The following is a 57,671-nucleotide window of genomic DNA, read 5'->3' as shown; positions in this document are numbered from 1 at the left end:
AATACTTGCAAAACTTTGCGTCGATATTGGGTATTTTGATCAAAATCGCTAAGCATCGATAGTCTCATACAACCAAAATGAACTTATGGATTTATTCTTATTCGCAGAATAACCCCATTCATCATTTATTACTAAAAGAGATAAAAATTAATTTAATAGTACTGACAGTCTAATGTTATTAGCTGCAAATGGGTATGATAAGACGAAATAATATCAATAATAATTGCCGTTAATTTCCACAAGACTGCAATTTATTGCCGCCTATGTCGAAATTAAGCTACTTTGTAGCAGTTTTTTCCATTTTGTTTGGCTGCATACAAGGCTTTATCTGCACGATTAAATAAACTTAGTTCAGTGTCACCATATTGATACATAGTACTGCCGATACTACAGGACATTTTATGCTTGGCCAAAATCGGATTTTTATTCATAAAATCCTGAATTCGTTCAGCTATTTTACCATTCACAAGGTTGTCACTACCTGGCAACAAACAACAAAATTCATCACCACCAAAACGAAAAGCATAGTCACTTTCTCTTAGTGACTGACGTAATACGTCTGCCGTGGCGGTTAATACTTTATCGCCCTCATGATGACCGAAGGTGTCATTAACGGCTTTAAACTTATCCATATCAATCACCAGTAGTCCAAAACCTTCGCCAGCCCGTTTGGCCTGACTAAGTAAACGCACCAAGGATTCTTGATAATGTACTCGATTACCCAATGACGTCAGATAGTCTTTAAGGGCAAGCTGTTTAACACTATGAAACTCTAGTGCATTTTTTAACGGAAATTTGAATAATCGATGTAAATCATTGAGTATTGCCGCTTCCCGCAAACTTAACACTTTGGAAAAAGAATATACTAGGGTAGCAAAAATCGTGTGTTTACTTACTTGATCTAATGTTTTGATATTATTAGATTTTTCTGGCTCTCCAAGGGTAACTAAACCACTTGAAAATTTAATAGTTAAACCATCTAAGTTTAACTTCGCTCGCAATTGGCGATAAAATACTTGAGCAATCTTTTGCAGGTCGATACTCGAAGCCAATTGCAACATAACTTGATGAGATTCGGTATGGCTTAAGCCGCCCTTGTAGGGATCTGAGCTAAACAAATTGTTATCTTTCAACGCAGTGTCAAAAAGCTGTGTCATGTGCTCCAAGGCGAATGCTCCTGCCAATTTATTGGCGAATTTACGTCTAAATACGTAATTTATTAATTAAAAATGTTTTATGATTGGTTAATTAGCAATCTCTGTGCCATCGATTACTGCTAATATTAAAGTAATGCTAACGGCAAATATGCCCGTTCAGCTTACTCCTCAGTCAACAAGTTCACGCGGTAAAAAATTAGCCAAATAAAGAGATAAAATTTATGCATGTGGGTTTCACAAATATTTTGGTATTGATGACTGTTGCGGTGTTAACCGTGTGGGGATTCAAACGTATAAACTTACCTCCCATACTCGCATATCTAGCCTGTGGAGTAGTCGCTGGTCCGCACATGCTAGCAATCATCGATCATCCAGAAGAAATTCACTTTTTCGCCGAGTTAGGCATCGTCTTTCTATTATTTTCGTTGGGCTTAGAATTTTCTCTTCCTAAAGTCATGGCTATGCGCCATCTGGTTTTTGGCATTGGTTTAGGCCAAATGATACTGACTACTCTGGTTTTTATGGGGATCGCCAGTGTATTTGGATTCGATTTAAAAGCCGCATTAATCATAGGCGGCATGATAGCCCTTTCTTCAACCGCGATTGTGATTAAACAAATGAGCGAACGAGGCACGTTAAATACGACCCGAGCACAAATGGTTGTCAGTATTTTATTATTTCAAGATCTGGCAGTGGTGCCTTTGCTGATACTAGTCCCTTTGCTCTCAGATCAATCCCATAGCAGCTTATGGTTAGCGATTGTGATGGCACTTTTAAAGGGCACAATGGTAGTCGGTATTTTAATGTCTGTAGGCAAATGGCTACTACCTAGAATCTTTAATGAAGTAGCGCGAACGCGTACCGATGAATTGTTTGTGCTAACGACTATTTTGGTTGCCTTGGTAGCGGCAGGTTTAACCTACTCGTTTGGCCTTTCCATGGCACTAGGAGCATTTCTAGCGGGAATGATGTTAAGTGAAAGCCAATACAGGCATCAACTAGAAGCGGATATTCGGCCCTTTAGAGATATTCTAATGGGGTTATTTTTTATAACTGTTGGTATGCGTTTAGAAATGCAGACTTTAGCATCACAACTACATTGGATAGCTTTGGGTTTAGTCACCATAATGATAATAAAAATCCTGATCATTCGTGCTTGTGCTTGGCTATTTAAAGCCGACAAACTAGATGGCTGGTCAACAGGATTAAAGCTCTGCCAGATAGGTGAATTTAGCTTTATTATTGCTGCACTGGCGGTAAATCACGACATTCTCAGTGCTGAACAAGGCTCTGTTTTGATGGCAATCGGTGTGCTCAGTATGGCGGTTACACCTTGGTTGATTGAAAATAGTCTCGACATGGCTAAATATATTATTGGTAAACCCGACTTACAATTAGACCCAATGGATGAAGATAATTATCATCCTAGCATGCAAGACCACGTTTTGATTCTTGGTTTTGGCCGAGTTGGTCAATCAGTAAGCCGCTTATTAAGCGTGGAGAAAATCCCCTATTTAGTCGTAGACTTTGATCCCGTGCGGGTCAATGAAAGCCGAAGTGCAGGACAACCCGTGGTGTTCGGTGACGTCAGTCAACCAGATATATTAAAAGCCGCTGGAATCGATAAAGCCAAATTAGTGCTTATCACCTTTGATGAACACCAAAGAGCCCTCAATGTAATCAAGATCATCTCGGAAATGCACCCAGAATTGCCCATAGTGGTTCGCACTAGAAAAGACTACCACCTAGAAGAACTTTATGCGGCTGGCGCTAGTCAAGTTGTGCCTGAAATTCTCGAAGGCAGCCTTATGTTGGTATCTCAGATACTCCATTTATCCGGTATCCCTATGGCGCGAATTTTAAAACGGGTTCGTTCAGAGCGAAAAGATCACTATCGACATATGCACGGTTTCTTTCCTGGAGAAACCACTGAAATTAGCCAAGGTACCAAAGATAAGCTGGAATTTATGCACGCTGTGCAACTAACTGAAGATGCGTTTGCGGTCGGTAAAACAATTGAACAGTTGGATCTTTTTAAACGCAAAATAAGTTTGCATGGGTTACGCCGAGCAAATATAGAAATTACTAAGCCTGATGTTACAAAGCCCCTACAACCTAACGATGTTATCGTGATCTCAGGCAAACCGCGACGAGTAGAACGCGCAGAACACTTTTTATTAGAAGGGCATTAAACCTAATCTTGACTATTTATTAGGTCTATTTTTGATTGCGGGGTCACATAACACCCTAGCGTTAGCGACAGTATCCAATATAACTACTGAGTATTCCGAATCAATATTATCAGTATTGGTATCAGTAATAACGGCAAGGTAAGGTGGGGATGTAGAACGCCATGACAAATCATTTGCACCGTTATTGCCAAAAGCAATATCGGCAATATGATAACGAGGGTCAGCCTGAACATGCACAGTGATGAGTGCCTGTCCTGTACCTGTTATTTCAGTGATAGTGCCATCATTGTTGGGGCCACCAGTAAAACGGTAGCTGTATGTGTGTGCATTCGTAGCAGGTGTATTGGTGTAGCCACTTCCTGCAGCACTGGGGAAATTTCTTACATCTAAAGTTACAGTAGCATCCATAATCCTTTTCCTTGTAGTTGGTAAAATGCCATATTTTGGAGGTATTGCCGTATCAAAAGATACGGTTTTATGAATTGGACATAATTGTTCTCTTACAATTCTAATCCCTTTCCCGAATAGTACAAATTTTAATCAACCAAAAATGGGGTGAATGCTATATAACCTGAATTATTTAAACGTTGTTGATGTATATTAAGTTGCTGATCATCCCCTAACAAGCTTAATACAGTAGTCAATTCGATTAGCCGAGTAAAAGGTAACTTATCCGGCTTAGGATTTACTCCATATTCCAATTCAGTCTCAGTCTCAGTCTCAGTCTCAGTTAACAATGCTAAAGCTTGTTGCCAATATTGTTGGGCGGTTTGTTGTTGTTCGATTTTAAAGGCTATCTTTCCTTTTAAAATTAAGCCGCGAGAATACACCAAACGAAAATCTTCGGTTTTTTCCATTTCTTGATTATGCCATGCAGGCTCAATATTCTGTTCAAATTGCTCGATATAATGAAGCGCCAAGTCTATTTGGCCATTTAACAAAGCAAATTCACTTTGAGCGACTTTAAGATCTCCATAGAATTGTAAAGTCCTTTCCTCTTTTTTCTTTAGGTTATAAGCCTTCTCAATCAGTTTTTCAGCTTGCTGCAAATGTTGTTTAGCTGACCGACCAGACATTAGCGCAAGCTGCCATAGGCAACGTCCGTAATCCAACATCCAGTACGCATTTTGTGGATCTTGATTAAATAATTGTTCAGCGATATCTTTTGCGGTTATGTACAATTTAGTGGCTTCTTCCACATCCCCTAAATGGACGCTTACGCTGGCTAAAAGACGATTGGCGTACAAAAAGTCTTCTTTCCAGATAATATTATCTGGATCCTCTTTAATATTTTTTTTAATCGCGGCATTTTGTTCTTCGAAATAATTCTTTGCTTCATTAAATCGTCCTTGTTGTAAGGCAAGACTTCCCAACCAAGATGACGCATTTGCCATATCGTATCTTAACTGTAAATTATCTGGTGCTTGTTCAGCCCACTGAACGTAGAGATTACGCACTTCCAACATTGCCCTTTTAGCTTGCTCAAAATTGCCACGGCTTTTATCCAATATCGCCAGGTTCTGATAACCGTATGCAGCCTCTATTTGCCAGTCAGGATTATTGCTGTCCATTGCGGCTAACCTAATTGCACTATCTCGATAACGAATTAGCCATTTTTCGGCATCGTCCAAGCGCCCTTGTTGCCAGGCTACGTTGCCAAGCCAATACTCAGCTTGAGATAAATCGAACAATCGGGTGCCATTTGAAGCGTCTCTTTCGTATAAGGCTTTAGAACGTTCATAAGCTTCAGTAAAAGCTGCCATGGCCAATTGATAGTCGCCTTCATTCAGGCGCACTTCGCCTATGCCGGTTAATGAACGGGCTTGTTCCGCCAATGCGCGGTCAGATAAATCTCGTTTGTTTAACTTTGAAAAATAGCTTGTCGCTTTATCATCCACTGAACGCATTAAATCCAAACGTCCAACGGTTTGTAAGCGCTCACGTAAGTCACCTAACATAAAACCGACAATGTCTTCGGCTTGGTCTTGGCGCCGTTGTGCATCATTACGGGCGATGACAGCAGTTATCGCCAATGCGGAGGCAAACGCCATTCCGGCAAAAGAACCTACGCTAATTAACGCCAAACGTTTATATCTGCGCTGTGCATCTCGCTGCGCTAGGCTATCAAAGCCCACGCCTAACAAACCTGCTACCAATTTCAGAAATGCCCTGTCTTTACCATCTCCTTCCATTCTGGCATCAGCAGCCAACGGCTCTCTATTAGGCTGGCCAGCTTGTGCGGGTTTGAGCAAAGCTGGGGGAAAACAAGCTATCTCAGGATCACAGCTCATAGGATCGCCATCGGCAATAAAACACAAAATACGCTCTTCACGACCCATTTTACGGAATTCAGTGATTTCGGTATTCACCCATTTTGACTTCGCAGAGAAAGGCGAGCAGATGACAATCAGCGAGGATGAGTTCTGCAACGCTTGATTGACCCTTTGGCCCAAATTTCCTGCCGTTGGGAGTTCATCGCGGTCACGAAAGATTTTTCCAATTCTACGGGGAACAACACCAAACTCAGCGGATTGACCAATTAGTTTAGCGGGCACTCGATAGGCTTCTAACTTACGCATAAGCCAGCGAGCCAACTTTTCATCTTTGTGGCTGTAACTTATAAATGCGCTGTATTGCATTTTATTCCTCAGGATCAGATTGAAAGAGTGAACATGACATATACAACAGCAACATGTGGTTAAATAGTATACAAGTCTCCTATAAAAGAAAAGGAAGCATCGGTTTTACCAAGCCGAGTGCCACCAGCGAATGATATAAAATCAGGTTTAACAAATGCTTTATTGATGATAATTTATACAAATATCGGAGTTTAATGTTAAGGAATAGTGACTGATGTCATCAGCTCTCACAATTAATATAGGGGTTACCGGTCATCGCGATATTCCACAACAAGATATCCCCATTTTAGAAAAAGCCTTGCTTGAAGAGCTGACCTCGCTGCAACAACAATGTCCTAGAAGTACGATTCAAATTTTATCAGGTCTAGCAGAAGGTGCTGACCAGTTAATGGTCAAAGTCGCCTTGAAACTCAAACTTAAAGTAACTGCGATTTTACCCTTTGACGTGCAAGAATATGAAAAAGACTTTAGGTCTCCCCAATCCTTAGAAACCTTCCGTAGACTCTTTGAACAATGTTCCGAAGTGAAGATTTGCCATCGTAAAGCCAATACACCAAGAGTGGAAGGGTATACTGCACTAGGCAAAACACTGGTAGGTTGTTCTGATTATCTAATCGCTATTTGGGATGGTGTAATAGACCATAAAAAAGAATCAAGTTCCTATGCGCTAAAAACCGGTGGCACAGCAGACGTAGTAAGAATGTGTATCGAAGGACTCGTTGACGAAAGCAGCCTGCTATTTTCTAAGCCTAACAAAACATACTGTAAATGGTTAGTCAGTACACGAGAACGTCATGCCACCCTACCTTTAAGTGTGGGAAGCGAAGAAGATATTGGAAGTTGGAAGGCAATAGAAGCATATGGCGTGCAAAATGTCAGTTTGTTTAATGAAATTTTGGCGAAAACAGAACGTTTTAATACTGGTGCGCTACGTATTAAAAAGAAAGACAAAGCCAAGAGTTTAACTCACCTGCTAGGAGAGCACCCACCGACGGAATCATTAGCCCCCATCAAACACTTAGTTGATGCCTACTGTATTGCCGATTGTCTTGCACAAATTCGTCAACATCAAAGATTAAAATCATTAAAATGGATTACCACCCTATCCTTTTTTGCGATCTTCGCACAACAAGTTTATGTTGGGCTATTTGCCACACTGACTTGGTTTTTAATCCACTTGTTTCTAGTTGGAGTGGTAGTACTTATATATTGGCTCTTTTTCGTCGGCACCGAATCAAAAGAAGAACAGTATGTGGAATGGCGCGTATTTGCTGAAGATCTTAGGGTGCAAATTTTCTGGCACTTGTCTGGTATTCCTGATCACAGTGCAAATAACTATCGCACGACAAAACTATATGAGATGGATTGGATTGTAGATAATTTGAATAAACTGATGTTGCAAGTCCCTTCTCCCAGCAAACAACACATTCATTATGTGCGCAAGGTTTGGATATTAGACCAAAGAAATTACTTTTATGGGCAAAGAGGAGAAAGGGGAAGAGCATTTGCATTGCTTAACAAATCAAAACAATATCAACGAAATTCAATTTTTCTATTTTGCTTAGCAATAGCACTGATGTTCTTTAGTGTAGCAAAAATCCAATTCAATCTTATTCCCGCTTTTTCGATATCAATCTTGTTCATTATTATTGCTATGTCGTTTATCAGCTCAGCATTATTGAAAACCTTTGCTGCGCAGATGGGCTTTGAGGAGCTTAGTCAGCGCTACTTGCGAACAGGCTACTTCTTCCAACAGGCGATGAATAGAATGTCTTTGTTAGATCAAACTTACGCTTCTGAAACTGAAAATATAGGGAGCTATCAACAGGTCATTAAAACCATAGGTATTGAGGCATTAAATGAAAATGCAGCTTGGTTACAGCTGCATAAAATGAATGCTTATCAAGTTCAGGTTAGTTAACTTAAACTTGATAAGAAATGACAAATTTTAATTCGTAGGGATGCTGATTTATGCAATCTAGTTGTTTAAACCCCGTGAATTGCAAGCAAGATAAGCGCAAAATTACTGCGCTAATAGCAGATTGCGCTCCCTCGCTTGGGTTAATTAAATTTTAGTTAACCAGTTATGGGTGTCTGGCGCTTCGCCCCACTGAATTTGGTTTAATGCTTGGCGCAATCTAATTGCTTTAGGACCCGCTTCTCCGTTACCCACTTTGATATCTTTACCATTGTGAATTAAGGTTCCTACCGGAGTCAAAACCGCTGCGGTACCAGACAGAGCGGCTTCAGTACCAGGTTTAGCCACCCGTTCTAATAGTTCAGTCACAGAAAGGTTACGTTCGCTAACCTTCATTCCTAAATCAGCCGCAAGGGTTAGTAGTGTAGCTCGTGTAATACCGTGTAAAAATGAGCTATCTAAGGCTTTAGTGATAATTTCATCGCCGTCAATCAAGATAAAGTTAGCAGCACCGGTCTCTTGTACATCACCATTAGGGCAAAATAAAATTTGATCAGCATTGTACTGCGCTTTACCTGCTAAAATTGGCCCTAAAGCACTGGCGTAATTACCGCCACTTTTAATCATGCCCATATGTGGCGCACAGCGCATCCCATCTTCCGCTAATAACAATCTTAATGGACGAGCTCCACCAGCAAAGTAATCACCCACCGGTGATAACAATACATACAGCATTGAAGTAGCTGATGGTGCCGCAGCTTTACCTATTGAAGGCTCAGTACCAATATGGGTAGGTCTGATATACATTGAACCTGGAGGCTGGGGAACTTCATCAGCGTATTTTTTTACCATATCAATAATCATCTGTGATAACTGATTTGCATCAAACTCAGGTAAAAACAATAATTTAGAGCTCTGTGCCATACGTTTTATATTTTCTTCCATACGGAAAATATTGACGCTGCCATCAGCATGACGAAATGCTTTGAGACCTTCGAAACAAGTACTCGAATAATGTAAGACATGAGCCCCGGGGTGCAATTGAATACTTTCAGCGCTGACAAACTCAGCCTTACTCCAGTGATTATTTTCAAAGGTAGCAAGTGCCATCTCAGGCATAAAAACAGTTCCAAATGCAGCCATAATAGTCTCAAATCTCCAAAATAATAATAAGGTCAATTTACCGATAGAATTAAAAGTAATCCTATCTTGTAATATATATACGATTTTACGCTAGAAGCAGGGGCAAACACTAGCATTGTAAGGATAAAAATGTGTTTTAGTGTCCATCAATGCGAATCAGCTAAGATAATTGACTAAAAATTCAGAGACAAAATCAAAGTTGAGGTGGATTTACCCTAAAATGAACACTTGAAGTGAGTTCCGCAGGTGCATCATTTGCAAAAATAATATGTTGCTCACATAACACCGCAATCACCTGATCTTGCCAACATAAAAGCAAACTTCGCTGTCTTTCCCAAACTGGCACATCCCACTGTTTAAACCATTGTTTCAATAATTTGGAATGGGGTTGATCAAGGGGTTTAAATTTAAGACTATTCACCTTAGATTTTATGGTTAATTGACCAATGTATTTTTCTGCAATATGTAAATGCCCCAATTCATTGGGTAACAAGGTGTTAGCTGAATCTAAAGTAAGATGAATATCTTCTTCAAATGTTTGCTTTTTAATGCAATACATATGCTCTCGAAAGCGTCGCAACTGGTGCTGGCCTAGGTCAATGATGGGGTTGCCATCCTGCTTGGCACTAAGAAGTTTAGGTAATTCCGCCAGCACGGTTTTAGAAGGCATATCGATTTTTTGTTCTGCTAACCAATATCGCACTATTTGATTTTGCCATGGGCTAGATAGTGCACGTAACTTGCAAATATGAATCGCAAATCGTTGATTCACCATGGTCTGCAAATGTTTCCCGTTTACTTCATCTAACAACTCTTGTTGTTCAGCGCACAACTGGGCTGAGCGGTTTGCTGCCGTTGCCAAATTTGGCCAGCGTTGCAGTAAAGTTGGAATCACTTCTGTGCGTAAAAAGTTTCGATCAAATCTTGTATCGTGATTCGACTCATCTTCGATCCAGTGTAATTGCTTGTGTTTGGCTAATTGCAGAATTTCATGCTTCTCTAATTCCAGAAAAGGTCGCGCTAGGGTAATACTGTTTTCATTTACCGCAGATTGCGCCATTGCTGAGAGCCCTTTGGGACCAGCCCCGCGCTTCAACTGCAATAGCACCGTTTCCAATTGATCTTGAATATGTTGTCCTAACAAGATCAAACCATGATGTTCGGTCATGGCTTCAAGGGCTTGATATCGCACTTTTCTAGCGGCCGCTTCAACTCCCCCATTACCACTGGCATTGACCTTCACCTGCTGAATTTTTAGTGGAATATTGAGCTCAGAGCAAACTTGCTGACAATGCTGTTGCCACTTTTCCGCATTGGGACTTAAGCCGTGATTAACATGCACAGCAAGGTAATCGTGGTCAGGAAATTGGTTCGCTAATTCGGCAACAGTGATCAGCAGCAGGTGAGAGTCAACACCACCGCTGTATGCGATAACAATTTGCCTAGCGGGTCCTTGAAGGAACCTTTCAACAAGTGCTGTGGTACGATTTTGAATATTCATAAGGCAAAAACCGCCTTGTAAATACAAGACGGTTTGAGGTGAATCAAGGTGACTATATTAACAATAACCAAAAGACATGATGCGCTCGTAACGCTGTTCGAGCAACTCGTCTTTAGATAAGCTCAGCAATTGTGACAACTGTTGCTTAAGGGTCGCTTTGAGGTTGGCAGCCATAGCGTCGTGATTGCGATGAGCACCACCTAGAGGTTCCTCTACGATATTATTAATTAATCCTAATTCTTTAATTTGACCTGCGCTTACACCCATAGCTTCAGCAGCCAAAGGTGCTTTTTCTGCGCTTTTCCATAATATGGAAGCGCAACCTTCTGGAGAAATAACCGAGTAAGTACTGTATTGCAGCATATTCACTCTGTCACCCACACCGATGGCAAGTGCACCACCTGAACCACCTTCACCAATAACGGTACAGATAATGGGCACGCTTAAATCGGCCATTTCCTTGAGATTACGAGCAATGGCTTCACTTTGGCCGCGTTCCTCAGCACCTACTCCAGGGTATGCACCCGGAGTGTCGATAAAGGTAATGATAGGTAAATTGAAGCGTTCAGCCATATGCATCAAACGAAGCGCTTTGCGATAGCCTTCTGGTTTAGGCATACCGAAATTGCGTCGAATTTTTTCATGGGTGTCACGACCTTTTTGATGTCCAATAACCATTACTGGTTGACCATCAAAGTCGGCTAATCCACCTACAATAGCTTTATCATCAGCAAAAGCGCGATCACCGGCTAATTCGTCAAATTCTTCAAAAAGGCGGGGAATATAATCCAATGTATAAGGTCGCATTGGGTGTCTAGCAATTTGTGAAACTTGCCATGCGCCCAAATCGGAAAATATTTTAGCAGTCAATTCTGCACTCTTTTCCCGCAACTTAGTGATCGATTCTTCAATGCCGACATCAAACTCACCGCCTTGATTGACTAACCGTAGTTCTTCAATTTTTGCTTCTAAATCAGCGATAGGTTTCTCGAAATCAAGATAATTCAAACTCATTCCAAACCTTATATTTGTTTACAAACACACTATTGGTGTCAACTAAATTGCAGCTCTACCGCTTGTTTGGGTAACATTTGCTGCAATTCATAAATTAATTGGTCTTCTGGTGTCACGTACCACTGTGCACCAAATGCTAAAACCATTTCCGCATCAGGGTGAACAACCCGCATATTAACAGGACAGCTTCCGCCTTGATAATTCTGCAGAATTGCTTGCAGTTTAGCTACTCTTGCTTCGTTACACCAGTCAGATTCTACTTCTAACCCTAAGCATTTTACATTTTTCTCCCGAGCCTGCACTATATCCATAGCATCACGGCCTGATATTGTATTGCCCCCCGAGAAATCATCAAAGCTGACCTGTCCGGAAATCAATAGAATTCGGTCAGGTTGAAGAAGCTCCTCGTACTTTTCAAACATATCAGGGAAAAAGCGCGCATCCATACGAGCACTTTTGTCATCTAAGGTAACAATCGCCCAACGACGTCCCTTCTTGTTAGTCATCACTCTAACACCGATGACTAAGCCAACCGCAACAGACGTAGTGTCTTTATTGGTAGGTTTTAAATCTACCAAACGAGCAGAACTATAATGTTTTAGCTCTTTTTCGTACTGATTTATTGGGTGACCTGTTAAGTATAGGCCAAGAGTTTCTTTTTCTCCGTCCAACCATATTTTTTCTGGCCATTCCGGTACATTAGAAAAGGCCTGAACCACTTGATCAGGTTCAGTAGTTAACAAACCAAACATATCTGATTGCCCATGAGATTCAGCTTTAGCATGCTGATCCGCCGCGGCTATCGCTTCGGGTAGGGTCGCCATGATACAGGCTCGATGGGGACCTAAATTATCCATGGCGCCAGCCATAACCAACTTTTCTAGAACCCGTTTGTTAATCTTCTTCAGATCAACTTTAGCACAAAAATCAAACAAGTCTGAAAATTTAGTGTGTTCTTTACGGGCAGCGATAATTGCTTCGATAGGACCTTCCCCTACCCCTTTTATTGCGCCGATACCATAAACAATACGACCTTGTTCATCTACCGTAAACTTATATTGGCCCGCGTTTAGGTCTGGTGGCAGTATGGTTAATCCCATACGATTACATTCATCCACCAAAGTGACGATTTTATCGGTATTATCCATATCCGCAGACATTACCGCCGCCATAAACTCGGCAGGATAATGGGCTTTTAGCCACAAAGTTTGATACGAAACTAACGCATAAGCCGCAGAGTGAGATTTGTTAAAACCATAACCCGCGAATTTTTCCACCAGATCGAATATTTTCATCGCTAGATCAGGATCGATATTATTGCCTTTAGAACCTTCGGCAAACACACTACGCTGCTTGGCCATCTCTTCAGGCTTTTTCTTACCCATCGCACGACGTAACATATCTGCGCCACCTAGGCTGTATCCCGCCATGGCTTGTGCAATCTGCATTACTTGTTCTTGATAAAGAATAATGCCGTAGGTTGGCTCAAGAATTTCCTGCAAACATTCATGTTGATATTCTGCATCCGGATAAGAGATCTCTTCTCGGCCGTGTTTTCTATCGATGAAGTTATCAACCATCCCAGATTGCAGCGGGCCCGGTCTAAATAGAGCCACCAATGCGATAATATCTTCGAAGCAATCTGGTTTAAGACGTTTAATCAAGTCTTTCATACCGCGAGATTCCAATTGGAATACCGCAGTTGTTTCTGCATTTAATAGAGTCCGAAAACTTTTAGGATCTTCCAATGGAATGGCGGTGATATCAATTTGTTTGCCACGACCCTCAGCAATCATATCGATCGCCCATTGGATAATGGTTAAGGTACGCAAGCCCAAAAAGTCAAATTTAACCAAACCTGCAGTTTCGACATCATTTTTATCAAACTGAGTTACTGGGTTTTTGCCTTCGTCATCACAATATAACGGCGCGAAGTCGGTGATTTCAGTGGGAGAGATAACAACACCCCCAGCATGTTTACCAGCATTACGGGTAACCCCTTCCAGAATCCGCGCCATATCTATTAGATCTTTAACGTCTTCATCTTGTTGATAAAGCTCAGGTAACCTAGGTTCAACGGCAAAGGCTTTTTCTAAGGTCATTCCTGGATCAGAAGGTATTAATTTAGAAATGCGATCCACAAAGCCATAGGGATGCCCTAATACTCGGCCAACGTCTCGAACTACCGCTTTGGCAGCCATGGTGCCGAATGTAATTATTTGAGAAACCGCCTGACGACCATACATGTCGGCCACGTGGTCAATCACCTCGTCACGTCTATCCATGCAAAAATCGACGTCGAAATCGGGCATGGAAACCCGTTCTGGATTCAGGAATCGCTCAAACAGTAAGTCAAACTCTAGGGGATCCAGATCGGTAATATCAAGTGCATATGCAACGAGCGAACCTGCGCCCGACCCACGGCCAGGTCCCACCGGAATACCGTGATCTTTACTCCACTGAATAAACTCCATTACAATCAAGAAGTAGCCGGGAAAACCCATTTGGTTGATAACGGTTAATTCAATTTCTAAACGTTCGTCGTATTCAGGACGTTTTTCAGCTCGCTCTTGTTCATCAGGAAACAGGAACTTTAAGCGTCGTTCTAAACCTTCCCATGACACTTTTACCAGATAATCCGCATCTGACATTCCACCGGTTGGAAACTTTGGCAGAAAGTATTCGCCCAACGTCACGGTAACATTACAACGCTTGGCTATCTCTACGGTATTTTGCAGTGCTTCTGGAATATCGGAAAACAGTTCACACATTTCCTCAGGACTGCGCAGGTATTGCTGATCACTATAAAGTTTGGGACGACGCTTATCATCGAGGGTATAACCATCATGGATACACACCCTTATTTCATGGGCATCAAATCCCTCTTTAGCGATAAAACATACTTCATTTGTGGCCACGACGGGAAGATCATGGTCCAAAGCCCAATCTGTCGCTCGTTGAATATATTCCTGTTCACCTGGTCTGCCAGTGCGATTTAACTCGATATAGTAACAATCGCTAAAATGGGTTTCATAAAATTGCGATATTTGCTCTGCTAAAGGCATATTTCCTTTGGTTAATACCTGTCCAAGATCACCGGACAAGCCACCAGATAAAATAATCACGCCTTCTTTGTGTTCTAGCAGCCATTGTTTATCGATTACCGCTCTATTTTGTACATGCCCACGCTGATAAGCTTTGGAAATGAGCAAGGTAATATTTTTATATCCTTTGTTGTTGCTTGCCAACAAGGTCAGTCTGAATATTTCATCGCCTAACTCTTCACTTTGTACCCAAAAATCAGCGCCAATTATTGGTTTGATCCCATTGGCATGTGCAGCATCATAATATTTTACCAATCCACACATATTCATCTGGTCAGTAATGGCCACTGCGGGCATCCCCATTTCTTTGACCTTTCCAAGAATGGGTTTGATCTTATTCAAACCATCCATCATGGAATAATCACTATGGACGCGCAAATGGATAAATTTCACGGGTGCTTCTGTGGCTTCAGACTGCATGGATGACTCCATTGTGTTGTATCAATATTTGTTGCACAGGTTTAAAACTCATACGGTATTCTTCCGTTGGCCCTAGCTCAGCTAAACGTAACAAATGAGCTTTGGTAGGGTAGCCTTTATGTTGATCAAAACCATACTCAGGATAGCGTAAATGCAATTCTGCCATCTCCCGATCTCTGGTGACTTTAGCAATAATAGACGCGGCTGAAATTTCTGCGACACTGCCATCGCCTTTAACGATTGCTTCACTGGCATAATGCCAATCTGGGCATCGATTACCATCGACTTGCACCAAATCAGGCTGAATTGATAAACCTTCAACAGCGCGTTTCATAGCCAACATAGTGGCATGTAGAATATTCAGCTGATCAATTTCTTTTGGGCTAGCTCGCCCTACTGACCAACATAATGCATTTTCAATAATTTGGTTGAACAATACGTTGCGTTTTTTCTCGCTCAGTTTTTTGGAATCGTTTAATCCTAAAATAGGCTTTTGCGGATCCAATATTACCGCTGCGGTCACAACATCTCCCACCAAAGGTCCACGGCCGACTTCATCAACCCCGGCGATAAGGCAAGCCTCACTCATATTCTGCACCAATTAACTTTAATACGGCAGCCGCAGCTTGTTTATCTGCATCCTGTTTTAACATTTCATGTAAACCAACAAACTCCTCTGGAATCTTTACGCTATCACCGGCGAACATCGGGATCAGATATTCAGAGATGGTTTCAGGATTCACTTGTTCTTGTAATAATTCAGGCACAATGGGTTTATCTGCTAGCACATTAGGCAGTGAGAAGTAATTGGGTTTATACATTACTTTCATTATTTGATGTGTAAGCCATTTTAAACGATAGGCTACCACCATTGGACGCTTACATAACATAGCTTCAAGTGACGCAGTACCAGAGGCAAGTAGAATAGCATCCGAGGCGATCATAACATTACGAGATTGTCGCATAAGCACTGAAATATGCATGTTTTGCGGATACTCTGGCAAGCTCTTAAACGCCGACACTATGGCTTCAATTTGCGATTTTCGCACTTCATTGACAGCGGGGATCACCACATGTAATTCTCTTACCGTAGTACACACTTTGCTTGCGCTTTGCAAAAAGACCTCAAGCAACATATTCACTTCGCCAGCCCGGCTGCCCGGTAGCAACGCCAGCACTTTTGCGTCTTTGCTTAACGTTACGCCATCAAGTTGTTGGCGAGCTAGAGTTTGATCGGGGTAAAGCTCAATATCATCCGCCATAGTATGGCCAACATATTGGCAAGGGAATCCATGTTTGTCGTAAACGGCTTTTTCGAATGGAAAAATACTGAGTACTAAGTTAGTCGCTTCAGCAATCCCATAAATTCTATTTTCCCGCCAAGCCCATACAGTAGGACTGACGTAATGGACGGTTTTGACCCCAAGTTTTTTTAGTTTCTTTTCTAACGGCAGATTAAAATCAGGGGCATCCACTCCGATAAAGACATCGGGGGGATTATCGGTAAAATGTTGCAGGACGGTTTTTCGAATAAACAGTAATCGGCGAATACGGGACAGTACCTCTACTATGCCCATCACAGAAAGTTCTTCCATTTCAAACAAGGTTTCGCAACCTTGCTCAAGCATATTAGGACCGGCAATTCCTGTAAACCGTGCATCGGGGTGAATTGCCAAAATCTGTTTTATCATACCCGCAGCTAACACGTCGCCAGAGGCTTCTCCGGCAACGATAGCAATTTTCAAAGGACGCTTAGACATATAAGGTTGGCTCGCAGTTTGCGATAAAGCTAATCAGTATGATTAGCGGATTATTCCTCGGGCAGAGTTTGCTACAAAATCAGCCATTAATCCCACTTCTTTTGTGGTTTCGGCCATTTTGCGTAACTCTTGAACGGCTTCTTCGGCACGATTGCCGTTCCGATAAAGTACTTTATAAGCACGTTTAATACTCATTATTACCTCTTTATCATAGCCTCTGCGACGCAACCCTTCGGAGTTAATTCCTGCCGGCGTATTGTCGATACCATTGATCATAACAAAGGGAGGGATATCACGTAATATGATGCCACCGCCACCAGTAAAACTGTTAGAGCCAATATGGCAGAACTGGTGCACAGCCGTGTTACCACCTAAGATAACGTAGTTGCCAACATGTACATGACCAGCAAGGGTCGCATTGTTAGCAAAAATGTTATCATCTCCAACAACACAATCATGCGCCACATGTGCGTAAGCCATAAATAAATTGTTTGAGCCTATTTTGGTCAGTGATTTATCTTGAACCGTACCACGATGGATAGTCACACATTCCCGAAAAACATTGTTGTCACCAATTTCTAATCGGGTTTTTTCACCAGCATACTTTTTATCCTGGCATTCTTCACCAATCGAACCAAACTGGAAAAAACGATTGTTTTTACCAATAGTACATGGTCCCTTAATGACCACATGTGACTCGACAACCGTTCCACTTCCTATCTCGACATCTTCACCGATAACGGAATATGGACCAACTTGAACGTCTGCTGCTAACTTAGCAGACGGGTGCACAATAGCTGTTTCATGGATCACTGGTTACATTTTCCTCATTGCACACATAAATTCAGCAACACAAGCTTCTTGACCATCCACACTGGCAACGCCTTTAAATTTCCATATACCGCGCTTCTCTTTCACAACACACACGTCGAAATCTAATCTATCGCCAGGAACTACAGGGCGCTTAAAGCGTGCGTTGTCGATACCAGCATAAAGGTATAACTCATCACTGTTTCCCGCAGTTTTAAACCCTAATATGCCCGCAGCTTGTGCCATTGCTTCAAGAATTAAAACACCAGGGAATATGGGTTTTCCAGGGAAATGACCTGTGAAACAAGGTTCATTAAAGGTAACATTTTTATAGGCTTTAATCGTTTCGCCTAAAACATATTCAGTTACTCTATCAATCAATAGAAATGGATATCTATGGGGTAAAAGCTCCATGATTTCTTCGATTTCGATGGTGTTCAAATTGTCGGCCAAAGGCTGATCTCCTTTAATAAGTAATGGGAACTACCCTGTTACTTTGTAGATTGTTGTTTCTCTAAAACTTTGACACGTTGAGCAAGAGACGTTATTTTTTTGAATTGAACTGCATTTTTACGCCACTCAAGATTGGGCACCGCCGGCATACCTGAGGAATATAAACCAGGTTCGGTTATGCTCTTGGTAATCATACTCATTCCAGTAAAATGAGAGTTATCACAAACTTCAATATGTCCGTTAAAACCGCACAATCCTGCAACGCTACAATTTTTACCCAATTTGGTACTGCCAGCAATAACTGAACACGCTGCCATAGCAGTGTTTTCACCTATTTCTACGTTATGGGCAATTTGCAATTGATTATCCAGTATCACCCCATCGCCGATAATTGTATCTTCAAGAGCACCGCGATCGATAGTAGTACTAGCGCCAATCTCGACACGATTACCAATAATGACTCGTCCCAACTGAGGGATCTTAATCCACTTACCTTTATCGTTAGCGTATCCAAAACCGTCACTACCAATAACAGTAGCAGATTGCACTAAGCAATCTTCGCCGATTACCGAATCGTGATAAACGGTGACATTTGCCCAAAGTTTAGTTCTGTTACCTAGTTGACAGTTTTTGCCTACAAAAGTACCTGCACCAACTTGCACGTCATCGCCTAAAACCACGCCTGATTCAATCACAGCATTGGCTCCCACACTCACGTTATTACCAAGTTTTGCGTCTTGGCCGATAACGGCTGTTGGATGGATACCTGATGCCGCAGCCGGAGTCGTATCAAGAGCCTGTGCTACCAATGCAAATCCCACGTATGGATTTGGATGAACTAGTGCAGTGCAAGGACAATGGGATAACTCGTCTGGATGTAAAATAACCGCTTGTGCTCTAGTGTCAGCCAGGTGACTACGATACTTGCTATTGGCTAAAAAGGAAATCTGACCAATGCCTGCATTCGCCAAGGTACTCAAACTATTAATTTGGGTATCCTCAGTATCATTGCCAGATAAATGGATAGATGCACCAATAAGATCTGCCAATTGTTTTAAACTGAGTGACTGCATACAGGCTCCGGTAGGTTATTTCATTTGACTAACTTTTTTCAATACTTTCTCTGAGATATCGTATTGAGGAGTAGCGAATACAACCGCTTGTCTATCTAGAACCATGTCGATATTTTCTTCATTTACAACTGCTTGGATAGCTTGTTGTAGCATAGTAACGATTTTGGTGTTTTCTTCTTGTCTACGTTTTTGTAGCTTTTCTTGCAAAGGTTTAGCTAGCGCTTCAAATTCAGTGTTAGCTGCTTGTAAACGCTCTTGTTCAGCTTTAATTTGTGCTTCACTCATAGTCGGTGCGTTTTTCTTAAGCGACTCAAGATCAGTGGCTATCTTTTGACGCATCGCATCTACTTTTGAACCTTCGTCTTTAAATTCAATTTGCAAAGCTTGCTGACTAGCAATCGCTTGTGGCATTTGCTGAATTACCGCCTCGCGACTTACAACAGCAATTTTCTGTTCTGCGTAAGCTACTGAACTTAATAAAGCACTGCTCAAAAGTGCAGTAACGACTAAGGTTTTAAATACTTGTTTCAAAGGGAACTCCTTCCTGTTTTTATAATACTAATTAGCTCATGCTAAATTATGTTTAAAATGTTTGTCCAATGTTGAAAGAGAAGAATTTCACATCATCCCCAACACGTTCTTGCAAAGCTCTAGAGAAACTAAAGACCATTGGACCCATTGGTGATAACCATTGTACAGAAACTCCGTAAGAAGCTCTATAGCGAGTCCAATCGCCGTAATCTGCGACAGGGTCTTCACTAATCTGATCTAGATCACGATATAAGCTATAGTCGAATTCAGTATCCCACACATTACCGGCATCAAGAAACAAGCTTGAACGCACTGAATTATCAAACTCTTCGCCAACAAACGGAGTAGGTACAATTAATTCTACACCACCGAGCAACATCGCGTTACCACCTAAGGAACGAGAAGATACTGCAACCCGGTCAGATTCAGGACCTAACAAGATAGTTTCACCGTCTGGTCCGGTAATACTTGTGGGTGACAATTGTACGCCACGAGGTCCAACAGTGTTATTTTCGAATCCGCGTAAGGTATCACTACCACCGGCCGTAAAGTTTTGAGTGAATGGCAATATCTGTTCTATGCCATTTGTTTCACCATAACCGTTACCGTAACCTGCGCGCAATCGAGTAAGCACTGACCATCTTTGATCACGGGTAAGCGGGAAGTAGAATTTAGTATCAAAAATCGATTTGAAATAATTTACATCAGAATTAGGAGTAGTAATGCTAAAGGATGCGCTTTGTGACGAACCAGCCGTTGGGAAAATCCCTCGGTTTAGAGTACTACGAGTCCAAGATACAGATGCTAGGAAACTAGAGTAATCAATAGGTGCATCTGGATCATCTTCATTCACAAATTGGTTGTAAAAACGGTCTGTCTGTTCATAGTTACTGCGACGAGATAACTCTACATCACTATAACTCAAGCCAAAATTAATTCGGTTGAATTCATTAATTGGATAACCAGCGTTTATTCCAACGGTGTATTGTTTACTGTTGTATTGTACAAGGTTTGCACTTCCAGCATCGAATTCACTATATGAAATATTTCCGCCCAAACTAATTCCATCAATAGTGAAATAAGGGTCTGTGTAGGAAAGTTGCACACTCTTTTGGTAAGATACAGTACTAACATTGAATGCCAATCGTTTACCTGTACCTAAGAAGTTGTCCTGTTGAATACCGGCTTGCAGGCTAAGTTTGGTTCTATCACCGTAACCCACACCAGCATTAAATGAACCAGAAGGTTGTTCTTTAACTTTATATACCACATCAACTTTGTCATCTTCACCTGGTAAACGGACGGTTTCAAAATCCACTTCTTCCATGTAGGTCAAACGTGACAAGTTATTCTTAGACGATTCCAAAGAACTGTTCGAAAGCCAAGTACCTTCCATTTGACTGACCGACTGACGTAAAACCTCATCGGCAGTCACTGTATTACCTTCGAAGGTAATGCGGTTCACGTAAATACGTTTTCCAGGATCGACAGATAGCGTCAATTTAACAGTTTTGTCTTCATCATTAATTTCAGGGATCGTGGTTACTGTCGGATACGCATATCCAAAACGACCTAAATATTTACTGAAGAACTCTTCTGTGTAGGTTACTTCTGCTTGGTTATATAACTCACCAGCGGTAAGCGGTAATACAGCGCGCATGTATTCTTCGTTACCCAATAGGTCACCAATTAGGTCTACTTCAGAAATAGTGTATTGCTCACCTTCAGAGATATTCATTGTGACATAAATACCATCTTTTTCCGGGGTCATAGATACTTGCGTTGAGTCTACCTGATAGCGCAAATAACCGCGGTCTAGGTAGTAGCTTCGTAACGTTTCCATATCACCAGAGAGAGTTTGTTTTTGATAACGGGTTTCAGATAAAAAGTCCCACCACGGTGTATCGAACTTTAACTCCATTTGTCTTAACAACTCAGCGTCAGAGAAGACTTCATTACCGACAATGTTAATTTGTTGAATTTTTGCAGAGTCGCCTTCTTCAAACAACAGCTTCAAATCAACTCGGTTACGAGGCAATGGCGTGACAATGGCGCTGACATCAGCATTGTATTTACCAATACTGTAGAAAAAGTCTTTTAAGCCATTTTCGATACCGGTTAAAACCGTTTTATCCAACGGCTCACCCACGCGGATGTTGTTGCCATCAAGACTTTCTTGCAACTGCTCATCTTTTATATCGTCATTGCCGTCAAAGATAATATTACTGATGGTTGGACGCTCTTTGACTTTCACAACCAAAGTGGTGCCATCACGAAGAATTTCGATACTTTCAAAGTGAGTAGATGAATACAGGCTACGAATTAACTGAGCCGAACGGAAACTATTCATAGTGTCACCGACTTGCACAGGCAGATAGGTCAGCGCGGCTCCCAAAGCAACCCTTTGTAAACCTTCAACTTTGATGTCGGATACGACGAACTCTTGGTCTGTAGCAGCTAAGGCTAAGCTAGCACTGGACCATATGAATCCGGCTACAACTAACTGTTTAAACTTCATTTATTAATATTCTTCCTAAGCACTCATAGCCTACTTCGGCAATGTAGTTTGTGTCATCCACACTATAAACGCGCAATGTCATTATAAAAAGCTACTGTCATTAACAGTAACAAGATGATCCCGCCAATTTTAAATCCCACTTCCTGTACGGATTCCGGAACCGGTCGCCCAGTTAAAAGCTCTATAAAATAATAGAGTAAGTGCCCGCCATCAAGCACAGGAAGAGGGAAAAGATTAATAATCCCTAAATTCACACTAATAAGCGCTAAAAAGCTCAAAAATGCGACAATTCCAGCACTGGCCGTCATACCCGCACCTTGGGCAATCGAAATTGGGCCACTTAAACTTTTAACAGATACATCACCGGTAAAAAGCTTACCAATCATGTCAAAACTCAATGTTATAAGTCGCCAGGTTTCACTTACTCCTTCAGATAAACCTTCAATTGGACCATACTGCTTGTGAAATAAATACTCTTCCGGATAAGGTTCTAAGTAGGTAACTACACCTAATAATCCCTTATCAGGATCGTCTGGTTTCACGCCAATAGTAGCTGTCACCTGCTGTTCAATGCCATTTCTATCGATTGTGATAGTAACATTTTGTTTAGGGTGCTGCTCAATCAGCTCCACTATTTGTTCCCAATTTGCCACAGTAGTTCCATTAAACTTGAGAATAATGTCATTCACCTGCAATCCGGCGTCAGCTGCTGGCGAAGATTCACTCACCAAAGCAAGCTGTTTAGTGGGGTTAGTGCGATAAGGTGCAAAGCCCAAACTCGCCATTGGTGACGTGGTTTCAGGGTCAAATTGCCAATTCCTTAAATCTAAATCCAAAACTTTGTTGTAACCGTCTTTAGTGGTGACTTGCACTTGGGTACTTGAATCACCAATCAGCCGCATCACTTCATAGTTCACCGCTTGCCAGTCGTTGGTCTCGTGCCCAGATATTTGGGTAATTTGATCCCGTTCAGCAAACCCTGCATTGGCGGCAATTGAATCCGGTTCAATATTTCCAACAATGGGTTTAACCGATTGTTGGCCAATCAGTAACATTAAATAAATCGCGAAAATCGCGAATAAGAAGTTAACCATAGGTCCGGCAGCGACTATCGCGATGCGTTTGAGCACATGTTGGCGATTAAACGCATAGGGTAAATCAGAATCGCTAACCTGCTCCACTCGTTCATCCAGCATTTTTACGTAACCACCCAGAGGAATAGCAGCGATAACATATTCGGTTCCCAGTTTGTCTGTGCGCGACCACAAGGCTTTGCCGAAACCAATAGAAAATCGTTCAACTTTGACGCCGCAGCGGCGGGCAACCCAAAAATGTCCCCATTCATGGACCGCAACGAGTATCCCTAAGGCAACGACAAATGCGGAAAGATTGCGAATAAACTCAAAAATCAAACTAAGGTTCCTATAAATTGTTTAGCAAGGGATCTAACTTGTTTATCAAGGCCTAAAATCCCATCAATATCTTGCAAATGTTGCGCTTCGATGCGCTGTAACATTTCTTCATTCACTTCGGCAATTTGCGAAAATCCGATTTGATGCGACAGAAAAGCTTCCACCGCAATTTCGTTCGCCGCATTTAAAGCAGTTGTCGCGTATTGCCCAGCATCACAGGCATTAATGGCTAATTTCAAGTTTGGATAACGTTGTAAATCTGGCACCTGAAAACTAAAATCTGCTAACGCAGCAAAATCTAAGGGAGTCACTCCAGCATTAATTCGATTCGGAAACGCCAAGCAATGGGCGATTGGCGTTTTCATATCCGGATTGCCCATCTGCGCAAGCACTGAACCATCCGCATATTGAACCATTGAATGAATAATACTTTGTGGGTGCAACACGATTTGAATATCCGCAGAATTTAAGCCAAATAACCATTTGGCTTCGATAAACTCCAAGCCTTTATTCATCATAGTGGCAGAATCAACAGAAATCTTCCGCCCCATATCCCAATTAGGATGAGCACAGGCTTGATCCGGCGTAATATCGACAAAAGTATCCAACGAGCGATTTAAAAAAGGCCCACCGGAACCGGTTAATAATATTTTGGCAATGCCTGACGCTGCAAGGTCGCCATATTTGAAATCGGCAGGAAGACATTGAAAAATTGCGTTATGTTCACTGTCGATCGGCAGTAATTGGGCACCTGTTTTATTCACTTCTTGAATAAAAATATCACCACACATAACCAAAGACTCTTTGTTCGCCAACATGACTTTTTTGCCAGATTTGACGGCAGCTAACGTTGGTAGTAACCCGGCTGCGCCTACAATTGCCGCCATAACACTGTCGACACTGGAGTCTGACGCCACCTGACATAAGCCTTCTTGTCCCACCAACAATTCACACTTTAAATTGGCATTTTGTAATGCCTGCTTAGCGTAGGTGTAGGAGGCTAAATCAGAAATAACCAGATAATTAGGTTGAAACAGAATCGCTTGGGATATTAGTTTGTCTACACTGGAATGGGCAGTTAACGCAACCACATTGTATTTTTCTGGATGTAATTGAATAACATCCAAGGTGCTTTGACCAATGGAGCCGGTCGCTCCTAAAATCGCTATATTTTGCATTAGGCCATCCACAAAACGTAGCAATAGGCAAATACAGGGAATGCCGCGGTGAGGCTATCGATACGATCTAATATACCACCGTGACCAGGCAGTATTTTACCGCTATCTTTAATTCCAGCACAGCGTTTAAACATACTTTCGTTTAGATCGCCTAAAGCTGACACTCCAACGGTTAAGCCACCGATAAGTACATGCATCCATATTCTACCGGGGTCTACTTGATAGTGCAGCGCTGCAAAGGCAATAATCGCGGTCGAAGCGGCAATACCACCTGCTAAGCCTTCTAAGGTTTTGCCAGGTGAAACATTAGGGCGTAGTTTATGTCGGCCGAATTTGACGCCAACAAAAAAAGCGCCAATATCTGCGGCCCAGACAATACCTAAAACATAAAATATAAGTGACACACCATATAGGGGGTCAATATCGTACATATGAGAGCGTAACGAGACAACAGAGACAAAGGTGGGGATTAGAGTGAACAAACCGAATAAGCACCGAATAGCTTTACTCGTTCGCCATATTGCTGAAAAGCGCGGGTAAGCAATAATCATCAATAGTGAAACAAACCACCAGATTGCTGCCACACCTAAAATATAAACATATAAACTATTTAAAGCGCCTTGATACCAAATATTTTGCGTGGGTACCCAGTAAACTAAAAATAGACAACAGAACAGAATGAAAAAAGCATAAAGAGCTTTTTGCGGTCTAGGCTTAATACTCGACATATTAGCCCACTCATAACCGCCTAAACCTACCACTAAGGCAATGAATATTTCAAAGCCTAATAGTGGTAAAAATAAAATACAAATTAACGCAAGAGGAGCTAAAATAACTGCTGTAATTATACGCTGTTTTAACATAATTAGCCTTTGAGCTTTGCGGAAAACATTATCATTTAGTTTCCACCTGCTCTCCTGTCATACCAAATCGACGTTGACGGTCAGAATAGTCATTAACCGCAAGCTGAAACGCTTGTTCATCAAAATCTGGCCAAAGAGTATCAGTAAAATATAGCTCTGCGTAAGCACATTGCCACATTAAAAAATTACTGATTCGGTGTTCTCCGCCAGTGCGAATGAGCAAATCTAGTTCAGGTTGACCAGCAAGCGACATAAACTGATTAAAATCAGTTTCGTCTACACTATCAATATCCAAGTCTTGGCTAACAGCTTGTTTTGCAAATGATTTGGCCGCATTCAATATATCCCAACGACCACCGTAATTGGCAGCAATATTGAGAACTAACGCACCATTATGCTCAGTTAACTTTTCCGCTTTATTAATTTTTTCGACTAACTTGTTGTCAAATCGTGATGTATCACCAATGACTTTTAGACGCACGTCGTTTTTGTTCAGTTTCTTGGCTTCGCTATTTAGCACAAAATTGAACAAGTCCATTAAAACGCCGACTTCTTCTGCAGGACGGTTCCAGTTTTCGCTGCTAAATGCAAATAAGGTAAGAGACTCTATGCCATTTTGACGAGCAAAACGAACGGCAGATCGCACAGACTCAACACCAGCTTTATGCCCGAAAGTGCGGATCTTACCTTTCTTTTTTGCCCAACGGCCGTTGCCATCCATAATGATAGCAACATGTTTTGGGATATTTAGATTACTCATAAGGTAAAAGGAATTAACCAAAAAGGGTTAAATTTCCATCAACTCTTTTTCTTTATCTTGTAATGCGCTATCGATGGTTTTAACGAATTCGTCAGTTAATTTTTGAATTAACTCTTCGCCTTTACGACCTTCATCTTCGCCTAATTCTTTTTCTTTAACCAATTCTTTGATATCGGCATTAGCATCGCGACGAATATTACGCACGGCGACACGACCTTGCTCAGCTTCGCTTCGTACCACTTTGATAAGGTCTTTACGACGCTCTTCAGTCAACGGTGGTAAAGGAATACGAATAGCAGCACCTGAACTCATAGGATTTAATCCTAGGTCAGATTGCATAATGGCCTTTTCGACAGCGGCGGCGGCACTTTTATCAAACACAGTAAGTGCCAATGTTCTGGCATCTTCGGCAAAAATATTAGCTAGCTGCTTTAAAGGGGTATCAGCGCCATAATATGGCACCATAATGTTATCTAAAAGCGCTGGATGAGCGCGGCCAGTTCTAATTTTACTTAATTGGCTTTTCAGTGCACTGATGCTTTTTTCCATGCGTTGTTTTGCATCATCATGAATATCATTTATCACTGCAATCTCCCTAATTCTTATTTTACTAATCGTTTTTTAAATCGTTGTTATTGATTGTTTGTGCCTTGATGGGAAATTGTAGTCCCTTCGTCTTCACCCAAAACAACACGGCGTAAAACGCCCGGTTTATTCATGTTGTAGACGCGAATAGGCAAGCTATGATCCCGTGCCAAAGTAAAAGCAGCTAAGTCCATAACCTTAAGTTCTTTTTCCAGAACTTCTTGATAACTTACGTTTTTAAGTAATACAGCGTCTGGATTTGTGACTGGATCATCATTATAAACGCCATCCACTTTAGTACCTTTAAGTACTGCGTCGGCTTCTATTTCAATGCCTCGTAAACAGGCTGCAGAGTCAGTGGTAAAAAATGGATTGCCTGTACCAGCAGAGAAAATGACTACGCGTCCTGACTTTAAAAGACTAATGGCTTCAGTCCAATTGTAAGCATCACAGACACCATTAAGCGGTATGGCTGACATTAAACGTGCATTAACAAATGCTCGGTGCAAAGCGTCACGCATGGCTAAACCGTTCATGACCGTGGCTAACATACCCATGTGGTCGCCCACGACACGATTCATTCCAGCTTTTGCTAACCCTTCACCGCGAAATAAATTTCCGCCACCAATTACTAATCCTACTTGCACACCCATTTCAACCAACTCTTTGATTTCTTGGGCCATTCTATCTAGAACTTTGGGGTCGATACCGAATCCTTCTTCACCCATTAGGGCTTCACCACTTAACTTTAGCAGAATTCTTCGATATGCAGATTTTGGTGCGATACTCATTTATTGGCTATTCCTTCGTTATTGGATATTGGGCTCAAACCCACTAAATTTATCCGCGTAAATAGTACATATAAAAAGGCACCTCATTTTGAGGTGCCGATAGTTTATATGACATTGGCTTTACGCAAAAGCGAAAGGCTCAATTATTTCTTAGCAGCTGCCATTTGTGCAGCAACTTCAGCCGCGAAATCTTCTTCTTTCTTCTCGATACCTTCACCAACTTCGAAACGAACGAAGTTAATCACGTCAGCACCTTTAGATTTCAAAAGTTGACCAACAGTGTTAGAAGGATCTTTAACGAAAGGCTGACCTGTCAAACTAACTTCGCCAGTGAATTTCTTCATACGGCCGATAACCATTTTTTCAGCGATATCAGCTGGCTTGCCAGATTGCATTGCGATTTCAAGTTGAATTTCTTTTTCTTTCGCAACAACTTCTGCAGGTACATCTTCAGGCTTCACGAATTGTGGGCTAGCCGCTGCAATATGCATTGCAATGTCTTTTGCCAAATCTTCATCACCGCCATTCAAAATAGCGATTACGCCGATACGACCACCGTGCACGTATGCACCTAGGTTGTCGCCTTCAACAGAAATAACACGACGAGGAGAAATGTTTTCGCCGATTTTTGCTACTAGTGTGTCACGAGCATCAGCAACAGTAACGCCATCGATTTCGCTGCTATTTAGCGCATCCATGTCGTTAATTTTGTTTGCAGAAGCTACATCAACTAATTTGTTAGCAAAAGCTAAGAAACCTTCGTCACGAGCAACGAAATCAGTTTCACTGTTAATTTCCATCATAGTTGCTACACCGTTAGCAACTTTAGTCATGATCACGCCTTCAGCTGCAATACGACCAGCTTTTTTAGCCGCTTTTGCTTGACCAGATTTACGCATATTTTCAATTGCTAGCTCGACATCACCGTCGGTTTCTACCAATGCTTTTTTACAATCCAACATGCCGGCGCCGGTGCGCTCACGAAGTTCTTTTACTAGGGCTGCTGTCACTGCCATTTTGGTTTCCTCAGCATTTATAAATAGTTCTTAACTTAAGAAACAGGGGCCGTAAATAATTACCGCCCCTGATGAGATGTTTGCCATTCTATTGAACTAACGTCACAAAAAAATGACAAGGCCGCGACAAGAAAGTCGCGGCTTTTTAATTACTCAGCTGCTTCAACGAAATCGTCTTGCTCAGCTTGTACTTCAAGGTTTTGCTCGCGACCTTGGCTAACAGCATCAGCTGCAGCGTTTAAGTACAATTGAACCGCACGAATAGCATCGTCGTTACCAGGAATGATGTAATCAACACCATCTGGATTAGAGTTAGTATCAACTACTGAAATAACTGGGATTCCCAAGTTACGTGCTTCAGTGATTGCAATGTGCTCGTGATCTGCATCAACAACGAATAAACAGTCTGGAAGACCGCCCATATCTTTGATACCACCTAAGCTACTTTCTAGCTTGGTCATTTCACGTTGAAGCATTAATACTTCTTTTTTGGTCAACTTTTCGAAAGTGCCATCTTGAGACTGTTGCTCTAGCTCTTTCAAACGCTTGATTGATTGACGAACTGTTTTCCAGTTAGTCAACATTCCACCTAACCAACGCTTGTTAACGTAGAATTGGTCACATTTCTGTGCTGCTTCTTTAACTGCGTCGCTAGCTGCGCGTTTAGTTCCTACGAAAAGAACTTTACCTTTTTTAGAAGATACACTACTAATGTAGTTCAATGCTTCATTAAACAAAGGTACTGTTTTTTCAAGGTTGATGATATGAACTTTGTTACGAGCACCAAAGATGAAAGGTTTCATTTTTGGGTTCCAGTAACGAGTCTGGTGACCGAAGTGCACGCCCGCCTGGAGCATGTCACGCATAGATACGTTTGCCATTATTAATTTCCTCAAATTGGGGTTAGGCCTCCATACATCCCATCTATCGATCCGTTCAGGCGGCAAACCCGAAACAGACACCCCGACAAATGTGTCGATGTATGTGTGTTATTTAGTTAATTTCGCTTTTATTCTAAGCACTAAAATAATGCTATTGAATTTGCGGTGCGCTTTATACCATGCGGGCCTACTTCACGCAAGTAAAAAGGGCTATATCTGCATGTTCGTCATTGCAAATGAAGTAAACCGGCAATTCTTTTTGTCATCTATACATTTTTAGGCTTAAAAGATACAATTCGCCTCATTATTGCTTTGAGTTATTTTTTTAGGATGCAAAATTGACAATCACGATTAAAACTCCAGATGAAATTGAGAAAATGCGAGTAGCGGGTAGATTAGCCGCTGATGTTTTACAAATGATTGGCCCCTACGTTAAGAAGGGTGTCACCACTAATGAACTCAATCAAATCTGTCATGATTATATTGTCAATGAACAGCAATGTATTCCTGCTCCTTTGAATTATGGGCATCCTCCCTTCCCAAAATCTATTTGTACTTCGGTCAATCATGTTATTTGCCATGGCATTCCTTCAGACAAAAAGTTAAAAGACGGAGATACCATCAATATTGATGTGACTGTGATTAAAGATGGTTATCACGGTGATACATCAAAAATGTTTGTGGTAGGTAAACCCAGCATTTTAGCTGAGCGCTTAATTAGAGTGACCCAAGAATGTTTGTACAAAGGCATTGAACTTGTAAAACCAGGGGCACGATTGGGCGATATTGGACATGTCATTCAGCAACACGCAGAAAAGCACAATTATTCCATTGTAAGAGAATATTGTGGTCATGGTATTGGTGCAAACTTTCATGAAGAACCACAAGTGGTTCATTATGGCCGACCTAATACCGGCGTTGAATTGTTAGAAGGCATGTGTTTAACCATTGAGCCAATGGTTAACGCCGGTAAACGTTATTCGAAGATCCTGCCCGACCAATGGACTGTGGTTACCAAAGACCGTAGTTTGAGCGCACAGTGGGAACACACTTTATTAGTCACTAAGGATGGTGTGGAAATTCTCACTCTTAGAGACGACGAAACCATTGATAGAGTGATAAGTCATTAATTCAGCATGTTTTTACTTATGAATAATGATTATGACTAACGTGAATTAGTTATTTGCTATACCACTGCGCTTAATGGACACTTTAATTTTATAATATAAATTGTATTTGTTCGTGTTTGCATTGCGTCTCGTTGTCTAAAACAGCTTTTAGAGGTACTACATTTGTCATTAGATCAGCTCATTGAAAATATCCAGAAAATTACTGACATAAATGACATTAGCAGTTTCAAAAAATGTGTAACTGATAGCGTAGATTGGTTATCTCAGGAATTCACAAAAGTGCCGGTTGACCAACTGGTTCACGAAAGAGCTGTTTTCATCGATGCTTTGCTTTTGCGTGCTTGGAACTTGGTTGGTCTAAATGATCAAAAAGGTTTAGCCTTAGTTGCCGTTGGCGGTTATGGTCGTGGCCAACTTCAACCGCACTCTGATGTGGACCTGCTGATTCTCAGTGATAAAACCATCAATGCTAAGTTGCAAGAAAAAGTCAGTATTTTCATCACCTTCTTGTGGGATATCAAGTTAGATGTTGGTCAGTCTGTACGCACAATCAAAGAAACCTTTAATTTAGCCAAGGCAGACACCACCATAGCAACCAACTTGGTTGAGTCCAGATTACTGGTAGGCAGCGAATCCAGCTTTGAAACCTTGCAAAAGAAGATAAAAGGCAAAGGATATTGGTCAAGTAAAGATTTTTTCACTGCCAAATATGAAGAACAAATAGAACGTCACAGAAAATTCAACGACACCTCCTATAACTTAGAACCAAACGTTAAAGAAAATCCAGGCTGTTTGCGGGATATCCAATCTATTGGTTGGGTAGCTAAACAACACTTTAATGTTTGGAATGGCCATGAATTAGTTGACCACGGTTATTTCACCGAGGGTGAATGGGCAGAGCTAATTGAATCTCGCTCTCATCTCTGGCAAATTCGATTTGCGTTACATTTGATATCAGGTCGCAGTGAAAACCGGCTATTATTTGATTATCAGACCGACGTAGCAGAACGTCTAGGTTATGGTGAAGGAAAACAAGCTGTTGAAAGAATGATGAAGTCATTTTTTCGAACTGTGCGAAGAGTGTCTGAACTTAATGGCATGTTACTGCAATATTTCAAACAAGATATCTTAGAGTTAAAGGTTAAAAACCATCACCTTATAGATGACAATTATGAGTTATTAGATGGCTTAATCAGTCCGCTGCATGACGACGTTTTTAAATCCCCCGAAGATATCCTGTCATTTTTGTTATTAATTGCCAATACGCCAGATTGCACAGGGTTGCACTCTAGCTGTTTACGTCAACTTCGCAATGCGCGCAGAAAGTTTAATAGCCAATATTATTGTGAGATACCTGAATGCCGTAAATTGTTTATGCAACTTATGCGACATCCTAACTTCTTTGGGTTGGGCTGGGATTTAATGCATAAACACGGAATCCTTCAGGCATATCTGCCACAGTGGGATAATATTGTAGGCATGATGCAATTTGACTTGTTTCATGCCTACACTGTGGATGAACACACCCATAGACTGGTTAAACATGTTTATAGTTATCACAGTGACGAAAACCGAGAATTCCCCCGCTGTAAAAAGATCGTGAGGGAAACAGATAAGCCAGAACTCTTATACTTAGCCGCTATTTTCCATGATATTGGTAAAGGTAGAAATGGCGATCACTCGGTATTAGGGGCAGCGGATGTGGTCACTTTTTGTGAGTCTCATGGCATCGACGGGGACGACGCTGAGCTAATTCGCTGGTTGGTAGAAAACCACCTTCTCATGTCAGTAGTTGCTCAGCGTAGAGATATCTATGATCCTGAAATTATTGGTGAATTCGCTCGAGCAGTAAAAAGTCAAAATCATTTAAAACATTTATACGCACTGACGTTAGCAGATATTCGCGCAACCAATAATAATCTTTGGAACGATTGGAAAGCATCACTGATTAGAGAATTGTATTTGTTAACACAAAAAGCCTTGGACAATGGGCTGCAGTGTGGCATTACCTTACTTGAAAGAGTGAATAAACATCAAATAGAAGCCAGAGAGATGCTGAATAAGCAAGGGGTCACTGGAGCAGAGATTGATCAATTTTGGCATCGTTTAAATAATGACTATTTTGCAAGGTTCAGCCCGATGCAGTTGGCTTGGCATGCAAATGAAGTCGCAAAAGCAGAAAGCAAAGACGAAAATAGTTTAACCATTGCGCTAAATGACACAACCGCAAAAGCTGGAACTGAGCTACTAGTTTATGGTAAAAACCGTCCTGCACTTTTTGCACAAATTGCGTCAGTTTTAGATAGCCGAAATTGTTCGATTCACGATGCCCAAATTACCATCACCAATGATGGTTATGTATTCGATAGTTTTATCCTGTTAGAACAGGATGGTTCACGAATATCGTCTCCTAGTCGATTAAAAAGTTTAGTGGAAGCGATAGAAGACCAACTTGCTAAACCGGGCAGAGAACACAACAACAGACGTAAAATGTCACGTCGTATGAAGCAATTAGACGTAGCCACCAAAGTTCGCTTTTACCAGAGTAACTCCGAAGTCACTATGGTAGAGCTTGAAGCATTGGATGCCCCTGGATTACTAGCCAAGGTCGGCCACCTATTTGTAGAGCTAAATTTAACGTTACACATGGCAAAAATTTCAACCATTGGTGAGCGTGCAGAAGATTTGTTTATTATTGCTAATGAACAAGATCAGGCCCTTACCACTGAGCAACAAGTTCAACTTAAAAAACGATTAACCCAATTATTAGATCAACCCTCAACTAGCGGTGAAGCATGTCAGAGTTAAAAAACCAAATAGAAGCAGCGTTTGAAAATAGAGCTTCGATTACAGCAGCGTCAGTAGATGACGCAACAAAACAAGCGGTCATTAGTGCCATTGAACTATTAAATTCTGGCCAAGCCAGAGTAGCAGAAAAGATAGCCGGTGAATGGGTTGTTCATCAGTGGCTTAAAAAAGCAGTTCTGTTGTATTTCCGTATTAATGACAATGACGTTATTGAAGGCGCAGAGAGTCGCTTTTTTGACAAAGTTCCATTGAAATATTCAGACTACACTAAAGCACAATTTGAAGCTGAGGGTGTACGTATTGTTCCACCAGCGGCAGTTAGAACCGGATCTTTTGTAGGCAAAAACGTAGTAGTAATGCCGTCATATATAAACATAGGCGCTTTTGTTGACGAAGGCACTATGGTTGATACTTGGGCGACTGTGGGTTCTTGTGCACAAATAGGTAAGAACGTACATTTGTCTGGCGGTGTTGGAATAGGTGGTGTTTTAGAGCCATTGCAAGCTAACCCAACCATTATTGAAGACAACTGCTTCATTGGCGCACGCTCGGAAATTGTTGAAGGTGTGGTTGTTGAAGAAGATAGTGTTATTTCAATGGGTGTCTACATTGGCCAAAGTACCCGAATTTACGACCGCGAAACAGGCGAAGTTCATTATGGTCGAGTTCCTGCAGGCTCAGTAGTTGTGTCTGGTAGCTTACCGAGTAAAGATGGCAAATACAGTCTATACGCAGCAGTCATCGTGAAGAAAGTAGATGCTCAAACTCGTTCAAAAGTTGGTATCAATGCACTATTGCGTGCCGCTGAATAGTCTTAGCCAACAAACATAATTTGTTAGAAGGCAACCAATCAACCCTGTAAACACCATGTTTTACAGGGTTTTTTTATACTTTTTCAAAATCACCTTCCCCTTTTTTGTCCCTCGATTTACTTGGACCCCCATCGATATGCGGGACGATTTACATGGACAGGCATGATTAGCGATTTACATGGACACCCATGATAAACGTGAATTTACGTGGACAGGCAGATTAGCCATTTACATGGACAGGCATGATTTACATGACAGGCATATATATTGAGTTTACGGATTCATGATTTACATGACAGGCATATATATTGAGTTTACGGATTTACATGGACAGCCATGTTTAGAACAGATTTACGTGGACAACCATGATAAATATGATTTAGCGATTTACATGGACGGCCATGTTTAAAGTACTAAACATAAGCACAAAACAAGCAGATTTAAGACGATACTCTTGGGTTAACTTTCGATCGATTTACATGGACAGCCATGATAAATATGATTAGCTATTTACATGGACTAGCGATTTACATGGACAGCCATGTTTAACAGAAATGATTTACGTGGACTAGCGATTTACATGGACAGCCATGTTTAAAGGGCACATTTACATGGACAGGCATGATTTACATGACAGGCATATATATTGAGTTTACGGATTTACATGGACAGCCATGTTTAGAACAGATTTACATGGACAGCCATGTTTAGAACAGATTTACGTGGACAACCATGATAAATATGATTTAGCGATTTACATGGACACCCATGATAAACGTGAATTTACGTGGACAGGCAGATTAGCCATTTACATGGACAGGCATGTTTAAAGTACTAAACATAAGCACAACATTTACATGGACAGGCATGATTTACATGACAGGCATATATATTGAGTTTACGGATTTACATGGACGGATTTACATGGACAGCCATGTTTAGAACAGATTTACATGGACGGCCATGTTTAAAGCACAAAACAAGCAGATTTAAGACGATACTCTTGGGTTAATTTTCGCTGGGTGTTTCTAGTAATTTGTCGAGTTCTTCCCACAATTCATCACACAGACCTTGGCGATATGCGGATGCACGAAAAACGGGGTGCTCACCACGATAAACAATTAACATTCTTGAATTCTGATCTTTTAAGCTGGTTTTTACATTTGATAGGCGGTCACATACTTTTACAATCAGCGCGAGTTCAGTTTCGCCAGAAACCTTAGCCATCTTCTGATAGGTTTTCTTTTTACGTTCTTGCCGATTCCGGCCTTTTTCATCGGTGACAATTGCAACACAGCTAGCAATTAGTTTACCAAACTTTTCTTCGATCTCTTCGATGGTTGTCGAGGTATCTTCTACCACATCATGCAAATAAGCGATCACTTCAGCATCTTCGCCAAAGGCCTTCGCTTTTTCAGCAACTTCGTCTAAATGATACGAATAAGGATGTTTGCCATATTTTTGGTCACCATGTGACTTAACTGCAAACTCTCGCGCTTTAACTTTTTCTTTCAGCATAAATACTAAATGTCCCCCCAGCAAAGTTAGCGATACAACTCGCTCTTTGTAACAAAATTAAACCAATAGAGCTGAAATTTAGTATACGGCTATTTTTGCTTAAAAAGAAAGCGCTCTGATTAAATCAATATTTACAGGGAAGCCTTGGCTTTAGATATACAAAGATAATCTGGAATTTTTTAAATTTGCTTAAAAATTCCAGTTACCTTTAATTGTGCGTATTTCTCTAGGATTGGGATTATTACAGTATTACTGGGAAGCTATAAGTTTCGGCAAAATACTTTCTATCCATGGTAAAACCTCTGCTTCAGGCTCTAAAGTTTCCATAACATCTACAATGAAAAGATCGGCGACCGGTTGCCCTTGAAGCTCAACAAGCACCTCAAATATTTGCTTACCCGCGCCACAAAAGCTATCACTGTAACTACTATCACCTAAGCCAACAACGGCAAAGGGTTTTTGATCCATCAATGGCATAGTGTCTTTCATATCCATGATCAAAAACTCTAAGTTCGGTGGTAAGTCCCCTTGCCCGGTTGTTGAGCTGATAAAAATCACTGATTTGGTTTGTTTAAAATTATCTAAGGTTCCATCAATAAAGAGTTCTACATTGTGTCCCTTTTCGGCTAACATTTCCTCTACTTGCTCTGCAACATGCTGAGCATTACCGTATACAGAGCCCACAAAAATTCCCACGTCTACCATTGTATAATGTTCCTCAGATTGACTAACTTCCATTCAGGTTAGTTAGTTGTTGTAGTTGATTGAGGTCTAGGCCCCATTGTTCAATTATAGCTTTCATTCTTATATCAAATTGACAGCTAATTTTCAGCGTATTTTGTGTTATTGGATGAGTAATAATCATTTCACTGCAGGTTAATCCTAAACCTGCCAAGCCAAATTGGTCCCTTATAAACGCGTTTTGCTTGCCATCGCCATGTGTAGTATCGCCAACTATCGGGTGACGAATATGCGCCATATGCCTACGTAACTGATGTTTTCGGCCAGTCAAAGGATGCAGTTTAACGAGTGAATAACGAGCTGTTTGATAACGACCAACTGCAAAGGGTAACTCAAATTTGTGCAAACATTGATAGTCGGTAATAGCATCTTGCGCAGGTTTGTCCTGTCGCGATTTTTTATCAGCAATTTTGTCCAATTTTTCTTTTAGTGGATAATCAATTCTGCCGCTATCAGGACAGTATCCACGCACAATTGCAAAGTATGTTTTAGCGATGTGTTTGTGGGTGAATTGTTCGGTTAAGATTCTCGCAATGTCTGATGATAAAGCAAATAACAGCACCCCCGAAGTGGGCTTATCAAGACGATGAACTGGAAAAACATGCTGGCCTAGCTGATCACGAAGTAATTGCATAGCAAACTGTGTTTCATGACGATCAATCATACTGCGATGGACTAATAACCCGGCAGGCTTATCAATTGCTACTATGTATTCATCTTGATATAAAATGCTCAAACTCATGACTACGACTTACCTTCATCAAACAATAAATCTATTTTTTTAACAGCGTCAATGATCAAAGGAAAGGTTTCTTTGCTCAGTGTGATATGAATCACTGGAGAAATGGCAATAGATGCAGGTAACGGCTGACCCGTTTCAATTAGTATTTTCATTTTGGGAATGAATACAAACTGCAACCACTGCTCTATTTTGAGTGTATCAACCGCAAATGGTAGTTCACTATTTAACGCTTCTTGTGTGGGCGCACTATCCGACCAAAGTTGCTCTTGTTGCATTAGGATTTCTAAATTCACTAGATGCTTGAATAATTCATTATGCAGGATTGTCATGACGATTGATTTGGCACTACCTTAGACGGGTTAATCATTTTGAGTCGCTTATTTATTTGTGATTTCTTTTTAATAGCCACACAAAAAGATATACTCTGCAACTTCACATTTAGCACACTCAACATATTACCCTAAACTGATTATGAGCAAGCACGAAATTTCTTCTATTAGTGAATTTTTACTCCACGCAGGTACTGATTATCGCGTATTCGATATGGGAAGAACCATTCGAGAGATTCCTAGTCAACAATTTTTAGAACAAGAAAATGGTCAAATTAAGCCCGCTTACGCCAGAGCACAGCACGCTTGGTTTGGAATTGTTTTTTGGGATAAAACCCGCTCCGAGCAACAGTATATATGGTTTGTGAAGTTACCCACAGATGAAAACGGACTGATTGTTAGCGCCTGCCGCAATCACTTTTTACAGATAATTGTCGATGCTTTAGGCGCTGAATTAGAAAACGCCGACAAAAAAAATGGTCAACTACCTGATAACCCTTACTCGTTTATTCCTAATCAAAATCAAATTGCGGATTTCAACAGCAAAAGTAGAGGCGTTTTATCGTTAGGGAAATCACAGTATTTTGAAGCAGCCAAAGCATATATTAGCTCACCAATGGTGATTGATTGGCAGAGTATCGCGCTGCAAGGATTAGCAGATTTAGTGGCCGATATAGACTCACCAGAAATACACAGCAATATATGCCGACATTTTTCCCACTTCCCTGAGCAAGTGCAGTATCAATTACTGATCAGTATGGAGAATTACCCCCTACCTGATACTTGCGTGCTAACCATTTTGTCGTGGATGAAGCAACATTCAGAAGATGAAATAAAGTGGCAGCATGGCTTACGCGCCTTGTCGCAGACAACCAACTTAAATCAAGTGGCGGCAACCATTGATAAAGTATTAGAGAGTGAGATGGCCAATAGTCACAATATCTTGGTGATTATTTCAGGTCGCCTTTGGCATTATTTGAATAACCAGAACCAGTTACTTAGTTTTTTTGAAAAAGTGGCTGAGGCAGATCCCAATTTCGATTTATTTATGGGAATTTTTCAAGACTTAGTACAATTGCCCGAATTGCGCGAGCAAGTGTTACAAATGTTACGAAATCCAAATAAATCTGAAACCTTATCTATAGCTGTCGGGCATCTATTTTCAGCCCATAAAAATTAGGATTAATGAATGAATTTTAATCTCACAGATATTTTAGTTCTATTCATTATCGCAGCGATAGCGTTTCAGTTTTGGCGGATACGTGGCATTTCAGAACAAGCGAAAGTCTATTTAGAAAAAATATTGCGAAATAAACGGCCTGCAATTAATTAGTATTGCGCGAAGCAAAACCAAAGTGATTTTTCACAAGGCTAAACTAGATTGGTATACCGAATTTTCTTTTGAATTTTCCAGCACTGGCGAAGAACGTTACTTAGGTTTACTGAAAATGCGCGGAGTTAGCGTAGATGATGTGAATGTACCTGCTTATAGAATAAGTTAACAATCGAGCCCCTACTGGGTATCCATTTTTAGTTCAAAACTTTTCAGCGCAACACTCACCCCGTTAATTATCACTTCGATTTTGTGAATTCCTGGGTAATACCTTCGGGTGGTTATCGCCTTAAAAGGATGAGATTTAGCCAGTAACAATGGCTGTCCATGTTCAAGAGTGATACTTTTCCATTTAAATACTTTGGCTTTTAGTTCACCATTCGCTTTTTGATGATGGATTGCAAAATCAATCATTAACAATTGTTCTTTTACCGATTGCCCGTCTAAATGCAGCGAAAAATGCAGTTTTGAGCCAAATTCAACTAGATTCTGCTCAACTTCTAATTTCACAAATTTCAATTTAGGGGGAAAATACCCAAGATTTTGCAACGCTATTGGATGCCCCTGTTTAAGCAAGGTTCTGCCTGCATGGCGAATGAGTTTTTTGCGGTTGTGATTTGCACCTTCACTCCAGATTTTCAACGTAGTAGCCACTAAATCTGGATGGTCTTTGGCAATATCATTCAAATTATTTGCCACAGAACGACGAACGTACTCTTCTTTGTCGTCTTTTAATTTTTCTACTAAGCCAATTATTGGTTGCGGGTTTTGAATAAAGATAGGCAGTTGCATCCCCCATGGTAAACGCGGCCGACAGCCTTCAGAGGCTAGTCGTCGAACATGGTGACTCTCATCTTCACACCATTCAACTAATTTGCTAAGCGTCCTTTCAGGTTTGCTCAACAAAAAGTGACGTATACCAAACTCCGACGTAAATCGTTGCGTAAAGGCATGGAATAACGCCATTGACGTGTCAAAGTTCTCTTGCCCATAAACCCCTACATATTCAGCCATCGGCATTATCGCCCAGCCGTTTAACCCTAGTAACAAGTCAGAATTTTCAGATAAATCACTATTATGTTCGGCGGCTAAGCTTTTGCGCATAATCTGAGCGGCATGTTCGAAGTCATCGGGTAAAGTATCTTTCATTGCCTGCATGATCTGGTTCGAACGTTGTTTCAATTCTAAATGGGCCAAATTTTTCGATGCAACTGCGATAAAAAGCGCACAATCGAATGCCTCAAAATGCGCTGAAAAATGATTGGCCATATGCGCAATGAGATCATTGTTAAATAAATTTTTCAGAGGTTCAGGCATGACTCATCCAAGCTATGTGTTTATGTTTACGGATTTAGGCTAAAGGTTGATTATTATCGATCATTATTTTATGCACCGCTTCTCGAAACCAGCGCAGAGCTAAGTCATCTTCTGTATTTTGGTGCCAATACATGTGGGTAGAAATAAGCGGCATGTCAAATGGCACCGCCACTGATACCAAACTACTGTCCAGTAAACGAGCGCCTATAGAACTAGGCAGTGTTAAAAAAAATGGCGACCCTTTAAGTATCTCCTTGGCAGCATAATAATTCTGACAACGCACCGACACCTGCCGAGTAAAACCTTGTTCTTGGAACATAAAATCTTCTAAAACGGCTCCGGTTGGACGATGTGAAACGCTAATGTGCTCAGCCGAAAAGTATTGTTCTTGACTGATACGCTGTTTTAACAGGCTATCCTGACCGTGGCCATCTAGTTCGACCCTACTAACCTCAGCGCTATTCACCTTAGAGCCATCAATATGAGTAGAAGTAAACAAGGGGTGCTGCCTGTCCATCAAAATCATAAATTTATCATTGCGAACGTTTTCATGACGAATCGGCGGCTTGAGTGGCATCGCAATATCAAAGGCCAAATCAAACTGTCCTGAGGTTAACGCTTTAGACAGTTGATTACGTTCTACTTTCACACTGGCAAAAGTAATATTCGGCGCTTTTTCAAACAGTATCTTGGCAATACTCGGCAAAATGGTGGGCTCAAGGGCATCATGCATAGCAATGCGAAAGTGATGTTCACTGGTGAGTGGATCAAACTCCCCCCACTGCTGCAAAATTTGTCTCAGACGGCTCAAGTTATCAATAATTAACGGCGCCATTCGTTTACATGCGGGGGTTGGCATCATTTTATTTTGGCTTCGTTCGAACAAGGGATCTTGCAAACAATCACGTAACCTTTTAACCGCATGACTCACTGCTGAAGGCGTGATATTCAACCTATCGGCTGTTCTTGTCATATTTTGTTCCAGATACAGACTTTCAAATACTTTCAGTAGATTTAAGTCTAACCTTTGAATTTGCTTTATTTCCGCCACACTCCACCATGAATTAAATTCATACAACCAATTAAGTATATTTCATTTCATTCAGATGACAACAGTGTTTATGCTAGATAAACACGTTAATTATTCGGAGACAATTATGCATTTCGAACACAGTCAAAAAGCACAAGATTACCTTGCTCGCGTAAAAGCCTTTATGCAAGAACACATTTATCCCATCGAGAGCAAGATCTACGCGGAAATGGAAGAAATGAATCCCGCTGGTGATTGGAAAAACTGGAAGCTTCACCCGGATGTTGAAAACTTAAAAAAAGAAGCTAGAAAACAAGGGCTTTGGAATTTATTTCTACCGGACGATAAATTAGGCAAAGGACTGAGCTGCTTAGAATACGCTCCCTTAGCTGAAGAAATGGGCCGAGTCCCCTTCTCCCCTGAAATTTTTAACTGTAATGCTCCAGACACGGGCAATATGGAAGTGCTTTACCATTTTGGTTCTGAGGCACAAAAACAAAAATGGCTAACTCCTTTGTTAGCTGGCGAAATCCGCTCTGTTTTTGGCATGACTGAGCCTGAAGTGGCGTCTTCGGATGCAACCAATATGGCGGCGACCATAGAGCTAGACGGTGACGAAGCGGTAATTAATGGTAAAAAATGGTGGAGCACTGGTTTAGGCCACCCTAATGCCAAAGTTACGGTCTTTATGGGCTTATCCAATCCTGAAAATGACCGGCATGCCCAACACAGCATGGTATTGGTTCCCCTTGATACTAAAGGCATCGAAATTAAACGCATGCTAACCGCTTATGGCGATTACGATGCTCCTTATGGTCATGGTGAAATGCACTTTACCAATGTTCGCGTACCCAAAGAAAATATCATCATGGGCATGGGTAAAGGTTTTGCTATTGCCCAAGGTAGACTTGGTCCTGGCCGCATACATCACTGCATGCGCGCTATCGGTATGGCGGAAAAAGCCCTTGAGCTGGCCATTTTACGTGGACAGTCACGTCAAGCATTTGGAAAACCAATCATAAAATTGGGAGGCAACCAAGAACGCATTGCAGAAGCACGCATGGCAATAGATCAAGCTCGCCTGCTAACCTTAAATGCAGCGTGGAAAATAGATGCTGGGGGCGTAAAGAATGCCATGACAGAGATATCAGCGATAAAAGTGGTTGTGCCTAGAATGCTGCAAAATGTTGTTGATATGGCCATCCAGTTTCATGGTGGTGCAGGCATGTGCAGTGACTTCCCTCTTGCGCGTTTTGCTGCCGGGGCTCGTTCACTCAGACTTGCAGACGGTCCAGATGAAGTGCATCAGGGTATGGTGACTCGCATTGAGCTTAAAAAGTACTTGAACAAGTAAGCTTGTCCTACTTGGTTAATGTAAGTATCTAAGATACTAAGGGAATACACTAGGCTATAAGCTTGATGATACCATCAAGCTTATTTGATGCTTTGAACAACGATTTAATAGGATAAAATTTGACAGCCATTTATTTAATTAGACATGGCCAAGCCTCTTTTGGCCAACAAAATTACGATAAGCTTTCGGATGTCGGACATCAGCAAGCTAAGCTGTTAGGTAATTCATTACAGACTCGGATAGGCGACTTTGATAAGGTGTTTTTAGGCAGTATGTTACGGCATAAACAAACCTTACAAAATTGTTTGTCTGGGATGTCATCCGTAGTTGATGAATCGAATTGGAATTTCGATGCCAATTGGAATGAATACGATCATAACGACATAATTGCCCAAATGGGGCCGGAGTTTACTGATGCACCTTCAGTTAAAAACTGGTTATTAACCCAAAACAATCCAAAAGCAGCCTTTGAGAAATTATTCAACGACGCCATGAATCGCTGGATGTCAGGCCAACACTGTGACGAATATGTCGAGTCATGGGAGCGATACCTGAATCGCATAAAAGGCGCGTTGGAAAATGTGATTAACAACGCAAAAGGTGCCAAAAAAGTCGCGGTTTTCACCTCCGGCGGACCGATTTCGGTGGTTAGTCAATATTTGTTAGGAATCCCGCCAAGCAATGTAATGCAAGTAAATTGGACCCTGGTAAACTGCGGTATTACTAAGTTAGTAAACACCCAATCTAGAGTATTTTTGTCTACCTTAAATGACCATAGTCATTTCGAAGGTCAACATAAATCTTTAATCACCTATAAATAATTTTTAATCATGAAACTCAAAAACATAGGCCAATTATGAGCAGAAAAAACATATTAATTACCGGCGCCAGCTCAGGCTTAGGTAAAGGCATGGCCATTGAATTTGCCAAAATGAACCGAAATTTGGCACTTTGCGCTCGCCGTATTGAGCGGTTAGAAGCATTAAAACAAGAACTACTCAGTATCAACCCAAATATCACCGTCTCAATCAAATCGCTAGACGTAGACAACCATGAACAGGTATTCGAAGTATTCAACGAGTTTCATCAAGAATTGGGACAATTAGACAGAGTGATTGTTAATGCAGGAATGGGAAAAGGAGCTGCCATAGGTACGGGATACTTTCACGCCAATAAGCAGACAGCCATCACCAATTTCGTTTCGGCATTAGCACAGTGTGAAGCTGCAATGGCAATATTCAGACAGCAGAATAGCGGCCATTTAGTGACCATTTCATCGATAAGCGCGATTCGTGGAGCACGAAGAGCGATGAACGTTTATGCCGCCACCAAAGCCGGACTAAGTTCACTCACTGAAGGAATCAGAATTGACGTTTTGGATACCCCCATTAAAGTATCCACCGTACACCCTGGTTTTATCAAAAGTGAAATTAACGAAAAAGTTAAAAAAGTCCCCTTTATTGTAGATACAGAAACCGGCTGTAAAGCAATTATCAAAGAAATAGAAAAAGAAGGCGCAAACAGCTACGTGCCTAAATGGCCTTGGGCAGTCATTCGGCCAATTTTGAGCATAGCTCCACTGAGCTGGTTAAAGAAAATGAGTTAAACAACGAGCAAGCTATGGCTTGCTTTGTTCATTATGATCGCGGTCTGCCAAAAACACCCAGTCTCCTCCCCCACAAAATGCCCCCAAACAAGACCACTAAATAAAATTAATTGATCAAGGTCATTATTTAGTCGTTTAACAGTATTAACCACAGTTTATTTATGGTTATATTATCTACCTAGAGATATCACCTTTTAGCGAATACTTGTTTTGGGTTGGATAACAAATCTATAGGGAATGGGACCAAATGAAATACCTAGATTATGATGTACTTATCGTTGGAGGTGGCGGTGCGGGGTTACGAGCCAGTATTGCTGCAGCTGAGCAGGCACAAGCAGCCGGCCTTAATTTAAGTATCGGTTTAGTTTCCAAAGTTTATCCTATGCGCTCGCACACTGTTGCGGCAGAAGGTGGAGCAGCGGCGGTTACCCGTGAAGATGATAGTTTTGCCGCGCACATTGAAGACACTGTCGCAGGTGGTGACTGGTTAGCAGAGCAATCTGTAGTCGATTACTTCGTGCGCCATGCTCATCAAGAATTAGTGCAATTGGAACACTGGGGTTGCCCTTGGAGCCGCAAAAAAGGTGGTTCAGTGCAAGTTCGTCGCTTTGGCGGCATGAAAATAGAACGCACTTGGTTTGCAGCCGATAAAACCGGCTTCCACATGTTACATACGTTATTTCAAACCTCCTTACGCTTTAATCAAATCCAGCGTCTAGATGAATTTTTTGTGCTCGATTTGTTAGTCAATGATGGACAAATTTCGGGCATTGTCGCCTTGGAAATAGCCACAGGTGAATTGCATTTTATTCGAGCTAAATCGGTTATTTTGGCAACCGGTGGTGCAGGAAGACTATTTCGCTTCAACACCAATGGTGGCATTGTAACCGGTGATGGTATGGCACTGGCCTATCGTCATGGTGTGGCACTGCGCGACATGGAATTTGTGCAATACCATCCCACCGGCCTGCCAGGTTCAGGGATACTGATTACTGAAGCCTCACGTGGTGAAGGTGGCTTAATGCTCAACAAACAGGGCTACCGTTACCTGCAAGATTACGGTTTAGGTCCGGAAACACCTGTAGGTGAGCCTAAAAATAAATACATGGAACTGGGGCCTAGAGACAAACTGTCACAGGCGTTTTGGCATGAACAACAGGCAGGACGTACTGGCCGCTTCGGCGACAGTGACGTTGTCTATCTTGATTTACGGCACCTCGGAAAAGCCTACTTACACGAACGCCTTCCCTTTATATGTGAGCTGGCAAAATCCTATGTCAATGTAGACCCAGTCAAGGAGCCTATACCGGTGCGCCCTGCGGTGCATTACACCATGGGCGGGATCACCACCAATGCCAAGTGTGAAACCTCAATAAAAGGACTCTTTGCCGCCGGAGAATGTGCTTCGGTTGGCCTGCATGGGGCTAACCGCTTAGGTTCCAATTCGCTCAGTGAGTTATTGGTATTTGGCCGTCTAGCCGGCGAGCAAGCGGTAGCATTTAGTCAACAGCGAGAACTCACGCCCTCAGCTGATTTAGAAGCTCAGTTTGAAGTTCAACAACAACGTATAACCACATTGCGTAATCAACAAGGTCGAGAAAGTTGGGTAGCGATAAAACGAGAGTTATTAAAAACCATGGAACAAGGCTGTGGAATTTATCGCGATCAAGCAGGATTACAGCAAACGTTGAACACCATCCGAGAGCTCAAAACACGCTATCAACAAATAACAATCGCAGATAAAAGCCTTGGCTACAATACCGAGCTATTGCAGTGTATCGAGCTTGGGTTTGGTATAGATGTGGCTGAAGCAACCTGCTTAGCGGCGTTATTGCGCCGTGAATCTAGAGGTGCTCACCAGCGCCTTGATGAAGGTTGCACCCAGCGTGACGATGAGCAGTATTTACAACATAGTCTGGTTTATTATCAAGCCAATGGTGATGCGCATTTAGCTTGGCAGCCGGTTGATATTTCGTTATTACCACCAGCAGCAAGAGCCTATGGTGATGCAGGCAAAGGAGTCTCATCATGAAAACGATCAGTATAGCTCGCTATCTACCAGAAACATCTCAAAGCCCTTTTGTTCAACAATTTAACGTTCCCGTTGACGACAGCACTTCGGTGCTTGATGCCCTCAATTACATCAAGGAAGAGCTAGATCCTTCATTGAGCTTTCGTTGGTCTTGTAGAATGGCGATTTGTGGCTCATGCGGACTTATGGTCAACGGTGTTCCGAAACTAGGCTGCAAAGTATTTTTACGTGACTACCACGACGAAGTAGTCATAGAACCGCTAGCCCATTTGCCGGTAGAGCGGGACTTAATAGTGGATATGGATGCGTTTTTAACTCACCTAGAAGCGGTCAAACCCTATCTTATTGCCGATGATAAAAACCCCACTGAAGCGAACCGACAAACGCCCGCGCAAATGGCCAAATACCAGCAGTTTTCCGATTGTATCAATTGTGGACTATGTTACGCGGCCTGCCCACAATTTGGCTTAAATCCTGAATTTTTAGGGCCTGCAGCGATTACCCTAGCACATCGTTATAACCTAGATAGTCGTGATCATGGAAAAGCGCAACGAATGCCTTTATTGAATACCGAGGAAGGCGCGTGGAGCTGCACCTTTGTCGGCTTTTGTTCAAAAGTCTGTCCGAAAAATGTAGATCCCGCGGCAGCAGTCAATCAATCCAAAGTTGAATCAGCTAAAGACATGATTATCCAATTATTTAAGGGGAATTTATGACTTATCGCACAACGCTTTCTCGAACCTGGTGGTTAAAACACAATGAGTTTAAAGCTTATATGTTGCGCGAAGCGACAGTATTGCCCCTCACGTTTTTTATCTTGTGTTTAGTCTCTGGCGTTTACTGTTTATGGCAAGGTGAAAATCAATGGACCAACTGGCAAACCGCAATGGGCCAACCTTGGGTGCTAGCCATAAACGCATTAGCCTTGTTTGCCAGTCTATTCCACGCATGGACGTTCTTTCAGTTATTTCCGAGAGTCATGCCGATTCGTATTGGTCAAATAAGCGTACCAGCCAATTTGTTAATAGCAGGGCAATGGGCTGGCGTACTATCAGTCATCGTTTTATTTAGCTGGTTATTTTGGGGAAGTTTATGAATGTTCAAACACCTATGAAAGAGACAAATACCTCTTCAAAACCCCAGCGCAGTAGTGAACCTGTGTGGTGGGCATTATTCAGCGCTGGCGGTGTTTGTTTTGCAGTATTTATTCCCGCTGCAATCCTATTTTTCGGTTTACTGCAACCTATAGGACTGATCGAATTTAGCTATTCGCAAGCTCATAATTGTTTTTTCAGTTTTTGGGGACTGATGTTTAGCGGCGCCTTTATCATTTTGCCAGGCTTCCATGCAGCGCACCGGATTCGCCACGGTTTACACGACCTAAAAGTGCAACACCATGGACTCATCAAAGTGATTTGTTATGGTGTTGCCAGTTTAATAGGCGTGTTAACCCTTGGAATTTGGCTAACGGGTGTGATTGCTTAAGGGCCTTTTTTTAGGTCTAATCGCTTATAAATTGAAACCCGCAATAATATTTTCAAGTATTAACATCACTAAGAAAAACAAACTGAACTTACGTGTATATTGAAACGCGTTAGGCGCAAACCATAGCGGCCAGACTTCTTTTCGAAAGCCATCAGGCATGCTAGTTGGCCGCTCGTGATTAAACACTTTGAATGTGTGGATAAGGGTAGGTACGGCCAATAACAAGACCAAAATACTGATACCAATATAACCACTCCAATAAATATACGCGGCCAGAAAATACTGAGACAACAACATAAATTGAACGGCTTTTCTTGCGTAAGTAGAACCTAACAATACCGGTAATGAATAAATGCCTTTGCTTTTATCCATACCCATTTTATCGATATGTTTACCAAAAATAACAGCCGTGGGTGCTAACGCATACAAAGTACCAATTAACATGGCTGCTACGCTCCACTGTCCACTGCTGACATAATAAGAGCCCCCTACCATTAATGGCCCCCAAACAATTAATACCGATAACTCTCCTAACGCCAGTTTTTTCAACGGCCAAGTGTAAAACAGCACAAAAAACGCACCTGCGAGCAGTAACCACAGTACATCAATACCACGCAGATAAATGATGACAAACCCACATGCAAGGGCTAACGCGCCAGTTACTGAGATGTATCCCATCAACTGCTTTTTGGTTAACAGTCCACTTTCTAACACATGAGTACCATATTGGGTGCGGAAGTAATTTCCTTTGTCCACACCTCTAGCCGAATCAGTGTAGTCATTCAGCAAGTTATTGGTAGCATGAGCCAACACTAAACCTATAATACATAAAACAGCTAAGCCAAAATCCACCGTAGCAGTACTCAATGCCAACAAAATGCCAATAATGGCAGAGGTAAAACTCATGATTGTGACTGAAAAGCGGCTCGCCACCAGCCATTTAGTCAATATATTTAAACCATCCCAGCATGTTTTATCAACCTGAGGCACTGTTCTGAGAGCTTGAATCCATATAGCTTGTGACATTGTCATCTCTTTTTGAGTTGTGAGTTTGATAAAGTTGGCGCAGTGTATTGGTGCAAACCGAAACTGCTCAATACAATAGTAAAAAAGTACCCTTTGAGTATCTAAAGTTTATAACCGAAAAACAACCCTAAAATAGCCGTCAATGCAGTACCCGCTGAAATAAGGCAACCGCTTGTTGATACATTTGTAAAGCTAAAGCACCGTCATAACGATCACCTTCGTCTCGCATAAACGCGTGCACACCATTGACTTCACACCACTGATAATTAATCCCAGTTGCGATGCATTGCTGGTAAATGGTGAGCCTTCCTTGATTTGGCACATGAGGGTCTTGTTTACCCCAAATGAAGTGAATTTCGCCTTTTATATCTGCCATTCTAGCCAGACTTTGCTGTTCCGGTTCAGCACTCAAAGCATTGTTATGGATATCAGTAGCGTACAAACAAAATGCCGCTTTTATGGCAGGGTTAAGCGCCGCGCGATAGGCCAGATGCCCGCCGATGCATACTCCCATTGCGCCGACCGCGTTAGAGCAGTAAGTAGCTGAGTGAATAAAATCCAGCATAGCTAGAGTATCGCTATCGTGATCAATCAAGGGTTTTTTGGATTTATCTTCATTACCTTTATCTTTGCCAATATCGTCATATTCTAATACCGTTCCAGCAGGATTAAGCTCATGAAAAACCTCAGGCACAATGACCACAAAACCATGGCAGGCCATGATTGCCGCGGATCGACTTATGGGCGCTGTTTGCTGAAAAATCTCTGAATAAAAAATAATCGACGGATACACGCCCTCGTCACATGGACGATAAATATAACAACGCATTTTGCCCGTGGCGGTGTTTAAATCGATGGTTTCTTTTTGTATTTGCATGATTGTTTACAACCTTATTTTTGCTCAGATGATTTTTAGCTAGTTTTTATATAACGCGTTTATTCAGAGCCCCACCTAACCAAAACGGATTAGGTGAAGTAGAGCAATCATAACGTTATTTTTTCGAAAAGTGCGAAATACAACTTCCCTTGTGAGCAAAACCCACGTATAAAATGTATACATTTTTAAATTTGTATACATTTATGTTTCATAAAATCATTCAAGACAGTTCTTTATCTGCTTTTATTGCCGGCTTCATTGCCGTTTTAGTCGGGTTTGCAAGTGCAATGGCGATAGTTTTTCAAGCAGCCATTGCATCAGGAGCGAACAATCAGCAACTGGAATCTTGGGTATGGGCATTAGGATTAGGCATGGGGCTGAGCACCCTAGGGTTATCACTTTGGTACAAACGCCCACTTATTATTGCTTGGTCTACACCGGGTGCCGCCTTACTGGCAACAGCTGTGATGAATAGTGATATAGCCACAGCAACAGGAACCTTTCTAATGGTGGGTGTCCTGATTACCTTAGTGGGGGTGACTGGCATTTTTAATAAACTGGTTAAACTCATCCCGCTTTCTGTCGCATCTGCCATGTTAGCCGGTATTTTAATGCAATTTGGGCTCGGATTATTTGCTGCAATAGACCAACAACCGGCGTTAATTATTACCATGTTAGTAGTTTATTTATTGGCCAAACGCTTTATTCCAAGATACGCCATTCCCCTTGTATTATTAATTGGCTTAATCTTTTGCATTTTTAATCAAACCATTGAAACACAGAGTCTTTCCTTTGAATTTGCCACACCTGTTTGGGTGTCACCAAGTTTCTCTTTAGCGTCAATGATCGGCATTGGCTTACCACTGTTTATTATTACCATGACCTCACAAAACCTGCCTGGCGTGGCCATATTAAAGAGTAGTGGATACGAGCAACAACCCATTTCGCCAATCATCACCACCACGGGGATCACCACCCTTTTATTTGCCCCTTTTGGTGGTTTCACCTTTAGTATCGCCGCCATCACCGCTGCTATTTGTACCAATGAAGAGTCTCACCCTTTGCCAGATAAACGCTATATTGCTGGCATATCTGTAGGCATATTCAATATAATTGCTGGGGTGTTAGGGACTGCGGTGGTGGGCTTATTTGCCGCGTTCCCACAGGCACTCATTGCCGGTTTAGCAGGGATAGCACTGCTAACTGCCATAGCCGCTAGTTTAAAAACCGCATTAGATTATGATAGAGAAAGAGAAGCGGCCGTTTTAACCTTTTTAATGACAGCCTCGGGTATCAGCTTTTTTGGCGTCGCCTCTGCATTTTGGGGGATAGTGGTAGGTATGTTAGCTCTGCATCTAACTAAAAGAGTGTAATTGAGATGACAAAACAACAAGCACAAATGCTCTACAATCAAATTAAATTGGATATAAGAGAAAACAAACTACCGATTGCCCAAGCACTCAAGCAAGAAGCACTTTCTAAACGCTACAATATTAGCCGCATCCCCATTAGAGATGTACTGCAACGATTGAAAAATGAAGGTTGGCTCACCAGCTGTGGTAAGTGTGGGGTGATGATCCCCGAGTTAAATGCCACAGAAGCTGAAGATCTATATTTAATGCGAAAATACCTCGAACCGCTAATTTTGCAATATGCCATTCCCAACCTTAACCAACAAACCATCGGCAAAGCCCGCGACTATTTGCAAGCCATTGATTCTCAAGAACAGCTAAGCATCGAAGAACACGGTGAGTTGAATTGGCAATTTCATGCCTGTCTTTACGAGCAAGCAAACCGCCCCACTCTGTTTAATACTATCGCTAGTTTGCATCAACTATGTGGCAGATATATTGGTTATCACAACCAACAGCTGAATTATCTGAAAACCAGCCAACAAGACCACTACAACATACTCAAAGCAACAGAGAACCAAGACACCGTGCACGCTAAAAGCCTATTAGAAGCCCACATTAGTGATGCCGGAAAAACCTTAGTGGCGTTTTTATTGGCGGAATCGGGTGATATTGCAGAGAAGGAATGATTGGGGGTAAGTGAATTTGGCAATTGGAGTTTGGGAAACGAGGTTTAGAGTTTCAAACCAAGAACTAAAACTATCCTTAGACATAAGATCGACTCTTAAACTTAATTTAATTGCCTCTATTTCTAAACTATCTGGGTAAATCCAAGTTTTCCTAGGTTGGGACATTTTAACGTTCTCACTGTAATGAGGTGGTGACCACTACTACGGGAGAGGAGCAAGATATGAATAATTAATTTATAATGTGGCATTTGGAATACCACCTATATTTAAAATTACAAATATACCAAGTGACAAAATACCGATAAAAAATGAAACTGCAGCCACCCCAGCAGATCTCATAAAAACCTTTCCTGTTAATTCTTGATCTTGATCAGCCGCCCCAATAATTTTTGGCAATAAAATAAGAATAATGACTGAACAAAGAATCGATAAGAGGAAAAAACTAACAGAACATACAGCGAAAAAAGAAGAATGTTCTCCGTACTCAATATTCCGTAAAAAAGTAGCCAGCAGTAAAATAGAGCCGGTTGAAAGTGTCGTCATATGTTTGAAAGCATCGAACAACAATTTGATACCGTCTTTTTTTTCATCGGGTAGGATTTTTTGCATATTCCCTCTATGACATATAATTATAGTATTTGGCCGAATAACCCCATGTTTAAACACAAACTATTTTCGGCTTTCTATATCTTTTATGTTTTGTCACAGCCAATAACTTATTGTACAGCTTAACGTTATTGCCTATTGCTAGTCTGTGGTTGGTGCGGACATATGGACAGGGAAATTGTCTAAGCTCTTGAGAATTACCAAAAGAATTAACCAAACAACTGGAAGAACCATTCATTTCAGCAGCTCTGCCACCTTTGATGCTTCAACGTATCTGACTCTTTTGATTTTAAATTTTCGTTTTAAAATCTCGGGTCGCAAGGTGAATGCTTTCGAATATCGAGGACAGTACTTTTGATGCGTCTTCCATTCGGTTTACCGCAAGTTGTGAGCTTTCACTCAAGGCAACAATTTCTGAAATGTCATTGTTGACGTTGCTGTTTTGCAATTGCTGTAAGCCTACTGCATCTTGCACTTGTAAGTTCAAATCGTGAATTTTGCTAAAAGATTGACTCAATGCATCAATAATTCCTAACGAAGACTCTGCTTGGTGCAGCCCGTCTGCGGCTTGGATTTTGCCTTGAGCCATAGCAGAGACGGCTTCATCTGCGGCATTTTGGAGTTTTTGTACATTTTGCGAAATAAGTTGAGTGGATTGCTGGGTTTTATTTGCCAAATTACGCACTTCGTCCGCTACAACAGCAAAACCTCTGCCAGCGCCTCCAGCCCTAGCCGCTTCGATGGCAGCATTTAATGCCAGTAAATTGGTTTGATCAGCAATGCTGTTGATCACATTTACCACGTCGCCTATATCATCAGAGTCTTTTTTCAGTGTTGATATAATATCAGAGGCATAATTAGTTGCGTCCATCACGCTTTGGCTAATCATCACATTCTGTTTAAACACCGTTCGCCCTTGATCGGCTTCTTTTGTAGATGACGCGACAAATTCTGATGCTTTTTTAATGGCCCCATCAATGTCATTCCCAGTTTGGGTTAATTGCTCAACACGATCATTGGTTTTCTGAGTCAAATCAACTTGGCTTTTTAAACCATGCTTTACGGTTTGGAACCCTTCAACCAAGTTATTAATGATTTCACCGAGATCTTTTAACTCTCCGAGAATTCGACTTAGCATTTTGCTCAAGTCATTTTGAATAAGTTTCACATTATCTGTAACCAGACCAATTTGATCTCTGGTGGTACTTTCAATCTCGCCGGTGAAATCACCTGAAGCGATTTGTTTTGAAACATCGGTTAAGCGATTTAAAGGAGTTAATACGCTGGCATTGATAAACCAAGAAACGGCTAAAATACAGATTAAAATCGTCACAATGATAATCACATTGGTATAAATAAATACGGAACTGGCGCGGGATTCAATTTGCTTTTTCAAACCTAAAACGTATTGGTTAGTTGCTTCAACAGCGTTATTTAAGCTCTCAGTGGGTGCTCTATCAATGCCTTTGACACTGTTGTCAGCTACGCCAATATCAAAGCCGGAAGTTAAGAACGCATCATAACCAGACTCATAGGCTTGGAGCATTTTCGGATAGCTAACTGAAAAGTCTTTGACGTGAGAATATGCAGGATGTTGCTCAGACATATTGTTTAAAATATTGCTGTATTGGGTGACAATAGTTTGCCCATTTTCAACAAATCGGCCCCAATATTTTTCAAGTTGCTCTGGGTCTTTGCCTCTTATTAAGGTGTTTTTCCATTCTTGTACTTGCGTTTTAAAACGCACATTTAGCCCAGAAACATGGGTGATATTGGTCACTTCTTGATTGACGGTCGCGGAATATTCCTGCGTCACTGAGTTTAGCGAAGACAGTCCAATATAAACCGCGACTAAAATTATCAATAAAATAGAACAAATAAGAAAGAGTAACTTATTTCGTATATTCAAATAGAAGAATTCAAACACTAGCGATTACCTTGAGCTGTAAGATGAAAAAATGCAGGCACAAAATGCCATAAACAAGTACATATTGCCGGCCGCTAAGCCTATGCTGTTAAGATGACATTTTTGTTACACTACTGCTCAGAGTCGCTACTTTTATCTAGTTACCACCGATCTGTTTAATATCATTGGCAAATAAAGTTTCCAAATCAGCCCGGCCCTTCTTACTTAATTGAATCAGTTCATCTAAATCAGAGTCTGCGTCGATAACTTCTTTGAGAATTTTTTCATCATGCTTTTCGAATATGTCACACATATGCGCAGCCTGTTTTTTGTCAAACCCAAAATCTTCTAGCACCTTTTCAGCGGCCCGTAACCCAGACCAAAAGAGTTCCCTAACAAAGTGTAAGTTTTCAACTTTAGACAAGCGCATTACCGCATTACGGTTGCGGGCTCTGACCACCATTTTCACATGGGGAAATTGCTCACTGACCAACGCGACAATTTTGAAAGTATCAACTTCATTGTCGATAGCAATCAATAATATAGACGCTTGCTCTATCCCCGATATCTTTAATAAATCTAATCGAGTGGCATCACCATAAAACACTTTGTTGCCGAATTTTTTAACAAAGGCGATGTGTTCTGCATCTTTATCCAATGCTGTGAACGGGATTTTATTGGCCGCTAAAATACGCCCAGTTACCTGACCAAAGCGCCCAAATCCAGCAATAATAACCCGCGGCTCGTCGGTGTCGGTTTGCGAATCGTATACCGCTGGACAGTTACGACTGTTGAACCAAATACTGTGTAAAATCACTAATGGTGAAGTTAACGCCATAGAAACGCCTACCACCAAAGTAACCTGACTAGCTAGGGTGGGTGCTATTAGGTTTGCTAGGCTCGCCTCTCCCATAACCACAAAGGCAAATTCGCCCCCCTGAGAGAGCATCAATGCAATGCGCATCGAGTCAGTTGTACTTTGTTTCGAAAATTTAAGAATGCTGAAAATAATGGCTGTTTTAATCGCAATCAGAGTTAACGCGGCGGCAATAATTACCAGTGGATTATCGAAAAACAAATCTAAGTCTAAATTCATACCAATAGCGATAAAGAACAGACCTAACAACAAACCTTTGAACGGCTCAATTTCCGCTTCTAATTGATGCTTAAAGCTTGAGTTAGCAAGTAGCATCCCAGCCACAAATGCGCCCATTCCCATCGACAACCCTGCTTCTTGCATACCCAGCGCAGTCGCGATAACAATTAACAACGCGGCAGAGGTCATGATTTCGGCATTACCCCAGTGGGAAATCAGTCGCAAAAATGGATTGATCAGAAATTTTCCAATAATCAGCACTGCCACAATTGCACAGATGCTTACCCACCACGCAGGGGAATCGACATCAGGCACAGTGGAAAGGCTTTGTACTAACAGCAGAATGGGAATCACAGCCAAATCTTGCATCAATAAGATTGAAAAACCTTTTTGACCTGGTGGGGTCTTTAAAATATTTTGATTTTCCATCAATTGAATAGCAAAAGCGGTAGAAGAAAGCGCCACGGCCAAGCCTATCACTATGGCTGCCGTCCAGTCCGTACCGACAATATACTTCACCGATATCGCGATGAAACTAGCACTTAGAAATAACTGTCCGCCCCCTGTAAAAACAATCTGATCACGCATTTTTAAGAGTTTTTTGGGCTCTAACTCCAAGCCGATAATAAACAGTAAGAATACGACACCGAGTTCCGCAAAATGTAAAATTGTCTCGGGCTTAGAAACCCAATCCATAATCGACGGGCCGATGACCATACCCGCCACTAAGTAACCTAATATTGCTCCCAATTTCAAACGTTTGAAGATAGGTACTGCCACCACAGCTGCGGCCAAAAAAATCATTGTAGAACCCAACAAACTCATAAATATTCTCTCTTGGTTTTGATCTTGGCTAAGATTTTGGTTTTTCTAACAACAATTCCAACATGGAATCAGTTGGTGCTGACATGGAAGCAACAGACCAAATCGAACAAAAAATAAACAATAAAGTGTTTTTGTGTACTAATATTGTTCTAGTGCATTAGAAACAACGAGACAGTAAAAGGGTACTTGAGATGAAAAGACAATACTACATAAGTGATGACTTGAATGATCTACGTATTATCCAAAGTGAACTTGAAGACAAAGGATTGAGTACACCTCAATTGCATGTGTTAAGTGAAAATGATGCTGAAGTTGAAAAACACCATTTACATGCCATTGAATCCGTGTTGAAAAAAGATGTTGTACGGTCCACCGAATTAGGAGCTGTGGTTGGCGCAATTTGCGCAGCCTTGGTTTTGTTATTGGCGTATAGCATGAATTGGCATCTCACGGCTGCAGGATGGATCCCTTTTGGGTTTCTTGCAGTGGTAATACTGGGGTTTTGCACATGGGAAGGCGGACTTATTGGTATCCAAGTACCAAATTATCAATTTAGACAGTTCCAAAAATTGCTAAAACAAGGAAAACACATATTTTTCGTGGATGCCACCGAACAACAAATGGCAATTGTTGAGCAAGTCGCCAGTCAACATACCAATCTCAAGTTGGCCGGAAGCGGTGAATCACCTCCAGACTGGGTAGTTAAAAGCCAAGATAAATTTAACAACTTTATGAAAGTCATGCCCTAACGCGCCTTTCTAGGCAACAACGTATGTCTTCACAGGTCGTCATAGATTGCGACCTGTAAAGTCGTTATCTTAATCCCAACTCAACATCGCGAATAATAAAGTTTCCATTATAAATAGGATGGAGTTCACCGCTTTGTTCAATCGCAAAATACGCTTGTTCTTCTGAGGTTAACCCTTGATAACCGCCAATAACTTGATACAACCAAGCTTCAGTATCGAACTCTAATTCGTGCTGTTGATAATATTCTAGGGCTGTTAATCGCTCACCGGTATCGATAACCTGACAGAAGTACCCTTCTACCGCTTTTTTAAGTTTATCTTCAGCAAACTCTACTTCGCTTTGCTTTTCAACATGAATTTGGTGGGCAGCCCGCTCTGGTTGATACGCCTTCGGAGGACGATTTAGGGTTTTAATTGCGCTGACCAATTTTTGTAATTCTTGTTCATGTTCAACCCGAGTCACATCCACAGCAGCAGGTTTAATCACCGATTCAGCCTGATTAAACAACATCGGCACTTGCGATAGGCCACAATAATTCACCGGTGCAAATGTTGGCGAATGTTCCATGTGCAATAAAAAGCCTTTGAG

Annotated in this window: 54 protein-coding genes (2 of these 54 cut by a window edge); 19 read left to right on the top strand and 35 right to left on the bottom strand. The window is 41.5% G+C overall.

The features are described from left to right. Both ABWV72_RS07045 and ABWV72_RS07040 read right to left on the bottom strand, forming a co-directional pair. Positions 1-56, bottom strand: partial view of a GGDEF domain-containing protein gene (locus ABWV72_RS07045; RefSeq protein ID WP_353369564.1) — the beginning only. 1,000 nt of this gene lie to the left of the window's left edge; 56 of the gene's 1,056 nt are visible here — the first part of the coding sequence; its start codon is at positions 54-56; its stop codon lies off the left edge, out of view. A gap of 216 nt (positions 57-272) precedes the next feature. Next, positions 273-1,157, bottom strand: coding sequence for a GGDEF domain-containing protein (locus ABWV72_RS07040; protein WP_353369562.1), 885 nt, complete (start codon positions 1,155-1,157; stop codon positions 273-275). A gap of 221 nt (positions 1,158-1,378) precedes the next feature. Here ABWV72_RS07040 and ABWV72_RS07035 point away from each other — a divergent pair, with 221 nt between their 5' ends. Then, on the top strand, positions 1,379-3,349 hold the full coding sequence (locus tag ABWV72_RS07035; protein ID WP_353369560.1) for a monovalent cation:proton antiporter family protein: 1,971 nt from the start codon (positions 1,379-1,381) through the stop codon (positions 3,347-3,349). A 12-nt stretch (positions 3,350-3,361) separates the two neighbouring features. On the opposite strand, the gene ABWV72_RS07030 is transcribed toward ABWV72_RS07035, so the two are convergent. After that, complete coding sequence (locus tag ABWV72_RS07030; RefSeq protein WP_353369558.1) at positions 3,362-3,757, bottom strand: hypothetical protein; 396 nt, start codon at positions 3,755-3,757, stop codon at positions 3,362-3,364. A 128-nt stretch (positions 3,758-3,885) separates the two neighbouring features. Further along, positions 3,886-5,988: a TIR domain-containing protein gene (locus ABWV72_RS07025; RefSeq protein ID WP_353369556.1), complete on the bottom strand. Its 2,103-nt coding sequence runs from the start codon at positions 5,986-5,988 to the stop codon at positions 3,886-3,888. A 214-nt stretch (positions 5,989-6,202) separates the two neighbouring features. On the opposite strand from ABWV72_RS07025, the gene ABWV72_RS07020 reads away from it, so the two are divergent. Then, the gene (locus ABWV72_RS07020; RefSeq protein ID WP_342807182.1) at positions 6,203-7,909 is read left to right on the top strand and encodes a hypothetical protein; all 1,707 of its coding nucleotides are present in this window, start codon (positions 6,203-6,205) and stop codon (positions 7,907-7,909) included. Positions 7,910-8,053: 144 nt separating this feature from the next. On the opposite strand, the gene ABWV72_RS07015 is transcribed toward ABWV72_RS07020, so the two are convergent. The 19 genes from ABWV72_RS07015 to rpsB all read right to left on the bottom strand — a co-directional run bounded on the left by ABWV72_RS07015 (position 8,054) and on the right by rpsB (position 29,719). Then, the gene (locus ABWV72_RS07015) at positions 8,054-9,049 is read right to left on the bottom strand and encodes a branched-chain amino acid aminotransferase (RefSeq protein WP_353369553.1); all 996 of its coding nucleotides are present in this window, start codon (positions 9,047-9,049) and stop codon (positions 8,054-8,056) included. A 193-nt stretch (positions 9,050-9,242) separates the two neighbouring features. Continuing rightward, positions 9,243-10,550 carry a tRNA lysidine(34) synthetase TilS gene (tilS, locus tag ABWV72_RS07010; RefSeq protein ID WP_353369551.1) on the bottom strand — a complete coding sequence of 436 codons (1,308 nt, stop codon included), beginning with the start codon at positions 10,548-10,550 and terminating at the stop codon, positions 9,243-9,245. 57 nt (positions 10,551-10,607) lie between these two features. Next, a complete protein-coding gene (accA, locus tag ABWV72_RS07005; protein WP_216049932.1) occupies positions 10,608-11,564 on the bottom strand; it encodes an acetyl-CoA carboxylase carboxyl transferase subunit alpha in 957 nt (318 codons plus the stop codon). Positions 11,565-11,602: 38 nt separating this feature from the next. Continuing rightward, a complete protein-coding gene (gene dnaE, locus ABWV72_RS07000) occupies positions 11,603-15,022 on the bottom strand; it encodes a DNA polymerase III subunit alpha (RefSeq protein ID WP_502902127.1) in 3,420 nt (1,139 codons plus the stop codon). Between the two features lie 55 nt (positions 15,023-15,077). Further along, positions 15,078-15,677, bottom strand: a complete 600-nt coding sequence (gene rnhB / locus ABWV72_RS06995; protein ID WP_216049930.1) for a ribonuclease HII — start codon at positions 15,675-15,677, stop codon at positions 15,078-15,080. Further along, positions 15,670-16,848, bottom strand: a complete 1,179-nt coding sequence (gene lpxB, locus ABWV72_RS06990; RefSeq protein ID WP_353369548.1) for a lipid-A-disaccharide synthase — start codon at positions 16,846-16,848, stop codon at positions 15,670-15,672. Before lpxB ends, rnhB begins: the two co-directional genes overlap by 8 nt. 42 nt (positions 16,849-16,890) lie before the next feature. Then, the gene (gene lpxA, locus ABWV72_RS06985; protein ID WP_216049928.1) at positions 16,891-17,661 is read right to left on the bottom strand and encodes an acyl-ACP--UDP-N-acetylglucosamine O-acyltransferase; all 771 of its coding nucleotides are present in this window, start codon (positions 17,659-17,661) and stop codon (positions 16,891-16,893) included. Positions 17,662-17,664: 3 nt separating this feature from the next. After that, positions 17,665-18,111, bottom strand: coding sequence for a 3-hydroxyacyl-ACP dehydratase FabZ (gene fabZ, locus ABWV72_RS06980; RefSeq protein WP_216049927.1), 447 nt, complete (start codon positions 18,109-18,111; stop codon positions 17,665-17,667). Between the two features lie 38 nt (positions 18,112-18,149). Continuing rightward, on the bottom strand, positions 18,150-19,184 hold the full coding sequence (gene lpxD, locus ABWV72_RS06975) for a UDP-3-O-(3-hydroxymyristoyl)glucosamine N-acyltransferase (RefSeq protein WP_216049926.1): 1,035 nt from the start codon (positions 19,182-19,184) through the stop codon (positions 18,150-18,152). 15 nt (positions 19,185-19,199) lie between these two features. Next, on the bottom strand, positions 19,200-19,715 hold the full coding sequence (locus ABWV72_RS06970; protein WP_216049925.1) for an OmpH/Skp family outer membrane protein: 516 nt from the start codon (positions 19,713-19,715) through the stop codon (positions 19,200-19,202). Positions 19,716-19,767: 52 nt separating this feature from the next. Next, complete coding sequence (gene bamA, locus ABWV72_RS06965; protein ID WP_216049924.1) at positions 19,768-22,233, bottom strand: outer membrane protein assembly factor BamA; 2,466 nt, start codon at positions 22,231-22,233, stop codon at positions 19,768-19,770. A 62-nt stretch (positions 22,234-22,295) separates the two neighbouring features. Further along, positions 22,296-23,642, bottom strand: coding sequence for a sigma E protease regulator RseP (rseP, locus tag ABWV72_RS06960; RefSeq protein ID WP_353369677.1), 1,347 nt, complete (start codon positions 23,640-23,642; stop codon positions 22,296-22,298). Next, entirely contained in the window at positions 23,642-24,823 is a 1,182-nt protein-coding gene (gene ispC / locus ABWV72_RS06955) for a 1-deoxy-D-xylulose-5-phosphate reductoisomerase (RefSeq protein WP_216049923.1), read from the bottom strand. Before ispC ends, rseP begins: the two co-directional genes overlap by 1 nt. After that, on the bottom strand, positions 24,823-25,686 hold the full coding sequence (locus ABWV72_RS06950; protein WP_216049922.1) for a phosphatidate cytidylyltransferase: 864 nt from the start codon (positions 25,684-25,686) through the stop codon (positions 24,823-24,825). Before ABWV72_RS06950 ends, ispC begins: the two co-directional genes overlap by 1 nt. Before the next feature lie 31 nt (positions 25,687-25,717). Next, positions 25,718-26,446, bottom strand: a complete 729-nt coding sequence (uppS, locus tag ABWV72_RS06945; protein ID WP_216049921.1) for a polyprenyl diphosphate synthase — start codon at positions 26,444-26,446, stop codon at positions 25,718-25,720. 27 nt (positions 26,447-26,473) lie between these two features. Beyond that, a complete protein-coding gene (frr, locus tag ABWV72_RS06940) occupies positions 26,474-26,995 on the bottom strand; it encodes a ribosome recycling factor (RefSeq protein ID WP_252729387.1) in 522 nt (173 codons plus the stop codon). Positions 26,996-27,078: 83 nt separating this feature from the next. Next, positions 27,079-27,822, bottom strand: coding sequence for a UMP kinase (gene pyrH, locus ABWV72_RS06935; RefSeq protein WP_216049919.1), 744 nt, complete (start codon positions 27,820-27,822; stop codon positions 27,079-27,081). 143 nt (positions 27,823-27,965) lie between these two features. Further along, a complete protein-coding gene (gene tsf, locus ABWV72_RS06930; RefSeq protein ID WP_216049918.1) occupies positions 27,966-28,838 on the bottom strand; it encodes a translation elongation factor Ts in 873 nt (290 codons plus the stop codon). 149 nt (positions 28,839-28,987) lie between these two features. After that, positions 28,988-29,719 (bottom strand): 30S ribosomal protein S2, encoded by a 732-nt coding sequence (gene rpsB, locus ABWV72_RS06925; protein ID WP_216049917.1) that lies wholly within the window; start codon positions 29,717-29,719, stop codon positions 28,988-28,990. 338 nt (positions 29,720-30,057) lie between these two features. On the opposite strand from rpsB, the gene map reads away from it, so the two are divergent. From map to ABWV72_RS06905, 4 genes are all read left to right on the top strand, one after another. After that, complete coding sequence (gene map, locus ABWV72_RS06920) at positions 30,058-30,849, top strand: type I methionyl aminopeptidase (RefSeq protein WP_303499583.1); 792 nt, start codon at positions 30,058-30,060, stop codon at positions 30,847-30,849. A 162-nt stretch (positions 30,850-31,011) separates the two neighbouring features. Further along, positions 31,012-33,657, top strand: coding sequence for a [protein-PII] uridylyltransferase (glnD, locus tag ABWV72_RS06915; protein ID WP_353369541.1), 2,646 nt, complete (start codon positions 31,012-31,014; stop codon positions 33,655-33,657). Next, entirely contained in the window at positions 33,645-34,469 is an 825-nt protein-coding gene (gene dapD, locus ABWV72_RS06910; RefSeq protein ID WP_353369539.1) for a 2,3,4,5-tetrahydropyridine-2,6-dicarboxylate N-succinyltransferase, read from the top strand. The genes glnD and dapD overlap by 13 nt, the downstream gene beginning before the upstream one ends. A 674-nt stretch (positions 34,470-35,143) precedes the next feature. After that, positions 35,144-35,299: a hypothetical protein gene (locus tag ABWV72_RS06905; protein ID WP_353369537.1), complete on the top strand. Its 156-nt coding sequence runs from the start codon at positions 35,144-35,146 to the stop codon at positions 35,297-35,299. Between the two features lie 178 nt (positions 35,300-35,477). Here the strand turns inward: ABWV72_RS06905 and ABWV72_RS06900 are convergent, their stop codons facing one another. From ABWV72_RS06900 to ABWV72_RS06885, 4 genes are all read right to left on the bottom strand, one after another. Continuing rightward, positions 35,478-35,987 (bottom strand): HD domain-containing protein, encoded by a 510-nt coding sequence (locus ABWV72_RS06900; RefSeq protein ID WP_216049913.1) that lies wholly within the window; start codon positions 35,985-35,987, stop codon positions 35,478-35,480. A gap of 249 nt (positions 35,988-36,236) precedes the next feature. Then, on the bottom strand, positions 36,237-36,692 hold the full coding sequence (locus tag ABWV72_RS06895; RefSeq protein ID WP_216049912.1) for a flavodoxin domain-containing protein: 456 nt from the start codon (positions 36,690-36,692) through the stop codon (positions 36,237-36,239). Positions 36,693-36,714: 22 nt separating this feature from the next. Beyond that, positions 36,715-37,470 (bottom strand): tRNA pseudouridine(65) synthase TruC, encoded by a 756-nt coding sequence (gene truC / locus ABWV72_RS06890; protein WP_342807168.1) that lies wholly within the window; start codon positions 37,468-37,470, stop codon positions 36,715-36,717. 2 nt (positions 37,471-37,472) lie between these two features. Beyond that, positions 37,473-37,799, bottom strand: coding sequence for a YqcC family protein (locus ABWV72_RS06885; RefSeq protein ID WP_353369534.1), 327 nt, complete (start codon positions 37,797-37,799; stop codon positions 37,473-37,475). Positions 37,800-37,941: 142 nt separating this feature from the next. Here ABWV72_RS06885 and ABWV72_RS06880 point away from each other — a divergent pair, with 142 nt between their 5' ends. Genes ABWV72_RS06880 through ABWV72_RS06870 form a run of 3 tightly spaced genes read left to right on the top strand, consistent with a single transcriptional unit; the run spans position 37,942 to position 39,301 of the window. Beyond that, positions 37,942-38,979 carry a DUF3549 family protein gene (locus ABWV72_RS06880; RefSeq protein ID WP_353369532.1) on the top strand — a complete coding sequence of 346 codons (1,038 nt, stop codon included), beginning with the start codon at positions 37,942-37,944 and terminating at the stop codon, positions 38,977-38,979. A 9-nt stretch (positions 38,980-38,988) separates the two neighbouring features. After that, entirely contained in the window at positions 38,989-39,132 is a 144-nt protein-coding gene (locus tag ABWV72_RS06875; RefSeq protein WP_353369530.1) for a hypothetical protein, read from the top strand. Positions 39,133-39,154: 22 nt separating this feature from the next. Further along, on the top strand, positions 39,155-39,301 hold the full coding sequence (locus tag ABWV72_RS06870) for a DUF3301 domain-containing protein (RefSeq protein WP_353369528.1): 147 nt from the start codon (positions 39,155-39,157) through the stop codon (positions 39,299-39,301). A gap of 11 nt (positions 39,302-39,312) precedes the next feature. Here the strand turns inward: ABWV72_RS06870 and ABWV72_RS06865 are convergent, their stop codons facing one another. Continuing rightward, positions 39,313-40,449, bottom strand: a complete 1,137-nt coding sequence (locus ABWV72_RS06865; protein WP_353369526.1) for a DNA alkylation repair protein — start codon at positions 40,447-40,449, stop codon at positions 39,313-39,315. 34 nt (positions 40,450-40,483) lie between these two features. Continuing rightward, positions 40,484-41,500 (bottom strand): LysR family transcriptional regulator, encoded by a 1,017-nt coding sequence (locus ABWV72_RS06860; RefSeq protein ID WP_353369524.1) that lies wholly within the window; start codon positions 41,498-41,500, stop codon positions 40,484-40,486. 106 nt (positions 41,501-41,606) lie between these two features. Between ABWV72_RS06860 and ABWV72_RS06855 the strand changes: the two genes are divergently transcribed. The 7 genes from ABWV72_RS06855 to frdD all read left to right on the top strand — a co-directional run bounded on the left by ABWV72_RS06855 (position 41,607) and on the right by frdD (position 47,956). Further along, positions 41,607-42,833 carry an acyl-CoA dehydrogenase family protein gene (locus ABWV72_RS06855; RefSeq protein WP_353369522.1) on the top strand — a complete coding sequence of 409 codons (1,227 nt, stop codon included), beginning with the start codon at positions 41,607-41,609 and terminating at the stop codon, positions 42,831-42,833. Between the two features lie 119 nt (positions 42,834-42,952). After that, a complete protein-coding gene (locus ABWV72_RS06850) occupies positions 42,953-43,654 on the top strand; it encodes a histidine phosphatase family protein (RefSeq protein ID WP_342807162.1) in 702 nt (233 codons plus the stop codon). Positions 43,655-43,689: 35 nt separating this feature from the next. Further along, positions 43,690-44,439, top strand: a complete 750-nt coding sequence (locus ABWV72_RS06845) for an SDR family oxidoreductase (protein WP_216049903.1) — start codon at positions 43,690-43,692, stop codon at positions 44,437-44,439. A 247-nt stretch (positions 44,440-44,686) separates the two neighbouring features. Then, positions 44,687-46,471: a fumarate reductase (quinol) flavoprotein subunit gene (gene frdA / locus ABWV72_RS06840; protein WP_353369519.1), complete on the top strand. Its 1,785-nt coding sequence runs from the start codon at positions 44,687-44,689 to the stop codon at positions 46,469-46,471. Beyond that, entirely contained in the window at positions 46,468-47,187 is a 720-nt protein-coding gene (locus ABWV72_RS06835) for a succinate dehydrogenase/fumarate reductase iron-sulfur subunit (protein ID WP_216049901.1), read from the top strand. The genes frdA and ABWV72_RS06835 overlap by 4 nt, the downstream gene beginning before the upstream one ends. Then, positions 47,184-47,567 (top strand): fumarate reductase subunit C, encoded by a 384-nt coding sequence (locus ABWV72_RS06830; RefSeq protein WP_353369517.1) that lies wholly within the window; start codon positions 47,184-47,186, stop codon positions 47,565-47,567. The genes ABWV72_RS06835 and ABWV72_RS06830 overlap by 4 nt, the downstream gene beginning before the upstream one ends. Further along, complete coding sequence (frdD, locus tag ABWV72_RS06825) at positions 47,564-47,956, top strand: fumarate reductase subunit FrdD (protein WP_353369515.1); 393 nt, start codon at positions 47,564-47,566, stop codon at positions 47,954-47,956. The genes ABWV72_RS06830 and frdD overlap by 4 nt, the downstream gene beginning before the upstream one ends. 24 nt (positions 47,957-47,980) lie before the next feature. On the opposite strand, the gene ABWV72_RS06820 is transcribed toward frdD, so the two are convergent. Further along, positions 47,981-48,982 carry a prenyltransferase gene (locus ABWV72_RS06820; protein WP_353369513.1) on the bottom strand — a complete coding sequence of 334 codons (1,002 nt, stop codon included), beginning with the start codon at positions 48,980-48,982 and terminating at the stop codon, positions 47,981-47,983. Positions 48,983-49,121: 139 nt separating this feature from the next. After that, complete coding sequence (locus ABWV72_RS06815; RefSeq protein ID WP_303499592.1) at positions 49,122-49,859, bottom strand: dienelactone hydrolase family protein; 738 nt, start codon at positions 49,857-49,859, stop codon at positions 49,122-49,124. A 203-nt stretch (positions 49,860-50,062) separates the two neighbouring features. Between ABWV72_RS06815 and ABWV72_RS06810 the strand changes: the two genes are divergently transcribed. Together ABWV72_RS06810 and ABWV72_RS06805 are read left to right on the top strand one after the other, a co-directional pair. Beyond that, the gene (locus tag ABWV72_RS06810; RefSeq protein WP_353369511.1) at positions 50,063-51,232 is read left to right on the top strand and encodes a benzoate/H(+) symporter BenE family transporter; all 1,170 of its coding nucleotides are present in this window, start codon (positions 50,063-50,065) and stop codon (positions 51,230-51,232) included. 5 nt (positions 51,233-51,237) lie between these two features. Beyond that, positions 51,238-51,900 (top strand): GntR family transcriptional regulator, encoded by a 663-nt coding sequence (locus ABWV72_RS06805; protein WP_353369509.1) that lies wholly within the window; start codon positions 51,238-51,240, stop codon positions 51,898-51,900. 234 nt (positions 51,901-52,134) lie between these two features. Here ABWV72_RS06805 and ABWV72_RS06800 read toward each other — a convergent pair whose 3' ends face one another. The 3 genes from ABWV72_RS06800 to ABWV72_RS06790 all read right to left on the bottom strand — a co-directional run bounded on the left by ABWV72_RS06800 (position 52,135) and on the right by ABWV72_RS06790 (position 56,333). Continuing rightward, on the bottom strand, positions 52,135-52,509 hold the full coding sequence (locus tag ABWV72_RS06800) for a hypothetical protein (RefSeq protein WP_353369507.1): 375 nt from the start codon (positions 52,507-52,509) through the stop codon (positions 52,135-52,137). Positions 52,510-52,795: 286 nt separating this feature from the next. Next, positions 52,796-54,433 (bottom strand): methyl-accepting chemotaxis protein, encoded by a 1,638-nt coding sequence (locus ABWV72_RS06795; protein WP_353369505.1) that lies wholly within the window; start codon positions 54,431-54,433, stop codon positions 52,796-52,798. 136 nt (positions 54,434-54,569) lie between these two features. Further along, entirely contained in the window at positions 54,570-56,333 is a 1,764-nt protein-coding gene (locus ABWV72_RS06790) for a monovalent cation:proton antiporter-2 (CPA2) family protein (protein WP_216049893.1), read from the bottom strand. 191 nt (positions 56,334-56,524) lie between these two features. On the opposite strand from ABWV72_RS06790, the gene ABWV72_RS06785 reads away from it, so the two are divergent. Then, positions 56,525-57,082 (top strand): NAD/FAD-utilizing enzyme, encoded by a 558-nt coding sequence (locus tag ABWV72_RS06785; protein WP_353369503.1) that lies wholly within the window; start codon positions 56,525-56,527, stop codon positions 57,080-57,082. 64 nt (positions 57,083-57,146) lie between these two features. Here the strand turns inward: ABWV72_RS06785 and ABWV72_RS06780 are convergent, their stop codons facing one another. After that, positions 57,147-57,671: the end of a phosphoenolpyruvate carboxylase gene (locus ABWV72_RS06780; RefSeq protein WP_353369501.1), read on the bottom strand. It continues 696 nt past the right edge of the window; 525 of the gene's 1,221 nt are visible here — the last part of the coding sequence; the start codon falls outside the window, past its right edge; the stop codon is at positions 57,147-57,149.

Source organism: Aliiglaciecola sp. NS0011-25, from assembly GCF_040370605.1.
Taxonomy (GTDB): Bacteria; Pseudomonadota; Gammaproteobacteria; order Enterobacterales; family Alteromonadaceae; genus Aliiglaciecola; species Aliiglaciecola lipolytica_A.
Note: the sequence above shows the minus strand (reverse complement) of the source record. Positions and strands in the feature narration are given on the sequence as shown.

What these genes read in the sequence shown, in the direction of transcription:
- bamA (WP_216049924.1), bottom strand. Translation starts at nt 22,233, where the DNA reads ATGAAGTTTAAACAGTTAGTTGTAGCCGGATTCATATGGTCCAGTGCT.
- uppS (WP_216049921.1), bottom strand. Translation starts at nt 26,446, where the DNA reads ATGAGTAATCTAAATATCCCAAAACATGTTGCTATCATTATGGATGGC.
- dapD (WP_353369539.1), top strand. Translation starts at nt 33,645, where the DNA reads ATGTCAGAGTTAAAAAACCAAATAGAAGCAGCGTTTGAAAATAGAGCT.
- ABWV72_RS06835 (WP_216049901.1), top strand. Translation starts at nt 46,468, where the DNA reads ATGAAAACGATCAGTATAGCTCGCTATCTACCAGAAACATCTCAAAGC.
- ABWV72_RS06895 (WP_216049912.1), bottom strand. Translation starts at nt 36,692, where the DNA reads ATGGTAGACGTGGGAATTTTTGTGGGCTCTGTATACGGTAATGCTCAG.
- ABWV72_RS06785 (WP_353369503.1), top strand. Translation starts at nt 56,525, where the DNA reads ATGAAAAGACAATACTACATAAGTGATGACTTGAATGATCTACGTATT.
- ABWV72_RS07015 (WP_353369553.1), bottom strand. Translation starts at nt 9,049, where the DNA reads ATGGCTGCATTTGGAACTGTTTTTATGCCTGAGATGGCACTTGCTACC.
- tsf (WP_216049918.1), bottom strand. Translation starts at nt 28,838, where the DNA reads ATGGCAGTGACAGCAGCCCTAGTAAAAGAACTTCGTGAGCGCACCGGC.
- rpsB (WP_216049917.1), bottom strand. Translation starts at nt 29,719, where the DNA reads ATGGCAAACGTATCTATGCGTGACATGCTCCAGGCGGGCGTGCACTTC.
- frdD (WP_353369515.1), top strand. Translation starts at nt 47,564, where the DNA reads ATGAATGTTCAAACACCTATGAAAGAGACAAATACCTCTTCAAAACCC.
- ABWV72_RS06875 (WP_353369530.1), top strand. Translation starts at nt 38,989, where the DNA reads ATGAATTTTAATCTCACAGATATTTTAGTTCTATTCATTATCGCAGCG.
- ABWV72_RS07030 (WP_353369558.1), bottom strand. Translation starts at nt 3,757, where the DNA reads ATGGATGCTACTGTAACTTTAGATGTAAGAAATTTCCCCAGTGCTGCA.
- ABWV72_RS06800 (WP_353369507.1), bottom strand. Translation starts at nt 52,509, where the DNA reads ATGCAAAAAATCCTACCCGATGAAAAAAAAGACGGTATCAAATTGTTG.
- ABWV72_RS06865 (WP_353369526.1), bottom strand. Translation starts at nt 40,449, where the DNA reads ATGCCTGAACCTCTGAAAAATTTATTTAACAATGATCTCATTGCGCAT.
- ABWV72_RS06790 (WP_216049893.1), bottom strand. Translation starts at nt 56,333, where the DNA reads ATGAGTTTGTTGGGTTCTACAATGATTTTTTTGGCCGCAGCTGTGGTG.
- ABWV72_RS06815 (WP_303499592.1), bottom strand. Translation starts at nt 49,859, where the DNA reads ATGCAAATACAAAAAGAAACCATCGATTTAAACACCGCCACGGGCAAA.
- lpxD (WP_216049926.1), bottom strand. Translation starts at nt 19,184, where the DNA reads ATGCAGTCACTCAGTTTAAAACAATTGGCAGATCTTATTGGTGCATCT.
- ispC (WP_216049923.1), bottom strand. Translation starts at nt 24,823, where the DNA reads ATGCAAAATATAGCGATTTTAGGAGCGACCGGCTCCATTGGTCAAAGC.
- rnhB (WP_216049930.1), bottom strand. Translation starts at nt 15,677, where the DNA reads ATGAGTGAGGCTTGCCTTATCGCCGGGGTTGATGAAGTCGGCCGTGGA.
- frdA (WP_353369519.1), top strand. Translation starts at nt 44,687, where the DNA reads ATGAAATACCTAGATTATGATGTACTTATCGTTGGAGGTGGCGGTGCG.
- pyrH (WP_216049919.1), bottom strand. Translation starts at nt 27,822, where the DNA reads ATGAGTATCGCACCAAAATCTGCATATCGAAGAATTCTGCTAAAGTTA.
- tilS (WP_353369551.1), bottom strand. Translation starts at nt 10,550, where the DNA reads ATGAATATTCAAAATCGTACCACAGCACTTGTTGAAAGGTTCCTTCAA.
- accA (WP_216049932.1), bottom strand. Translation starts at nt 11,564, where the DNA reads ATGAGTTTGAATTATCTTGATTTCGAGAAACCTATCGCTGATTTAGAA.
- ABWV72_RS07020 (WP_342807182.1), top strand. Translation starts at nt 6,203, where the DNA reads ATGTCATCAGCTCTCACAATTAATATAGGGGTTACCGGTCATCGCGAT.
- ABWV72_RS06820 (WP_353369513.1), bottom strand. Translation starts at nt 48,982, where the DNA reads ATGTCACAAGCTATATGGATTCAAGCTCTCAGAACAGTGCCTCAGGTT.
- ABWV72_RS06900 (WP_216049913.1), bottom strand. Translation starts at nt 35,987, where the DNA reads ATGCTGAAAGAAAAAGTTAAAGCGCGAGAGTTTGCAGTTAAGTCACAT.
- ABWV72_RS06805 (WP_353369509.1), top strand. Translation starts at nt 51,238, where the DNA reads ATGACAAAACAACAAGCACAAATGCTCTACAATCAAATTAAATTGGAT.
- dnaE (WP_502902127.1), bottom strand. Translation starts at nt 15,022, where the DNA reads ATGATGGATGGTTTGAATAAGATCAAACCCATTCTTGGAAAGGTCAAA.
- ABWV72_RS07035 (WP_353369560.1), top strand. Translation starts at nt 1,379, where the DNA reads ATGCATGTGGGTTTCACAAATATTTTGGTATTGATGACTGTTGCGGTG.
- ABWV72_RS06950 (WP_216049922.1), bottom strand. Translation starts at nt 25,686, where the DNA reads ATGTTAAAACAGCGTATAATTACAGCAGTTATTTTAGCTCCTCTTGCG.
- ABWV72_RS06855 (WP_353369522.1), top strand. Translation starts at nt 41,607, where the DNA reads ATGCATTTCGAACACAGTCAAAAAGCACAAGATTACCTTGCTCGCGTA.
- truC (WP_342807168.1), bottom strand. Translation starts at nt 37,470, where the DNA reads ATGAGTTTGAGCATTTTATATCAAGATGAATACATAGTAGCAATTGAT.
- ABWV72_RS07025 (WP_353369556.1), bottom strand. Translation starts at nt 5,988, where the DNA reads ATGCAATACAGCGCATTTATAAGTTACAGCCACAAAGATGAAAAGTTG.
- ABWV72_RS06830 (WP_353369517.1), top strand. Translation starts at nt 47,184, where the DNA reads ATGACTTATCGCACAACGCTTTCTCGAACCTGGTGGTTAAAACACAAT.
- ABWV72_RS06845 (WP_216049903.1), top strand. Translation starts at nt 43,690, where the DNA reads ATGAGCAGAAAAAACATATTAATTACCGGCGCCAGCTCAGGCTTAGGT.
- lpxB (WP_353369548.1), bottom strand. Translation starts at nt 16,848, where the DNA reads ATGTCTAAGCGTCCTTTGAAAATTGCTATCGTTGCCGGAGAAGCCTCT.
- ABWV72_RS07040 (WP_353369562.1), bottom strand. Translation starts at nt 1,157, where the DNA reads ATGACACAGCTTTTTGACACTGCGTTGAAAGATAACAATTTGTTTAGC.
- ABWV72_RS06880 (WP_353369532.1), top strand. Translation starts at nt 37,942, where the DNA reads ATGAGCAAGCACGAAATTTCTTCTATTAGTGAATTTTTACTCCACGCA.
- ABWV72_RS06905 (WP_353369537.1), top strand. Translation starts at nt 35,144, where the DNA reads ATGTTTAGAACAGATTTACATGGACAGCCATGTTTAGAACAGATTTAC.
- ABWV72_RS06885 (WP_353369534.1), bottom strand. Translation starts at nt 37,799, where the DNA reads ATGACAATCCTGCATAATGAATTATTCAAGCATCTAGTGAATTTAGAA.
- frr (WP_252729387.1), bottom strand. Translation starts at nt 26,995, where the DNA reads ATGGAAAAAAGCATCAGTGCACTGAAAAGCCAATTAAGTAAAATTAGA.
- ABWV72_RS06810 (WP_353369511.1), top strand. Translation starts at nt 50,063, where the DNA reads ATGTTTCATAAAATCATTCAAGACAGTTCTTTATCTGCTTTTATTGCC.